At 71.4% G+C, this 55,833-nt stretch carries 57 protein-coding genes (1 of these 57 only partly in view); 43 read left to right on the top strand and 14 right to left on the bottom strand.

All coding sequences use genetic code 11. From position 1 onward, the window contains the following. Together DC432_RS01930 and DC432_RS01925 are read left to right on the top strand one after the other, a co-directional pair. Positions 1–232 carry the 3' end of an FMN reductase gene (locus DC432_RS01930; protein ID WP_116536455.1) on the top strand. 413 nt of this gene lie to the left of the window's left edge, so 232 of the gene's 645 nt are visible here — the last part of the coding sequence; its start codon lies beyond the left edge, outside the window; its stop codon occupies positions 230–232. A 331-nt stretch (positions 233–563) separates the two neighbouring features. After that, positions 564–1,166 carry a class I SAM-dependent methyltransferase gene (locus DC432_RS01925; protein WP_116536454.1) on the top strand — a complete coding sequence of 201 codons (603 nt, stop codon included), beginning with the start codon at positions 564–566 and terminating at the stop codon, positions 1,164–1,166. Positions 1,167–1,224: 58 nt separating this feature from the next. On the opposite strand, the gene DC432_RS01920 is transcribed toward DC432_RS01925, so the two are convergent. Next, positions 1,225–2,007 (bottom strand): DNA/RNA non-specific endonuclease, encoded by a 783-nt coding sequence (locus DC432_RS01920; protein WP_165801160.1) that lies wholly within the window; start codon positions 2,005–2,007, stop codon positions 1,225–1,227. Positions 2,008–2,053: 46 nt separating this feature from the next. Here DC432_RS01920 and DC432_RS01915 point away from each other — a divergent pair, with 46 nt between their 5' ends. Next, complete coding sequence (locus tag DC432_RS01915) at positions 2,054–2,815, top strand: fructosamine kinase family protein (protein WP_116536513.1); 762 nt, start codon at positions 2,054–2,056, stop codon at positions 2,813–2,815. A 272-nt stretch (positions 2,816–3,087) separates the two neighbouring features. Here the strand turns inward: DC432_RS01915 and DC432_RS01910 are convergent, their stop codons facing one another. Next, positions 3,088–3,699: a DedA family protein gene (locus DC432_RS01910; protein ID WP_116536453.1), complete on the bottom strand. Its 612-nt coding sequence runs from the start codon at positions 3,697–3,699 to the stop codon at positions 3,088–3,090. Between the two features lie 123 nt (positions 3,700–3,822). Here DC432_RS01910 and DC432_RS01905 point away from each other — a divergent pair, with 123 nt between their 5' ends. Then, positions 3,823–5,790 (top strand): glycosyltransferase, encoded by a 1,968-nt coding sequence (locus DC432_RS01905; RefSeq protein ID WP_116536452.1) that lies wholly within the window; start codon positions 3,823–3,825, stop codon positions 5,788–5,790. Positions 5,791–5,809: 19 nt separating this feature from the next. Here DC432_RS01905 and DC432_RS16310 read toward each other — a convergent pair whose 3' ends face one another. Then, the gene (locus DC432_RS16310; RefSeq protein WP_165801159.1) at positions 5,810–7,141 is read right to left on the bottom strand and encodes a hypothetical protein; all 1,332 of its coding nucleotides are present in this window, start codon (positions 7,139–7,141) and stop codon (positions 5,810–5,812) included. A gap of 304 nt (positions 7,142–7,445) precedes the next feature. Between DC432_RS16310 and DC432_RS01885 the strand changes: the two genes are divergently transcribed. From DC432_RS01885 to DC432_RS01865, 5 genes are all read left to right on the top strand, one after another. Then, the gene (locus DC432_RS01885; RefSeq protein WP_116536448.1) at positions 7,446–9,743 is read left to right on the top strand and encodes a polyribonucleotide nucleotidyltransferase; all 2,298 of its coding nucleotides are present in this window, start codon (positions 7,446–7,448) and stop codon (positions 9,741–9,743) included. Between the two features lie 243 nt (positions 9,744–9,986). Beyond that, positions 9,987–11,012, top strand: a complete 1,026-nt coding sequence (locus DC432_RS01880; RefSeq protein ID WP_116536447.1) for an aldo/keto reductase — start codon at positions 9,987–9,989, stop codon at positions 11,010–11,012. A 78-nt stretch (positions 11,013–11,090) separates the two neighbouring features. Beyond that, complete coding sequence (locus DC432_RS01875) at positions 11,091–11,693, top strand: histidine phosphatase family protein (protein WP_108319481.1); 603 nt, start codon at positions 11,091–11,093, stop codon at positions 11,691–11,693. A 76-nt stretch (positions 11,694–11,769) separates the two neighbouring features. Continuing rightward, on the top strand, positions 11,770–12,582 hold the full coding sequence (gene dapB, locus DC432_RS01870) for a 4-hydroxy-tetrahydrodipicolinate reductase (protein WP_116536446.1): 813 nt from the start codon (positions 11,770–11,772) through the stop codon (positions 12,580–12,582). After that, on the top strand, positions 12,579–13,031 hold the full coding sequence (locus DC432_RS01865; RefSeq protein ID WP_116536445.1) for a hypothetical protein: 453 nt from the start codon (positions 12,579–12,581) through the stop codon (positions 13,029–13,031). The genes dapB and DC432_RS01865 overlap by 4 nt, the downstream gene beginning before the upstream one ends. 51 nt (positions 13,032–13,082) lie before the next feature. Here the strand turns inward: DC432_RS01865 and DC432_RS01860 are convergent, their stop codons facing one another. The 4 genes from DC432_RS01860 to DC432_RS01845 form a co-directional block, all read right to left on the bottom strand. Continuing rightward, positions 13,083–14,000, bottom strand: coding sequence for a TIGR01777 family oxidoreductase (locus DC432_RS01860; protein ID WP_116536444.1), 918 nt, complete (start codon positions 13,998–14,000; stop codon positions 13,083–13,085). Then, complete coding sequence (locus DC432_RS01855) at positions 13,993–14,418, bottom strand: OsmC family peroxiredoxin (protein WP_116536443.1); 426 nt, start codon at positions 14,416–14,418, stop codon at positions 13,993–13,995. Before DC432_RS01855 ends, DC432_RS01860 begins: the two co-directional genes overlap by 8 nt. Before the next feature lie 107 nt (positions 14,419–14,525). Further along, positions 14,526–15,056 (bottom strand): DUF4395 domain-containing protein, encoded by a 531-nt coding sequence (locus DC432_RS01850; RefSeq protein WP_116536442.1) that lies wholly within the window; start codon positions 15,054–15,056, stop codon positions 14,526–14,528. Next, on the bottom strand, positions 15,049–15,495 hold the full coding sequence (locus DC432_RS01845) for a TlpA family protein disulfide reductase (RefSeq protein WP_375136077.1): 447 nt from the start codon (positions 15,493–15,495) through the stop codon (positions 15,049–15,051). Before DC432_RS01845 ends, DC432_RS01850 begins: the two co-directional genes overlap by 8 nt. Before the next feature lie 181 nt (positions 15,496–15,676). On the opposite strand from DC432_RS01845, the gene DC432_RS01840 reads away from it, so the two are divergent. From DC432_RS01840 to DC432_RS01830, 3 genes are read left to right on the top strand one after another with little or no spacing between them, the layout of a single operon-like run. Beyond that, complete coding sequence (locus DC432_RS01840; RefSeq protein ID WP_207770725.1) at positions 15,677–16,486, top strand: thymidylate synthase; 810 nt, start codon at positions 15,677–15,679, stop codon at positions 16,484–16,486. Further along, a complete protein-coding gene (locus tag DC432_RS01835; protein ID WP_116536440.1) occupies positions 16,483–16,980 on the top strand; it encodes a dihydrofolate reductase in 498 nt (165 codons plus the stop codon). The genes DC432_RS01840 and DC432_RS01835 overlap by 4 nt, the downstream gene beginning before the upstream one ends. A gap of 1 nt (position 16,981) precedes the next feature. Continuing rightward, positions 16,982–17,737, top strand: coding sequence for an SDR family NAD(P)-dependent oxidoreductase (locus DC432_RS01830; protein WP_116536439.1), 756 nt, complete (start codon positions 16,982–16,984; stop codon positions 17,735–17,737). Between the two features lie 12 nt (positions 17,738–17,749). Here DC432_RS01830 and DC432_RS01825 read toward each other — a convergent pair whose 3' ends face one another. Next, positions 17,750–18,286 (bottom strand): NUDIX domain-containing protein, encoded by a 537-nt coding sequence (locus tag DC432_RS01825; protein WP_116536438.1) that lies wholly within the window; start codon positions 18,284–18,286, stop codon positions 17,750–17,752. Positions 18,287–18,385: 99 nt separating this feature from the next. Between DC432_RS01825 and dapA the strand changes: the two genes are divergently transcribed. The 10 genes from dapA to DC432_RS01775 all read left to right on the top strand — a co-directional run bounded on the left by dapA (position 18,386) and on the right by DC432_RS01775 (position 28,466). Further along, positions 18,386–19,363: a 4-hydroxy-tetrahydrodipicolinate synthase gene (gene dapA / locus DC432_RS01820; RefSeq protein WP_058232286.1), complete on the top strand. Its 978-nt coding sequence runs from the start codon at positions 18,386–18,388 to the stop codon at positions 19,361–19,363. 104 nt (positions 19,364–19,467) lie between these two features. After that, positions 19,468–21,144, top strand: coding sequence for a ribonuclease J (locus tag DC432_RS01815; RefSeq protein ID WP_108319459.1), 1,677 nt, complete (start codon positions 19,468–19,470; stop codon positions 21,142–21,144). Positions 21,145–21,232: 88 nt separating this feature from the next. Next, on the top strand, positions 21,233–21,724 hold the full coding sequence (locus tag DC432_RS01810; protein ID WP_116536437.1) for a GNAT family N-acetyltransferase: 492 nt from the start codon (positions 21,233–21,235) through the stop codon (positions 21,722–21,724). A gap of 50 nt (positions 21,725–21,774) precedes the next feature. Beyond that, positions 21,775–24,492: an FtsK/SpoIIIE family DNA translocase gene (locus DC432_RS01805; protein ID WP_116536436.1), complete on the top strand. Its 2,718-nt coding sequence runs from the start codon at positions 21,775–21,777 to the stop codon at positions 24,490–24,492. After that, positions 24,492–25,079, top strand: coding sequence for a CDP-diacylglycerol--glycerol-3-phosphate 3-phosphatidyltransferase (gene pgsA, locus DC432_RS01800; RefSeq protein WP_116536435.1), 588 nt, complete (start codon positions 24,492–24,494; stop codon positions 25,077–25,079). The genes DC432_RS01805 and pgsA overlap by 1 nt, the downstream gene beginning before the upstream one ends. Next, positions 25,076–25,603: a CinA family protein gene (locus DC432_RS01795; protein WP_116536434.1), complete on the top strand. Its 528-nt coding sequence runs from the start codon at positions 25,076–25,078 to the stop codon at positions 25,601–25,603. The genes pgsA and DC432_RS01795 overlap by 4 nt, the downstream gene beginning before the upstream one ends. Positions 25,604–25,777: 174 nt before the next feature. Continuing rightward, positions 25,778–26,086 (top strand): helix-turn-helix domain-containing protein, encoded by a 309-nt coding sequence (locus DC432_RS01790; RefSeq protein WP_108319449.1) that lies wholly within the window; start codon positions 25,778–25,780, stop codon positions 26,084–26,086. 10 nt (positions 26,087–26,096) lie between these two features. Continuing rightward, positions 26,097–26,321 (top strand): DUF3046 domain-containing protein, encoded by a 225-nt coding sequence (locus DC432_RS01785; RefSeq protein WP_116536433.1) that lies wholly within the window; start codon positions 26,097–26,099, stop codon positions 26,319–26,321. Positions 26,322–26,586: 265 nt separating this feature from the next. Continuing rightward, positions 26,587–27,642, top strand: coding sequence for a recombinase RecA (recA, locus tag DC432_RS01780; RefSeq protein ID WP_108319445.1), 1,056 nt, complete (start codon positions 26,587–26,589; stop codon positions 27,640–27,642). Then, positions 27,642–28,466: a regulatory protein RecX gene (locus DC432_RS01775; RefSeq protein ID WP_207770724.1), complete on the top strand. Its 825-nt coding sequence runs from the start codon at positions 27,642–27,644 to the stop codon at positions 28,464–28,466. Before recA ends, DC432_RS01775 begins: the two co-directional genes overlap by 1 nt. A 189-nt stretch (positions 28,467–28,655) precedes the next feature. On the opposite strand, the gene DC432_RS01770 is transcribed toward DC432_RS01775, so the two are convergent. After that, the gene (locus DC432_RS01770; protein ID WP_133177868.1) at positions 28,656–31,268 is read right to left on the bottom strand and encodes a helix-turn-helix transcriptional regulator; all 2,613 of its coding nucleotides are present in this window, start codon (positions 31,266–31,268) and stop codon (positions 28,656–28,658) included. A gap of 156 nt (positions 31,269–31,424) precedes the next feature. On the opposite strand from DC432_RS01770, the gene miaB reads away from it, so the two are divergent. The 4 genes from miaB to dapF are packed head-to-tail and all read left to right on the top strand — an operon-like array spanning position 31,425 to position 35,297. After that, positions 31,425–32,972, top strand: coding sequence for a tRNA (N6-isopentenyl adenosine(37)-C2)-methylthiotransferase MiaB (gene miaB, locus DC432_RS01765; RefSeq protein ID WP_116536431.1), 1,548 nt, complete (start codon positions 31,425–31,427; stop codon positions 32,970–32,972). After that, entirely contained in the window at positions 32,969–33,901 is a 933-nt protein-coding gene (gene miaA / locus DC432_RS01760; RefSeq protein WP_116536430.1) for a tRNA (adenosine(37)-N6)-dimethylallyltransferase MiaA, read from the top strand. The genes miaB and miaA overlap by 4 nt, the downstream gene beginning before the upstream one ends. After that, positions 33,898–34,413 (top strand): GNAT family N-acetyltransferase, encoded by a 516-nt coding sequence (locus DC432_RS01755; RefSeq protein WP_116536429.1) that lies wholly within the window; start codon positions 33,898–33,900, stop codon positions 34,411–34,413. Before miaA ends, DC432_RS01755 begins: the two co-directional genes overlap by 4 nt. Positions 34,414–34,442: 29 nt before the next feature. Then, a complete protein-coding gene (gene dapF / locus DC432_RS01750) occupies positions 34,443–35,297 on the top strand; it encodes a diaminopimelate epimerase (RefSeq protein WP_116536428.1) in 855 nt (284 codons plus the stop codon). A gap of 51 nt (positions 35,298–35,348) precedes the next feature. On the opposite strand, the gene DC432_RS01745 is transcribed toward dapF, so the two are convergent. Further along, positions 35,349–35,993, bottom strand: coding sequence for a class I SAM-dependent methyltransferase (locus DC432_RS01745; protein ID WP_116536427.1), 645 nt, complete (start codon positions 35,991–35,993; stop codon positions 35,349–35,351). Positions 35,994–36,079: 86 nt separating this feature from the next. Here DC432_RS01745 and hflX point away from each other — a divergent pair, with 86 nt between their 5' ends. Next, on the top strand, positions 36,080–37,597 hold the full coding sequence (hflX, locus tag DC432_RS01740; protein ID WP_108320662.1) for a GTPase HflX: 1,518 nt from the start codon (positions 36,080–36,082) through the stop codon (positions 37,595–37,597). A gap of 59 nt (positions 37,598–37,656) precedes the next feature. On the opposite strand, the gene DC432_RS01735 is transcribed toward hflX, so the two are convergent. The 3 genes from DC432_RS01735 to lexA all read right to left on the bottom strand — a co-directional run bounded on the left by DC432_RS01735 (position 37,657) and on the right by lexA (position 41,497). Then, on the bottom strand, positions 37,657–39,567 hold the full coding sequence (locus DC432_RS01735) for a S9 family peptidase (protein WP_116536426.1): 1,911 nt from the start codon (positions 39,565–39,567) through the stop codon (positions 37,657–37,659). 48 nt (positions 39,568–39,615) lie between these two features. Next, positions 39,616–40,698, bottom strand: a complete 1,083-nt coding sequence (locus DC432_RS01730) for a hypothetical protein (RefSeq protein WP_116536425.1) — start codon at positions 40,696–40,698, stop codon at positions 39,616–39,618. Between the two features lie 109 nt (positions 40,699–40,807). Then, the gene (gene lexA, locus DC432_RS01725; protein WP_108320602.1) at positions 40,808–41,497 is read right to left on the bottom strand and encodes a transcriptional repressor LexA; all 690 of its coding nucleotides are present in this window, start codon (positions 41,495–41,497) and stop codon (positions 40,808–40,810) included. Positions 41,498–41,753: 256 nt separating this feature from the next. On the opposite strand from lexA, the gene DC432_RS01720 reads away from it, so the two are divergent. The 6 genes from DC432_RS01720 to DC432_RS01695 are packed head-to-tail and all read left to right on the top strand — an operon-like array spanning position 41,754 to position 46,104. Then, on the top strand, positions 41,754–42,104 hold the full coding sequence (locus DC432_RS01720) for a LysM peptidoglycan-binding domain-containing protein (protein WP_116536424.1): 351 nt from the start codon (positions 41,754–41,756) through the stop codon (positions 42,102–42,104). Between the two features lie 58 nt (positions 42,105–42,162). Next, positions 42,163–43,257 (top strand): histidinol-phosphate transaminase, encoded by a 1,095-nt coding sequence (locus tag DC432_RS01715; protein ID WP_207770723.1) that lies wholly within the window; start codon positions 42,163–42,165, stop codon positions 43,255–43,257. After that, entirely contained in the window at positions 43,254–43,868 is a 615-nt protein-coding gene (hisB, locus tag DC432_RS01710; protein ID WP_116536422.1) for an imidazoleglycerol-phosphate dehydratase HisB, read from the top strand. The genes DC432_RS01715 and hisB overlap by 4 nt, the downstream gene beginning before the upstream one ends. A gap of 20 nt (positions 43,869–43,888) precedes the next feature. Beyond that, positions 43,889–44,512 carry an imidazole glycerol phosphate synthase subunit HisH gene (gene hisH / locus DC432_RS01705; RefSeq protein WP_116536511.1) on the top strand — a complete coding sequence of 208 codons (624 nt, stop codon included), beginning with the start codon at positions 43,889–43,891 and terminating at the stop codon, positions 44,510–44,512. Positions 44,513–44,558: 46 nt separating this feature from the next. Then, complete coding sequence (gene priA / locus DC432_RS01700; protein ID WP_108317137.1) at positions 44,559–45,305, top strand: bifunctional 1-(5-phosphoribosyl)-5-((5-phosphoribosylamino)methylideneamino)imidazole-4-carboxamide isomerase/phosphoribosylanthranilate isomerase PriA; 747 nt, start codon at positions 44,559–44,561, stop codon at positions 45,303–45,305. Continuing rightward, positions 45,289–46,104, top strand: coding sequence for an SseB family protein (locus DC432_RS01695; RefSeq protein ID WP_116536421.1), 816 nt, complete (start codon positions 45,289–45,291; stop codon positions 46,102–46,104). Before priA ends, DC432_RS01695 begins: the two co-directional genes overlap by 17 nt. Before the next feature lie 162 nt (positions 46,105–46,266). Here DC432_RS01695 and DC432_RS01690 read toward each other — a convergent pair whose 3' ends face one another. Continuing rightward, on the bottom strand, positions 46,267–46,692 hold the full coding sequence (locus tag DC432_RS01690) for a DUF1844 domain-containing protein (protein ID WP_431739669.1): 426 nt from the start codon (positions 46,690–46,692) through the stop codon (positions 46,267–46,269). A 207-nt stretch (positions 46,693–46,899) separates the two neighbouring features. On the opposite strand from DC432_RS01690, the gene infC reads away from it, so the two are divergent. The 10 genes from infC to pheT all read left to right on the top strand — a co-directional run. Next, positions 46,900–47,565: a translation initiation factor IF-3 gene (gene infC / locus DC432_RS01685; protein WP_108317775.1), complete on the top strand. Its 666-nt coding sequence runs from the start codon at positions 46,900–46,902 to the stop codon at positions 47,563–47,565. 48 nt (positions 47,566–47,613) lie between these two features. Next, complete coding sequence (rpmI, locus tag DC432_RS01680; protein ID WP_013583375.1) at positions 47,614–47,808, top strand: 50S ribosomal protein L35; 195 nt, start codon at positions 47,614–47,616, stop codon at positions 47,806–47,808. A gap of 29 nt (positions 47,809–47,837) precedes the next feature. Next, a complete protein-coding gene (gene rplT, locus DC432_RS01675; RefSeq protein WP_108317752.1) occupies positions 47,838–48,221 on the top strand; it encodes a 50S ribosomal protein L20 in 384 nt (127 codons plus the stop codon). Between the two features lie 103 nt (positions 48,222–48,324). Further along, positions 48,325–49,122: a TrmH family RNA methyltransferase gene (locus DC432_RS01670; RefSeq protein WP_116536420.1), complete on the top strand. Its 798-nt coding sequence runs from the start codon at positions 48,325–48,327 to the stop codon at positions 49,120–49,122. A gap of 75 nt (positions 49,123–49,197) precedes the next feature. After that, entirely contained in the window at positions 49,198–49,959 is a 762-nt protein-coding gene (locus DC432_RS01665) for an amino acid ABC transporter ATP-binding protein (RefSeq protein WP_108317754.1), read from the top strand. Positions 49,960–50,088: 129 nt separating this feature from the next. Further along, positions 50,089–51,006 carry a glutamate ABC transporter substrate-binding protein gene (locus DC432_RS01660; RefSeq protein WP_116536419.1) on the top strand — a complete coding sequence of 306 codons (918 nt, stop codon included), beginning with the start codon at positions 50,089–50,091 and terminating at the stop codon, positions 51,004–51,006. Between the two features lie 72 nt (positions 51,007–51,078). Next, on the top strand, positions 51,079–51,729 hold the full coding sequence (locus DC432_RS01655) for an amino acid ABC transporter permease (RefSeq protein WP_116536418.1): 651 nt from the start codon (positions 51,079–51,081) through the stop codon (positions 51,727–51,729). Beyond that, positions 51,726–52,640 carry an amino acid ABC transporter permease gene (locus tag DC432_RS01650; RefSeq protein ID WP_116536417.1) on the top strand — a complete coding sequence of 305 codons (915 nt, stop codon included), beginning with the start codon at positions 51,726–51,728 and terminating at the stop codon, positions 52,638–52,640. Before DC432_RS01655 ends, DC432_RS01650 begins: the two co-directional genes overlap by 4 nt. 50 nt (positions 52,641–52,690) lie before the next feature. Next, positions 52,691–53,731 (top strand): phenylalanine--tRNA ligase subunit alpha, encoded by a 1,041-nt coding sequence (gene pheS, locus DC432_RS01645; RefSeq protein ID WP_108317758.1) that lies wholly within the window; start codon positions 52,691–52,693, stop codon positions 53,729–53,731. Then, the coding region (pheT, locus tag DC432_RS01640; protein WP_116536416.1) for a phenylalanine--tRNA ligase subunit beta at positions 53,731–55,833 on the top strand (2,103 nt) is incomplete at its 3' end. The genes pheS and pheT, both read left to right, overlap by 1 nt.

The raw sequence follows: 55,833 nt of genomic DNA, 5'->3' as shown, positions 1-55,833 counted from the left end.
CCTGCACGCCAACCCCGTGCCGACCGGGGTGTTCGCGGCATCCAGCGACTGGGGAGCGAACGCCGACGAGGTGGCGCCGCTCGGGTCCCGCGTGGACCGCGGCGCCCGCGAGCTCGCCGACGCCATCGCGGCCCGTGAGCCCGTCCGCGACACCGACCCGTTCGACCCCTCGTCGTACCTCGGCGAGGGCCGGTCGTTCGGACACCTCCTGGGCGGTCTGTCGGGGGAGTGACGCTGCGCGAGCCCCGTCGCCTTCGAGGCGGCGGGGCTTTCGCGTGCGCGCGCTGCGGGGACGACGGAGGTCATGCACCGCCGGGCGTGTCGCGTGCGTCGAGGGCATGCGCATCATCCCCGAGGTGTGCGCGGCGTCGCGGGGACGTGCACGACCTCCGCGGTGTCGCGGGGTCGTGGGCGCGTGAACAACCTCCGCGACGTGCGCAAAATCCGCCGGGGTTCCAGATCTCGGACGGAGATCGTTCACATCGCGGAGGATATGCACGCCGCAAGACGGCGCCCCGCACCGACCCCGCGCTCTAGGGTGGGGGCGAGCAGAAGGAGCCCGAATGGATGCCGCGCAGTGGGACGAGCGCTACCGTGCCTCCGCCGGAGGCGTGTGGGCGACGCAGCCGCCCGCCGTGGTGCGCGAGATCACCGCTGCGCTGTCGGCGGGAACAGCGATCGACGTCGCGACCGGAGACGGGCGGACCGCCCTGTGGCTCGCCGAGCGTGGATGGCGGTGCACGGGCCTGGACTTCTCGAGCGCCGGCCTGGCGCTCGCCGCCGCCCGGCCCGGGGGTGACGCGGTCGACTGGGTCGAGGGGGACGTGCACGCGTGGCAGCCCGCAGCGCCGGTCGATCTGGTCGTGTCGTGCTACCTGCATCTGCCCGACAGCGCGGCGGCGGTCTCGCGCATCGCCGCCTGGGTCGCGCCCGGGGGGACGCTCGTGGTGGTCGGCCACGACGTCGACAACATCGCCGCCGGAGGGCACGGCCCGAGCGACCCGGCGATCCTGTACACCCCCGAGCTGCTGCGGGGGGCGCTCGACGAGCGGTTCGACGTCCTGCGCTGCGAGCGGGTGACCCGCTCGAGCGCCGACGCCGAGTTGCGCGACGGCCACCCCGCCGCCGCCGTCGACACCGTTCTGCACGCGGTGCGCCGCACCTGAGGGCTGCGAGCGGGTCCTCGCGAGTGGCCTTCGATCAGGTCGGTCGCGCCGCCGCGCCTCACAAGACGATGTCCGCGGCGCTCCTCAGCTCGCGCGCGGCCACCGGCCGCAGCCCCCGTCGCACGAGCGTGTCGGCGGAAGCGAGCGGTCCGACGTCGATGCCGGCCTCGGCCGCGAGCTCGGCGATCGGCACCTGGAACGTGCGGAAGGCGCCGAGCGGCGGAACGACGAGTCCCTGCCGTGTGTCGACCAGGTCGCTCTGGTCGAGCACGAATCCCGCGGCGCCGAGGACGTCTCCCGCGCGCCAGGCGGCGACCTTCCAGAAGCGCAGCGGCACGCGGATGCCCCGGTACGGCGGGTCGTCGGCGCCGAGGACGGGGGCGGTGAACACCGCGATCCGCTGGTCGGTCGTCTCGGCGTAGGCGAGCACGTGGTCTTCGAGCCCGAGCCACAGCTCTTCGGACTGATTGAACCCGGCCGCCTGCGGTGCGGCGTTGGTGTAGAAGAACGTCGCCTCGGTGGCATCCCGTGCCTCGGACGACTCTCCCCAGCCGGGGTCGCGCCGACGCACCAGGTGCCCGCGATCGAGGTCGTTACGGCTGTAGACCTCGGGCCCGGCCTGAGCGTCGGCCGCGACCCGCGGGTCGAGACGCCACTCGCCCGTGCGGGGGAGGTCTCGCAGCGTCGCACCGTCGATCACCACGCCGGTGACCGCGGCGAAGCGGCGCTGCTCGTCGAGCAGGACCGAGAATCGCGGATAGTCCAGCCGCGTCGCGGGTCGCTCGGGCGAGGGGAGGGGGAGGGGGATGCCGAGGAAGTCCGGATCGTAGCCGTCGCTCATGCCTCCATCGTGCCGTCGACCTCCGACATCGCGACAGACTGGGGTGATGGAACGGTACGTGAAGACCCGGGCCGACGCCCCCGACGGCTTCTTCGCCGCCGAGGCCGCCGGTCTGCGCTGGCTCGCCGACGCCGGTGGCGCGGCCACGGCGCGGGTCTTCGACGTGCGCCACGACCGCATCGCCCTCGAACGCATCGCCGAGGTGGCCCCGACGGTCGCCGCCGCGACCGCGTTCGGGACCGCGCTCGCCGCGACCCACGCCGCCGGTGCCGAGGCGTTCGGATCGCCGCCGCCGGGATGGCGGGGCGGCATCTTCATCGGCCGACGCCCGCAGCCCGCCGACCCGACCCCGAGCTGGGGCGCCTTCTACGCCGCCCAGCGCGTCGAGCCGTTCGTTCCGATCGCTGTCGCAGCGGGGAATCTGTCGTCCACGGGCGCCGAGGTCGTCGCCCGCGCCTGCGCCCTGATCGCTGACGGGGCGTTCGACGACGATGAGCCTCCCGCGCGCCTGCACGGCGACCTGTGGGCCGGAAACGTGCTGTGGTCCAGCGGGGGAGTGGTGCTCATCGACCCGGCGGCCCACGGCGGGCATCGCGAGACCGACCTGGCGATGCTGGCGCTGTTCGGCTGCCCGTTCCTCGACGAGGTCCTCGCCGCGTACGACCGGGCGCGGCCGCTCGGCGCCGGGTGGCGCGAGCGCGTGCCGCTGCATCAGCTGCACCCCCTCGCGGTGCATGCCGCGGGCCACGGCCCCTCGTATGGTCGCGCGCTGGTGGACGCCGCGGGGCGGATGCTGGGGCTGCGCTGACGCGGCGGGGGTCGGCATTCCGGATCTCGGAGAACCGCGCGAAGCTCGGAGGAATCGTGGTGAATTCTCCGAGTTCGGTGACGTTCTCCGAGTTGGGGGGCGTTGGCGGATGCCGCGGGGCGGACGCTCGGGCTGCGCTGACGCGGCGGGGGTCGGCATCCCGGACCTCGGAGAATCGCGCGAAGCTCGGAGGAATCGCGGCAGATCCTCCGAGTTTCGCGACGTTGTCCGAGTTCCGCGCGCGCCACGGCCTGCGGCGTGCGCCCCGCGCCTCAGCCCCGCGCCGCCGCCCGACGCCGTGCCCGCCGCGCGAGCGCCAGGTCGATCCCCACGCCGATCCCCACCGCGACGACGATCGACACCACCACCGCCACCACCGGCCCGCCCGGCACCAGGGCCGCGACCACCGCACCGATCACGGCCTGGTACGCCGCCCAGGAGAGTGCCGCGACGGCGGCGACGCCGAGGTACCGCACCGGCTCCACCCGGGCGGCACCCGCCGCGAGGTTCACCGCGAGGCGCGCGAAAGGCACGAAGCGTGCCGTGAACAGCACGACGGCGGCGTTGCGTTCCAGTCGCGCCCGCGCCCAGTCCAGAGCCGCGGCCACGCGGGGACCGCGCATCCAGCGCCACCGCTCCACGCCGACCGCGCGCCCCACCAGGTAGCAGCTCAGGTCGCCCGCGAAGGCCGCGAGACCCGCGACGACGATCACGGCGCCGAGCGGCGGCGTCCCGTGCGCGACCGCCAGCGCCCCGAACGCGGTGACGGCCGCTTCACCCGGGATGACGACGAGGAACGCGTCGGCGAACACCAGCGCGGCCATTCCCGCCAGCGCCCAGGGACTCGCCGCGATCGCCTGCAGCCACGCGTCGACACCGTCCATGACGTCACTCTCCGCCGCGGATCGAGACGCCCCGCCGACCGGCCGGTGACGCCCCGCGGAGCATCGGGTGAACATCGCGAACGTCGACCCTCGGCATCCCCCGCGAGGTCGCACCCTGGTGACGTGAGAGTCGCGCTGCTGGCCGAATCCTTCCTCCCGCACATGAACGGGGTCACCGGTTCCGTCCTCCACGTCCTGCGCCACCTGGCCGAGGCGGGCCACGAGACGTTGGTGATCGCACCCAAGTCCGGCGACGTCACCGCCGATCTGCACGGGGCCCGCACCGAGCTGCTGCGCTCCGTCCCGCTTCCGTCCTACCCCGAGGTGCGCGTGGTGTTCGCGCGGGCGGCGCGCCTGGGCGCCCTGCTGCGCGACTTCGACCCCGACGTCGTGCACCTGGCATCCCCGTTCGTCCTGGGCTGGCAGGGGCTGGCCGCCGCCGACGCCCTGCGCATCCCCTCGGTCGCGGTGTACCAGACCGACGTGGTCGCCTACGCGCAGAAGTACGGCCTGCCCCACGCCACCGCGCTCGTCGCCGGCCACGTCGCACGGCTGCACCGACGCGCCACGCTCACCCTCGCGCCGTCGTCGGCCTCGACGCGGCAGCTCGAGCAACTGGGCGTGGACCGCATCCGCCGCTGGGGACGGGGAGTGGATGCCGTCCGCTTCGCCCCCGCGCACCGCGACGACGCGTGGCGGGCCGCGGTGGCGCCGGGGGGCCAGCGCATCGTCGGCTACGTCGGCCGCCTCGCTCCCGAGAAGCAGGTCGACGATCTGCGCGCGCTCGCCGACCTGCCGGGCACCCGCCTGGTCGTCGTCGGCGACGGACCCTCGCGTCCGACGCTCGAGAGAGCGCTCCCGGATGCCGTGTTCACCGGCCACCTGTCGGGTGCGGAGCTCGCGCGGGTCATGGCGGGCTTCGACGTCTTCGTGCACCCGGGCGAGAGCGAGACGTTCGGGCAGACGATCCAGGAGGCGCTCTCGAGCGGCGTCCCGGTGGTCGCGACCGGCGTCGGCGGACCCCTCGACCTGGTGCGCTCGAGCGTCGACGGATGGCTCTACCGGCCGGGCGATCTGGACGACCTGCGCGCGCGGGTGGCCGATCTGGTGGGCGACGACGCCAAGCGCTCCGCCTTCGCCGCCGCCGCCCGCGCCGCGGTGCACGGGCGCACGTGGGAGGCGCTCACCCGCGATCTCGTCGGGCATTACACGGATGCCGTGGCCCTGCGCCGCATCGACGACGGCCTGCTGCGGCGCGGGGGACCGCGCCCGGCCGCGCCGGCGGCATCCCGCCCCCGCGGGCGGTGGAGTCGCTACGTGGCCCTCGGCGACAGCCTCACCGAGGGGCTGTGCGATGCCTCGCGCATGCCGAGCGGGCAGTACCGCGGGTGGGCCGACCGTCTGGCCGAACTGCTCGCGCACACCAGCGCATCGGGACCGTTCCGCTACGCCAACCTCGCGGTGCGCAGCCGCCGCGTGCGCCACCTGATCGACGAGCAGATCCCGGCGGCCCTCGCGCTCGAACCCGACCTGGTGTCGATCCTGATCGGCGCGAACGACCTGGTCGGACCCGCCCCCGTGATCCCGGCGCTCATCGCCGAGGTCGAGTCCGCGGTACGCGCCGTCCGGCGGACGGGCGCCGACGTCGTGCTGGTGACCACGTTCCTGCCCCGGCGGCCGGCGGCGCGCATCTTCGCGCGACGCTTCGCCGCGTACAACGTCGAGCTGCGGCGCATCGCGGCTCTGCACGGGGCCATCCTGCTCGACCTCGAGGCCGAGTCAGAGATCGGCGAACTGCCGCACTGGGCCGACGACCTCGTGCACCTGCGTTCGGGCGGGCACCGTCTGGTCGCGTATCGCGCGGCCGAGATGCTCGGCGTGCCCGACGCGCGAGCCCTGCTGGGGCTCGACGAGGCTCTGCACGCCGATGAGGACGAAGCGCCCCGCGGCACGTGGCTCACGCGCGATGCGCTGCCGTGGGTGTGGCGCCGCGTCCGCGGGCGCACGGCGGGCGACGGCATCCTGGCCAAGCACACGGGCTACGTCGAGCTGCCCACCCGCGGCGACCGGCAGCGCGCCGACGCGGTCTGATCGCACGGACGCCCGGGGCTCAGTACCAGCCGGTGCTCTCGGAGTGCGCCCACGCGCCGCACGGATCGTCGAATCGCGCGCTGATGTAGGACAGGCCCCACGAGATCTGCGTGGCGCCGTTCGTGCGCCAGTCCAGACCCGCCGAGGCCATCTTCTCGCCGGGGAGGGCCTGAGGGATGCCGTAGGCCCCGCTCCAAGGGTTCTGGGCCTGCACGCGCCAGCCCGATTCGCGGTTCCACAGGGCGTTCAGGCACGAGAACTGATCGTCGCCCCAGCCGTAGCCGCGGAGCTGTCCGCGGGCGTTCGCGCGAGCCTCGTCGGGGGTCATGATGGGCGTGGCCGGTGCCGGCGCGGGGGCGGGGGAGCCGGATCCGCTCGAGCCCGACCCGCCGCCGGAGCCGGACCCGCCGGCGGAGCCGGACCCGCCGCCGGAGCCGGACCCGCCGCCGGAGCCGGACCCGCCGCCGGAGCCGGTCGCTGCTCCGCCCGTCGATCCGGAGCCGCCGGTCGATCCGGAGCCGACGCCCGATCCGCCCGATCCGCTCGTCGCCCCACCCCCGGTGCCCGTCGCCCCGCTCGCCTGCGCTCCGCCGCCCGTCGCCCCGAAGGGAGCCGCCGCGTCCTGTGCCGCCTTCTCACGCTCGCGGGCGGCGCGCTCCTGCGCCGCGGTGGTCGCCCGGAGGGCGGCGAGCTGGGCGTAGAGGTCATCGAGACGTGCCTGGGCGGCCGCCACGCTCGCGGACTCGGCGTCGGCCTGTCCCCGGGCGTCGGTCGCGGCGGCGAGTGCCTCGTCGGCCTGCCGTTGGGCTTCGGCCCGCGCCGCGGTCGCCTCTTCGCGCAGCGACGTCGCGACGTCGGCCGTGCTGCGGGCCGCTCCGGCCTCGCGGGCGCTGAGCTGCGCGACCCGGTCCAGGATGCCGAGGCGCTCGAGCAACGAGTCGGGATCGGCGTCCGCGAGCAGTTGCGCGACGAGCGGACCCCGCCCCGCGGTTCGGTAGAGGCGGGCCGCACTCGCCCCGGCGCGACTGCTCGCCGCGGTCATCTCGGCGTCGGCGGCGGCGCTGCGCGCGGAGAGCTGCTGGGCGCGCGCGGCCGTGGACTCAGCCTGCCGACGGGCCTCGTCGGCGACCGTCGCCGCGTCCAGGGCGCGACGGGAGGCCTGCGCGGCAGTGGCCTCGGCGGCATCCAGCTCTTCTTTCACACGCGCGACCGCGGACTCGTCGACCGCGGCGGAGGGGCGCACCGACACGGTCGCCATCCCGGCGGCGGCGGCGGCGGGCGACGGCACGATCGCCGCCGTCAGCAGCGCACACGCGAGGAGCGTGTGACCACTGCGACGGATGGGACCCATGAGGTCACGGTAGAGCACGCGCCCGTGGCGTGCCCACCCCTCGGGGGCTGCCGCTGATATGGTGGAGCGGAATGCCGTCTTGGCATCCGCTCAATTCCATATGAGCTCACGGAGCAGGCCGGCAGACGCTGGTCCCCTGTGGTGGACTCCCCGTCGTCTCGCCGGGTGGTCGTCTACTGGTGGCCAGTCGCCGGGATTTCCGGGTCGATTCGTCGGCGCGCCCTTTCTGCCTGTTCCTGCTCCTTCGCATGTCAGCTCGTCGCCCACACGGGGCGGCGAGCCTAAACAAAGAAGGAGGGACCTCTTGGAAGGTCCAGAAATCACCGCCGCCGAAGCCGTTCTCGACAACGGCCGGTTCGGTACCCGCACCATCCGCTTCGAGACCGGTCGCCTGGCTCAGCAGGCCCAGGGCGCAGTCGCCGCCTACCTCGACGAAGAGACGATGCTCCTGTCGGCCACCAGCGCCGGCAAGCACCCGCGTGAAGGCTTCGACTTCTTCCCGCTGACCGTCGACGTCGAAGAGCGTTCGTACGCCGCCGGCAAGATCCCCGGCTCGTTCTTCCGCCGCGAGGGTCGCCCCTCGACCGAGGCCATCCTTGTCTGCCGCCTCATCGACCGTCCGCTGCGCCCGTCGTTCGTCGACGGCCTGCGCAACGAGGTCCAGATCGTCGTCACCGTCCTGTCGATCGCCCCCGGCGAGTTCTACGACGCCCTCGCGATCAACGCCGCGTCGATGTCGACCCAGATCTCGGGTCTGCCCTTCTCGGGCCCCATCGCGGGTGTGCGCCTGGCGCTCATCCCCGGCCAGGGCGAGCACGCCGACCAGTGGGTCGCGTTCCCGACCGTCACGCAGCTCGAGGACGCCGTCTTCGACCTGATCGTCGCGGGCCGCGTGCTCGACGACGGCGACGTCGCCATCATGATGGTGGAGGCCGAGGCCAGCGAGGGCTCCTGGAACATGATCAAGGGCGGCGCCACCAAGCCCAACGAGCAGGTCGTGGCCGAGGGCCTCGAGGCGGCCAAGCCGTTCCTGCGCCAGCTCGTCGACGCGCAGAACGAGGTCGCTCGGACCGCGTCGAAGGAGATCCAGCAGTTCCCGGTCTTCCCGGCCTACAGCCAGGAGACCTACGACTTCGTGGCCGGTCGCGCCTACGACCGTCTGGTGCCCGTGTACCAGATCGCCGACAAGCAGGACCGTCAGAACGCCGACGACGAGGTCAAGACCTCGGTCAAGGAGCAGCTGCTCGCCGCCGTCGAGTCGGGCGAACTGCCCGCCGTGGCCACGCTCGAGTTCAACGCCGCCTACAAGTCGGTCACGAAGACGATCGTGCGCGGCCGCATCCTGGCCGAGGGCGTCCGCATGGACGGCCGTGGTCTGGCCGACATCCGTCCGCTCGACGCCGAGGTGCAGGTCATCCCGCGCGTCCACGGTTCGGCGATCTTCCAGCGCGGTGAGACCCAGATCCTGGGCGTCACCACCCTGAACATGCTCAAGATGGAGCAGCAGATCGATTCGCTGTCGCCCATCACGAGCAAGCGCTACCTGCACCACTACAACTTCCCGCCCTACTCGACCGGTGAGACCGGCCGTGTCGGCAGCCCCAAGCGTCGCGAGATCGGGCACGGCTTCCTCGCCGAGCGCGCGCTCGTGCCGGTGCTGCCCAGCCGCGAGGAGTTCCCGTACGCGATCCGTCAGGTGTCCGAGGCGCTCGGCTCCAACGGTTCGACGTCGATGGGTTCGGTCTGCGCGTCGACCCTGTCGCTGCTGAACGCCGGTGTGCCTCTGCGCGCTCCCGTCGCCGGTATCGCGATGGGCCTGGTCACCGACGAGGTCGACGGCCAGACGCGCTACGCCGCGCTGACCGACATCCTCGGCGCCGAGGACGCCCTCGGCGACATGGACTTCAAGGTCGCGGGTACGTCGGAGTTCATCACGGCGATCCAGCTCGACACCAAGCTCGACGGCATCCCGTCGTCGGTGCTGGCGGCGGCGCTCACCCAGGCGAAAGAGGCTCGCCTCACGATCCTCAACGTCCTGAACGCCGCGATCGACGCTCCCGACGAGATGGCGCCGACCGCGCCCCGCGTCATCAGCGTCCAGATCCCGGTCGACAAGATCGGCGAGCTCATCGGCCCCAAGGGCAAGACGATCAACGCGATCCAGGACGAGACCGGCGCGCAGATCTCGATCGAAGAGGACGGCACCGTCTACATCGGTGCGACCGACGGCCCCTCGGCCGAGGCCGCCCGTGCCCAGGTCAACGCGATCGCCAACCCGACCAACCCCGAGGTGGGCGAGCAGTTCCTCGGAACCGTCGTCAAGATCGCGACCTTCGGCGCCTTCGTCTCGCTCCTGCCCGGCAAGGACGGCCTGCTGCACGTCAGCGAGGTCCGCAAGCTCGCCGGCGGCAAGCGCGTCGAGAACGTCGAGGACGTGCTCTCGGTCGGTCGCAAGATCCTCGTGCGCATCACGAAGATCGACGACCGCGGCAAGCTGTCGCTCGAGCCCGTGCTCGACGAGGACGCCACCACGCCCGAGCCGGCCGACACGCAGGGCTCGGCCGCCGCGAGCGAGGGTCCCGAGGCTCCCGCCGAGGGCTGATCCCGCCGTCAACGGATGCCCGTCCCGCCTCGTGCGGGGCGGGCATCCGTCGTGTGACGGGTGTGACTCGTGGGGCGGGCGTGACCGTGACGCGCGCAAGTGTTACGCAATGTTTATCGCCGAGCCGGGTGATTGAGCGGGCCCCCTCGGGTGAACGCCTACCCTCGGAAGTACGTCGGGGGGCGTGGCGATACGGGTCCGCCGTACCGACCTTCCCCGGCACCCGCATGAGGGGATCGCACCATGAGCGGCTCGGGCGTCGATGAGACGGCCTCGCCGCGCCTGCGTCGCGACCGGCCCCCTCACCCCTCCGCCCCCATCACCGTCCAGGGTCCGGGTCTCGGTGCGCACGTGCGCCGTCCGCTGGGCGAGACCGGGTTCGAGGTCTTCCCGATGTTCCTCGGCGGCGGCGAGTTCGGCTGGAACGTCGACGCGCGCGCGAGTCACGAGATCCTCGACGCGTACGCCGAGCTCGGCGGCAATGCGGTGCACACCGCCGACAGCTACGCCGCGGGGCGCAGCGAGTTCATCATCGGCGAGTGGATGCGCACGCGCCGGACGCGCGACGACACGGTCCTGACGGTTCGCGTCGGCGGCCACCCCGACAACCCCGGCCTCGACTCCGTCAACCTCGTCCGCGCGGTCGAGGCCTCTCTCACGCGTCTCGGCACCGACCGGATCGACGTGCTGTCGCTCGACGCGTCCCGCGGCGGTCGGGCGGTGCTCGAGGACACCCTGGCCACGAGCGAGTGGCTCGTCGAGTCGGGCAAGGTGCGCGCCGTCGGCGCCCACGGCTACACGGCTGCGCAGTTGGTCGAGGCGCGCATCCTCTCGTCGGCCGGTTACCCGCGCATCACGGTCCTCGACGTGCCGTACAACGTGCTGCGACGTGCGGAGTTCGACGGCGACGTGCGCCTCATCGCCACCGCGCAGAACATGGCGGTCACGCCCTCGCACCCGCTCGCGCACGGCTTCCTCGCGGGCGAGACACGCACACGCGGCCAGTCGACGCAGTCCGTTCGCGGCACGCAGGTGGCCGCCCACCTCAACCGCCGCGGCTCGCGCGTGCTGCGCGCGCTCGATGCCGTCGGCGGCGAACTGGGCATCCCGGATGCCGCGGTCGCCCTGGCCTGGCTGCTCGCCCAGAAGATCGTCACCGCCCCCATCGTCAACGCCTTCGCTCCCCGCCACGTCGCCGAGTGCATGCGTGCCGTGGGCGTGCGTCTGAGCCGGTCGCAGCTGTCGGATATCGCGCGCGCCGCCGAGTGACGGCCGGCCCCGTCGGGCCGTGACGTAGGCTGGAAGCACGGCCGGGGGAACGGCGGATCGACGACGGAGTGAGCTGACGTGACGCACTACATCTACCTGGTGCGCCATGGCGAGCACCAGGATGCCGAGCACGGCCTCACCGACGGCCCCCTCTCTCCGCGAGGGCAGCGCCAGGCCGCGCTGCTCGCCGATCGCCTGTCCGGACTGCCGCTGGACGCCGTCTGGCACTCGCCCCTCGAGCGGGCCGCCCAGACCGCCCGCGCCGTGGCCGATCGCCTGCCCGCCGTCTCGCCCGAGTCCTCGGCGCTGCTGTTCGACTGCGTGCCCACCGGCATGACCCCCGAGACCCCCGCCGCCTACGAGCCCTTCTTCGGCTCGGTCACCGAGGCCGAGGTCGACGCCGGTCGCGCCCAGATGGCCGACGCGACGGCCGAGTTCCTCGCTCGCAAGACGGGCGAGGTGCACGAGCTCGTCATCACCCACAACTTCGTCATCTCGTGGTTCGTCCGCGAGGTGCTCCAGGCGCCCGAGTGGCGCTGGATGACGATCAACCAGGCCTACTGCGGCCTCACGGTGATCGCGCAGAAGAAGGGCCGCCCCTGGACGCTGCTCTCGCACAACGACCTGGCGCACCTGCCGGTCGAGCTGCGCACGGGACTCATCGATCCGCTCCCCGTCTGATCCGAGGATGCCGCGCCCGGCGCGTCCGCCCGGTGCCGCCGCCACGACGTCGGCGCACCCGCCTAGGCTGGAACGCATGACGACGCGTGTGGCCATCGTGGGTGGGACCGGCAAGCTGGGCGGAGTGATCCGCGAGGTCGTCGAGGCCGAAGAGGGGTACGAGGTCTCGGCCGTGCTGGGTTCGCGTTCCGACCTCGGCGATCTCGACGGCGCCGACCTGGTGATCGACGCCTCGACCCCCGCCGCGTCGATCGACGTCGTGCGCGCCGCGGTCGAACGCGGCATCAACGTGCTGATCGGCACCTCGGGGTGGTCGAACGAGCGCATCGCCCTCGTCCGCCCCCTGGTGGATGCCGCCGGCACGGGCGCCGTCTTCATCCCCAACTTCTCCCTGGGCTCGGTGATCGGCAGCGCCATCGCGGCCGCCGCCGCGCCGTTCTTCCCCTCGATCGAGATCGTCGAGGCCCATCGCGAGACGAAGATCGACTCGCCCAGCGGCACCGCCGTCCGCACGGCCGAGCTGATCGCCGCGGCACGCGCCGACGTGGGTCCGGTCGAGTCGCCCCACGTCGATCAGCGGGCCCGCGGACAGCGGGTGGCGTCGGTGCCGATCCACTCGCTGCGCCGACCGGGTGTGGTCGCGCGCCAGGAGACGGTGCTGTCGGGGGCGGGGGAGTCGTTGACGATCGTTCACGACACGATCGACCCGACCACGGCGTACGCGCCCGGCATCCGTATCGCCCTGGCTGCGGCGCGCGAGGCGCGCGGGGTCGTGGTCGGCCTCGACAGCTTCATCGACATCGGCGTGCGCACGCGGCCGGTGCGGGCCGAGGCGCCCATCGCCGACGGCGATGTGTCCGGTCAGGTCGCGAGCGCCACCAGCGCATGAGGGTTCGTCTCGCCGTCGCCCTCATGACGGTCCTGCTGCTGCTGTACGTCTTCCTCGCCGGGCAGCGCGCCGTCGTCCTGCTGGGCAGCGGTGAGACGGTCGGCGTGGTGATGGGCGTGGCCCTGATCGTCCTGCCGTTGCTGGCCCTGTGGGCGATCGGTCGGGAGCTCTGGTTCGGTGTGCGCGCGCAGCGCCTGGGGGAGCGACTGGATGCCGAGGGCGGGCTCCCCGACGAGAATCTGCCGGTACGGCCCAGCGGGCGCATCGAGCGCGCGGACGGCGACGCCCTGTTCCCGCAGTACCGGGCGGACGTCGAGCAGCACCCCGCGGATTGGCGCGCGCGGTACCGGCTCGCCCTCGCGTACGACGCCGCGGGCGACCGCAGACGGGCACGCGAGGCGGTCCGGACGGCGATCCGACTCGAGGCCGAGGAACGTCGCGGAGGGTGACCCGCCCTCGCCCCGCGGATCGTCGCGATCCGGGGGCGCGGGCGTGATCGGTCAGTCCCCGGGCGCGGGGACGGCGGAGGCGATCGCTTCTTCGACCGTGCGGTGCGTGAAGGTGTAGCCGGTGTCCTCGAGCACGGTGGGGCGCACGTCGGCGTCCGAGGTGAGCAGGGCCTCGGTCGCGTCTTTTCCGAGGGCCAGCTTGACCCCCCACACGGGAGCGCGGAGCACGTACGGGCGGTTCATCCGCTGCGCGAGCGCGAAGCCGAGGTCGTTGGCGGTCGCGCGCGTCGGACCGGTGAGGTTGACGGGACCGGCGATGTCGGAATCGATGACGTGGCGGATGGCACGCACTTCGTCGTCGAGCGAGATCCACGGCCAGACCTGCGTGCCCCGCCCGATCGGACCCGAGACGCCGAGCTTGGTCAACAGCAGCAGGGGCTTGAGCACGCCCTGTTCGTGCACGACGGGAGCGGTGCGCAGCAGCGCGACGCGCGCCTTGTCGCCGGCGTCGCGCGCGGCCGCCTCCCAATCGACGCAGATGTCGGCGAGCAGGCCCGAGCCGCGGTCCGAGGACTCCGTCAGCACGACGCGCGGCTGCGAGCCGTAGAAGCCCGTGGCACTGGCGTTGACGAGCGCCGGCGCGTCGTCGCCGAGCGCGCGGACGGCGGCGGCGAGCGTCCGCGTCGGCGTGACGCGCGACCACAGCAGAGTGGACTTGTACGACGGGGTCCACGGGAAGTGCCCGATCGACGCGCCGTTGAGGCACACGACCGCGTCGGCGCCGGCGATGACGTCGGGGTCGAGCGGGGCGGCATCCTGCAGCCACTGACGCTCGTGGGGACCCGACGGCGCGTGACGCACGAGCGAGGTGACCTCGGCGCCGTCCGCCCGCAGGGAGTCGACGAGGGCCGAGCCGATCAGGCCCGACGCGCCGGCGATGACGACGCGTCGGGCCGGGGACTCAGGCAAGCGTGGCCTCGAGCGTGATGTCGATGCCCGTCAGCGCCTGCGACACCGGGCAGTTGGCCTTGGCGTCGGCGGCGATCTTCTGGAACGTCTCGTCGTCGAGGCCGGGGACCACGGCGTTGACGTTGAGGTGACTGCCCGAGATGCCGGTGCCGGGCTTGAAGGTGATGGATGCCGTGGTGTCCACCGAGGTGGGCGGGGTGCCGTTGTCGGCCAGGGCGTTGGACAGCGCCATGCTGAAGCACGCCGAGTGCGCTCCGGCGATGAGCTCCTCGGGCGTGGTGACCGAGTTCGAGCCCTCGCTGCGGGCCTTCCAGTTGACGTCGAACGTGCCGATGCCCGACGAGGTGAAGGTGACCTCACCCGATCCCTCGAACAGGCTGCCCTTCCAGGCGGTGGTGGCTTCGCTCGTGACGGCCATGGGGAACCTCCGTTTGTCTCGGCGCGATCCGGGGCGACCGCGACGCGGCCAGCCTAATCAGACCCTCCGACACCCGCGGGGTCTTGACAGCCCGACCGCGGCGAGGCTCAGGCGGCGGCGGGTCCCCGGCGTCCGATCAGGCCCGCACGCTGCAGGACGAGGTACAGCTGGCATCCCAGGCACAGTCCGAAGATGGCGTTGAGGAAGGCGGCCACGAAGGCCATCGCGGCGGCGATCGGCAGCGCCCACGGCACACCGGCCAGGTGCAGCACGAGGCCGATCCCCGTGACGAACAGGCCCACGCCCTGGGCGAACCGCGGGGGACGCGGGTCCTCGAACGCGGTCGGCGGGGCCAGGCGCGGCTGCACCGCGCGGCGGTACAGCACGCCCCACGGGGCGGTGCGCGGAGCGGCGACGCCCCAGACGAACAGCAGCGCGATGACGAGCACGAGCAGGAAGCCGGGGTCGGCGGCGCGTTCCGCCACGGACGCGGCCGAGACCGACCATTCGCCGCCGGCGTCCTGGCGCTGCGTCGAGACGCCGATCAAACTGAGCAGGGTCGCGACGAGCAGGAGGACGGCGGTGATGGATGCCGCGAAGCGCGGGCCGCGCGCGTCGATGCGGGAGACGTCAGCCACGGGTGGACTCCTTCTGCAGGGTGTCGAGTTCGAGTTCGACGACGGCGCGACCCGGCGTGCCGCCGAAGCGGGTGCGGACGACGCCGCGGCGGTCGAGGACGAGCGTCGTGGGGGTCTGCAGCACCCGGAAGTGCTGCGCGATGTCGGGGCGGTGCGTCAGGTCGACGTCGAGGTGGCGGACGCCCTCTCGCGCGTCGGCGACCTCGGACAGCATGCGGTGCACACCGGGGCAGCGCGAGCACATCTCGGTGCTGAACTGCAGCAGGGTCGCTTCGTCGCCCAGGGCATCGGCGCCGAGGCGGCGGGGGTCGACGACCTCGGCGGAGTCGACGGTGCGCGCGCGTCCCTGACGTCGGCGCGCCACCAGACCGGCGGCCGTCGAGATGACGACGAGCGCCGCGATCGCGAGGAGGGCGAGGGTCGGGTCCACGACGAGCAAGGCTAATGCGCGTGGATGGATCGCGGGCCGATGAGTCTCTGCATGACGCGATCGCCCAGGATCCTCTCGGCGCGGACTCAGTGGCATCCGGTGCGAGCACGGTTCCTCCCCACGGGCGGCGGCGCCCCGCGGGCTGTTCTCGCCCCCGGTCGTCGTGCAGCGGCGGGGTATCGTGAAGCGCGTGACCGCCGCCATCCCGACGCCCTACGAAGACCTGCTCCGCGACGTCCTCGCCGCGGGCGTGCACAAGTCCGATCGCACCGGAACGGGCACGACGAGCGTGTTCGGCCGGCAGATCCGTTTCGACCTCGCCGAGGGCTTCCCCCTCATCACGACCAAGCGCGTGCATCTCAAGTCGATCGTCTACGAGCTGCTGTGGTTCCTGCGCGGCGAATCGAACGTCGCCTGGCTGCAGCACAACGGCGTGAGCATCTGGGACGAGTGGGCCGACGCCGACGGCGAGCTCGGCCCCGTCTACGGCGTGCAGTGGCGCTCCTGGCCCACCGCCGACGGCGGGACGATCGACCAGATCGCGCAGGTGGTCGAGCAGATCCGCCGCGACCCCGACTCGCGCCGCCTGATCGTGTCGGCATGGAACCCCGCCGACATCCCCGACATGGCCCTCGCCCCGTGCCACGCGCTGTTCCAGTTCTACGTCGCGGACGGCAAGCTGTCGTGCCAGCTCTACCAGCGCAGCGCCGACATGTTCCTCGGGGTGCCCTTCAACATCGCCTCCTACGCGCTGCTGACACTCATGGTCGCGCAGCAGACGGGTCTCGAGCCCGGCGAGTTCGTGTGGACCGGCGGCGACTGCCACGTCTACGACAACCACCGCGAACAGGTCGCCGAGCAGCTCTCGCGCGAGCCGTTCCCGTACCCCACGCTGCGTTTCGCGCGCACGCCCGCGTCGATCTTCGACTACACCTTCGACGACATCGTGGTCGAGGGGTATCAGCACCACCCGGCCATCCGCGCGGCCGTCGCGGTATGACCGCGGTCGGGCTCATCTGGGCCGAGGCGCGCGGGGGCGTCATCGGTGCCGATGGCGGGATGCCGTGGCACGTCCCCGAGGACCTGGCCCACTTCCGCGCGGTCACCGGCGCGCACGACGTCGTCATGGGCCGCCGCACGTGGGAGTCCCTGCCGCCGCGCTTCCGTCCCCTTCCGGGACGCCGCAACATCGTCGTGACCCGCTCCGAGACCTGGACCGAGACCGGCGCCGAACGGGCCGGCTCGCTCGACGAGGCCCTCGCCCTGGCCGACGGCCCCGAGGTGTGGGTCATCGGAGGAGGGATGCTGTACGCCGAGGCGATCAACCGCGCCGACGTGCTCGAGGTGACACGCCTCGATCTCGAGGTCGCGGGCGACACCCACGCCCCCTCGACCGACGGGTGGCGCCTCGCCGCCGCCGAGCCCGACACGGGATGGCAGGCCTCGCGCGACGGCATCCGCTACCGCTTCGAGACCTACCGACGAGAGGACTGACATGGCGCGCACGGCACTGATCACGGGGGCGAGCTCGGGGCTGGGTGCGGAGTTCGCGCGACAGCTCGCCGCGCGCGGTGCCGATGTGGTCCTCGTCGCCCGCGATCGCGCGGCCCTCGAGACCGTCGCCGCCGACATCCGCTCCCGCCACGGCCGCGAGGTCGAGGTGCTGGTCGCCGATCTGCTCGACGCCGAGGCGCTCGCCGCGGTCGAGGCCCGGGTCGCGAGCGGCATCGACGTGCTGATCAACAACGCCGGTTTCGGTCTCGATCTCGATTTCGCGTCCACCCCGATCGACGACGAGGTGCGCCACCTGCGCCTGCACGTCGAGGTCGCGATGCGCCTCGCCCACGCGGCCCTGCCGGCGATGCTCGAGCGGGGGAGCGGTCGCATCGTGAACGTCGCCTCGGTGGCCGGGTTCGTCCCGCGCGGCACCTACGGCGCGGCCAAGGGCTGGCTCATCTCGTTCAGCCGCTGGGCCAACGTCGCCTACGGCCCCCGCGGCGTCACCGTGACCGCCGTGTGTCCGGGGTTCGTGCACACCGACTTCCACGCGCGACTCGGCCTCCCGCCGGGCCGCGAGGGCGTGCCCGACCGCATGTGGCTCGACGCGGGCACGGTCGTGCGCGAGGGTCTGCGCGACGCCGCGCGGGGACGCTCGGTGTCGGTGCCGTCGTGGCGCTACAAGGCGCTGGTGGCGGGCTCCCGGCTGCTCCCCGACGCGCTGGTCGTCCGCGCGGCCTCGCGCGGCCGCTGACGACGGCGTCGATCAGCGGAAGCGACCCAGCCGGATCCCCGCCAGGGCGAGGGCGCCGATCGTCTCGCCGTCGGTGATCCGCCCCTCGGCGACGAGCGCGAGGGCGTCCGCGAAGGGGATCCACCGCACGGCGTCGATCCCCTCCTCGCGCTGCGAGGCCGCGGCATCCGTCACCGTCAGTCCCCGGGCGAGGAAGACGTACTCGCGCGCGTCGGCGATCCCGTTGAGGGCGTTCATGCGTCCGAGGTCGTGCCATTCGGATGCCGTGACCCCCGCCTCCTCGAGCAGTTCGCGCTGCGCCGCCACCAGGGGATCCTCGCCATCCGACCCGCCGGCCGGCACCTCCAGCGAGCGTCCCGTCGTGTACCGCTCGAGCTCGACGAAGCAGATGCGCTCGGCGTCGTCGAGCGCGACGACGAACACGGCGGGGTGCTGCATCCGCACGACGCCGTAGATCCCGTCGCCGTGCGGGCCGGTCACCTCGTCCTCGCGCACGTGGATCCAGCGGTTCTCGTACACGGTGCGCGTCGCGCGGGTGGTCCAGGTCACCCCGCCACCCTAGGACCCGCGCGCCGCGGGTCACGCATTGTTCACCGCCCGCGCCCGGCACGCCGGGGAGGGCGCGCCGCGAACCGATAACCTGGGACCATGACGCACTCCGGCAATCCCTTCGGTCAGGTGCTCGTCGCGCTCATCACCCCGATGACCGCCGACGGCGAAGTCGATTGGCCCGCCACCGAGAAGCACATCGACGACGTCATCACGGCCGGTGCCGACGGCATCGTCGTGACCGGCACCACGGGCGAGACCTCGACGCTCACCGACCCCGAGAAGCTGCGTCTGGTCGAGGTCGGAAAGAGCGTGTCGGCCGGACGCGCCAAAATCATCACCGGCGGCGGCTCGAACGAGACCGCGCACGCGATCGAGCTGTACAAGGCCAGCGAGAAGGCCGGGGCCGACGGCATCATGATCGTCACGCCCTACTACAACAAGCCGACCCAGGCCGGCATCCTGACCCATTTCCGTCTCGTCGCCGACGCCACAGACCTGCCGGTGATCCTGTACGACATCCCCGGCCGCACCGGCGTGCCCATCAAGTACGAGACGATCCTGCGTCTGGCCAAGCACCCCAACATCCTCGCCATCAAAGACGCCAAGGGCGACTTCAGCGAGGTCAGCCGTGTGCTCAACCAGACCGACCTCATGTATTTCTCGGGCGACGACGCCAACGTGCTGCCGCACCTGTCGATCGGGGCGTCCGGACTCATCGGCGTGACCGCGAACATCGCCGCCGCGCCCTACCGCACGATCGTGGATGCCGTGAACGCCGGCGACCTGGCCTCGGCCACCGCCGCGCACAAGGGCCTCGAGCCGCTCGTGCGCGCCGTCATGACGCACGTGCCCGGCACGGTCGCGGCCAAGTACATCCTGCACGGCCTCGGCCGTATCGGAAGCCCCCGCGTCCGCCTGCCCCTGGTCGGGCCGGAGGAGTGGGAGGCCGCCGTCATCGAAGACGAACTGGCCCTCGTGAAGAACGTGGCCGGCGCCGACTTCTCCAACTTCCGCCCCGACCGCAACGCGGCCGCCGGCGGTGCCCTGCCGAAGGTGCACGGCACGACGAGATAAGCATCGGCGTCCGCCGATCCGCGGCCCGGGACGCCACACCACAGGATGCCGTCACCGGCATCCGAGAGAAGGGATGCCGTGAATCGGCATCCGAGGAGGCTCGAATGCCCACTACCCCCTACGACCCGCCCGCTCTCGCCGCCGGCACCCTCCGCGTCATCCCGCTCGGCGGCCTCGGCGAGGTCGGTCGCAACATGACCGTCTTCGAGTACGACGGCAAGCTGCTCGTCGTCGACTGCGGCGTGCTGTTCCCCGAGGAGCACCAGCCGGGCGTCGATCTGATCCTGCCCGACTTCGAGCCGATCCGGCACCGCCTCGACGACATCGTCGGCGTCGTGCTCACGCACGGCCACGAGGACCACATCGGCGCCGTCCCGTACCTGCTCAAGCTCAAGGGCGACATCCCCCTCATCGGTTCGGGCCTCACGCTGGCCCTCATCGAGGCCAAGCTCAAAGAGCACCGCATCCGCCCCTACACGCTCACCGTGGCCGAGGGGCAGCGCGAGCAGGTCGGACCGTTCGACCTCGAGTTCGTGGCCGTCAACCACTCCATCCCTGACGCCCTCGCCGTGGCGATCCGCACGCCCGCGGGCCTCGTGCTGGCCACCGGCGACTTCAAGATGGACCAGCTGCCGCTCGACGGACGCATCACCGACCTGCGCGCGTTCGCCCGCCTCGGCGAAGAGGGCGTCGACCTGTTCCTCGTGGACTCCACGAACGCGGACGTCCCCGGCTTCACGCCCACCGAGCGCGGAATCGGTCCGGTGCTCGACCAGGTGATCGCCAAGGCGCCGCGACGCGTGGTCGTGGCCAGCTTCTCGAGCCACGTGCACCGCGTGCAGCAGGTGCTCGATGCCGCGCACGCGAACGGGCGCCGCGTGGCGCTGCTCGGCCGCAGCATGGTGCGCAACATGGGGATCGCGGCCGACCTGGGCTACCTCAACGTGCCCGACGGCGTGCTCATCGACTACAAGAAGGCGCGCGACCTGCCCGACGACAAGATCGTCTACATGTCGACCGGATCGCAGGGCGAGCCGATGGCGGTCCTGAGCCGCATGGCCAACCTCGACCACGCGATCGAGCCGGGCGAGGGCGACACGATCATCCTGGCGTCCAGCCAGATCCCCGGCAACGAGAACGCGATCTACCGCGTGATCGACGGTCTCACCAAGCTCGGCGCGACCGTCGTGCACAAGGGCAACGCCAAGGTGCACGTCTCGGGTCACGCCGCGGCGGGCGAGCTGCTGTACTGCTACAACATCCTCAAGCCCAAGAACGTCCTTCCCGTGCACGGCGAGTACCGCCACCTCATGGCCAACGCCAAGCTCGCTCGCGAGACCGGCATCCCCGAGAAGAACACGATCCTCGGCGAGAACGGCACCGTCGTCGACCTGCGCGACGGCGTCGCCGAGGTCGTCGGCCAGGTCGACATCGGCTTCGTGTACGTCGACGGCTCGTCGGTGGGAGAGATCACGGATGCCGACCTCAAGGACCGCCGGATCCTCGGCGAAGAGGGGTTCATCTCGGTGATCGTCGTCGTCGACTCGGCCACCGGCAAGATCGTCTCGGGGCCCGAGATCCACGCTCGCGGCTTCGCCGAGGACGACAAGGTCTTCGACAGCGTCAAGCCGAAGATCGCCGCGGCGCTCACCGAGGCCGCCTCCTCGGGCGTGCGCGACAACCACGCCCTGTCGCAGGTCGTGCGTCGCACGATCGGTCGTTGGGTCAACCAGTCGTTGCGTCGTCGACCGATGATCGTGCCCCTGGTCATCGAGGCCTGAGTCCTCTCACGAAGCGCCGCGGGTGAGCCCGCGGCGCTTCGTCGTCCCCGGGTCCGCGGCGGGGCGCGCGGATCGCTATCATGCGGGCATGTCCGCTCTCCCGATCCGCGCGGCTGTCCGATCCGACGGTGCCTTCCTCGCCGACATGACGGTCGAAGCCGCGACCTGGCGCGCCGGGGCCGTACGTCCGCGCCACGAGGTGCTCAGCAGTCCCGAGCACAGTCGCTACATCGCCGGGTGGATGCGACCGGGCGATGCGGGCTTCGTCGCGGAGTCGCCCACGGGTGAGCCCGTCGGTGCCGCCTGGTATCGCATGCTCCCTCGCGACGAGCCGGGGTTCGGCTGGGTGGGCACGGGCGTGCCGGAGCTCATCATCGGGGTGAGGCCCGTGTGGCGCGCGCACGGGACCGGACGGGCGCTGCTGCAGCGTCTGGTGGACCACGCGCGCACGCAGGGCTTCGCCCGGATCAGTCTGAGCGTCGAGCGCGACAACTACGCGGTGTCGCTGTACCGCTCCGAGGGCTTCGCCGTGGTGCGTCGGGGGATCGGGCGCGACGCGATGGTCAAGCGACTGCGCTGAATCCCGCGTCGGTCCGAGCGAATGTCGGCGGTCCCGCCTACCGTGGAGGGATGGCCCGTACCTCGTCACCGTCCGGCGGTCGCGCCCCCGCGAAGGGGTCGACGCGATCCAAGGCCTCGACCCCGGCGCCCAAGCGCTACGTCGACGAGCCCGAGAAGCCCCCGGTCGCCGTCCGGGCGTGGATGGCGGTCGCCCACGGAGTGGGCGGCATGTTCCGGGCCTTCGGGCCCGAGACGCTCGAGCGCGATCAGCGCCGCGACGGCTTCCCGTTCTTCCTGGTCGTCCTCGCGGTGCTCGGTGCCGTCGTGGAGTGGTTCTTCATCGGAACGGATGCCGCCGCCCTCATCAGCGCGTACAGTTTCGGTGCCCTGGTGGGCCGGGTGGCCTTCGTGCTGCCCGTCCTGCTGCTCCTCTTGGCCGGGTGGTTGTTCCGGCACCCGGCGTCCGTTCACGACAACGGGCGCGTGGGCATCGGTTTCGGCCTGTTCGTGGTGACGGTCGCGGGCTTCTGCCACGTCGCGAACGGCAGCCCCGCGCCGAACGAGGGTCTCCCTGTGCTCAGCCTCGCCGGCGGTATCTCGGGGTGGATCCTCGGTGAGCCGCTCGCGACGGTGCTCACCGACATCGGGGCTTATGTCGCGCTGTCGATCCTCGCCGCGCTGAGCGTCCTGATCCTGACCAAGACCCCGCCCAACCGCATCGGACGGCGACTCGGAGACCTCTACGCGTGGATGTTCGGAGCGGAACGCGTCGAGCGGCCCGACCCGACCACCAAGGTCCTGGCGGCCGACGACGATGACGACGCGGGTGAGAAGTCGCTGCCGTGGTGGCGACGCAACAAGACGGGTCGAGAAGAGGAGTCCGACGGCTCGCTCGGCTCCCACGACCTCACCGAGCTGCTCTCTCCCGGGACGCCCCAGGGTGGTTTCGAATCTCCCGTCGTGGCGCCCGAACCGGTGGCCAAGCCCGCCGCGGTCACGCCCCCGCCCTTGCCCTCCGCACCCGCGTCCGAGGCGCTCACCGAGGTGTTCGACGCCCGTGCCCTGGCCGGAGCCGCGGCCGGACGCGGTCTGCACGACGACTCTCCGCTCCTCGAGGCAGACGACGCCGACGACCTGCCCGGCATCTCGGGTCTGGGCGGCGACCACGCCGGAGCGCCACCGGCCGCGAACTACCGCCTGCCCTCGGTGACGGCCCTCGCGGCGGGCACGCCGCCCAAGGCGCGATCCGCCGCCAACGACGCGGTGGTCGCGGCGATCGAGAGCGTGATGCAGCAGTTCAAGGTCGACGCGCGGGTGACCGGATTCTCGCGCGGACCGACCGTGACGCAGTACGAGATCGAGGTCGGCCCGGGTGTGAAGGTCGAGCGCATCACCGCGCTCACGAACAACATCGCCTACGCGGTGGCCTCGAACGAGGTGCGCATCCTCGCGCCCATCCCCGGCAAGAGCGCGATCGGCGTCGAGATCCCCAACGCCGACCGCGAGATCGTGACGCTGGGCGACATCCTGCGCTCCGAGGCCGCGATGTCGTCGACCCACCCGATGACCATCGGCGTGGGCAAGGACGTGGGCGGTGGCTTCGTCGTCGCGAACCTGGCGAAGATGCCCCACCTGCTGGTGGCAGGCTCGACCGGTTCCGGTAAGTCGAGCTTCGTCAACTCGATGATCACGAGCCTGCTCATGCGGGCGAAGCCGTCCGACGTGCGCATGGTGCTGATCGACCCCAAGCGCGTGGAGCTGACCTCGTACGCGGGCGTCCCGCACCTGATCACCCCCATCATCACGAACCCCAAGAAGGCCGCCGAGGCCCTCCAGTGGGTCGTCAAAGAGATGGACATGCGGTACGACGACCTCGCGTCGTTCGGATTCCGTCACATCGACGACTTCAACAGGGCCGTCGTCGCGGGTGAGCTGCAGCTGCCGGCCGGCAGCGAACGCGTGCTCAAGCCCTACCCGTACCTGCTCGTCGTGGTCGACGAGCTCGCCGACCTCATGATGGTCGCCCCGCGCGACGTCGAGGACTCGATCGTGCGCATCACGCAGCTCGCGCGCGCCAGCGGCATCCACCTCGTCTTGGCGACGCAGCGCCCGTCTGTCGACGTCGTCACCGGTCTGATCAAGGCGAACGTGCCCTCGCGCCTCGCCTTCGCCGTGACGAGCGTCACGGACTCCCGCGTCATCCTCGATCAGCCCGGTGCCGACCGCCTGATCGGACAGGGCGACGGTCTGTTCCTCCCGATGGGCGCGTCCAAGGCGCTTCGCGTGCAGGGTGCCTGGGTCAGCGAGCAGGAGATCGAGAAGGTCGTCGCGCACGTCACCCAGCAGGCGCGACCCGAGTACCGGTCGGACGTCCAGGCCGCGGCCGAGAAGAAAGAGATCGACGCCGACATCGGGGACGACCTCGAGCTGCTCCTCGCGGCCGCCGAGCTCGTCGTCTCGACGCAGTTCGGCTCGACCTCGATGCTGCAGCGCAAACTGCGCGTCGGTTTCGCCAAGGCAGGCCGACTGATGGACCTGCTCGAATCGCGCGAGATCGTCGGACCCTCCGAGGGGTCGAAGGCCCGCGACGTGCTCGTCACCAACGAGCAGCTACCGGCCGTCATGGCCCGCCTGCGCGGGGACGACGCACCGCCGGCCGTCGCGGCGGCGGACGACGACCGATACGGCGAGGACCCGATCGAGGCGCAGTTCGACGGCTTGCCCGTCGTGAACGCGGATGACGACGAGGGTTCCGAAGACGCCTGGCAGCTGACGGGACGCGACTAATGGCCGTTCACCCTCAATTGCCCAATGCGATCACCATCGCGCGCATCCTCTGCGCGCCGGTGTTCCTCTGGTTGCTCCTCGCCGATGCGGGCGCCGGCGGCGGACTGCGCTGGGCCGCGGCGGTACTCTTCATCGTCGCGATCGCGACGGACGGGGTCGATGGCTACATCGCCCGTCGCTACCGGATCGTGAGCGACCTGGGCAAACTCCTCGACCCCATCGCCGACAAGGCCCTCACGGGTGTGGCGTTCGTCGGACTGTCGATCCTCGGTGAGCTGCCGTGGCCGATCACCATCGTCGTGCTGATCCGCGAGATCGGCATCACGGTGTACCGCTTCATCGTCGTCAGCGACCACGTGTTGGCGGCGGCGTGGATGGGCAAGCTCAAGACGGTGTTCCAGGCCATCGCGCTCTCGATGGCCCTCCTTCCGCTCGCCGGCCTCTCGGACGCCCCCGCGTGGCAGGCCGGTGTCTGGTGGGCGGGCGTCGTCACCATGACCATCGCGGTCGTGCTGACCATCGCCTCCGGCATCGACTACGTGGTCACCGAGGCGCGCGCCGCGCGCAGGGGTCGAGGCGCGCGATGATCGACGGCATCCCCGAAGATCTCGACGAGACCCTCGTGCGCACGCCGCGCGAGAGTGCGGCGCTGCTCCTGGACCGGCTCGGCGAGCTGGGCTGGACGGTCGCCGTGGCCGAGTCGCTCACCGGCGGTCTCGTCGTGTCGTCCCTCGTCGACGTTCCGGGTGCTTCGCGAGCGGTCCGCGGGGGAGTGGTGGCCTACGCCACCGACCTCAAGCACGGGGTGCTCGGCGTCGATCAGGCTCTCCTCGACGCCCACGGCGCCGTCAACCCCCGCGTGGCCCGGCAGATGGCGCGGGGCGTGCGCGACGTGCTCGGCCGCGATGGCGTCGCCGCCGACGTCGGGATCGCCACCACCGGCGTGGCCGGCCCCGACGAGCAGGACGGGCAGCCCGTGGGGACGGTGCACATCGCCGTCTCGACCCCTCTGGGAACCCGGGTCGATTCGCTGGTGATCGCCGGCGACCGGGAGCGTATCCGGCGCGAGACGGCCCATCTCGCGATCCGACGCGCCCTCGCGGCCCTCTGATACTTCGACGCCGAAGTGTTCCGGTCCGAAAGAGGGGAACAAATGATGACACATCCCGGTTTCGTTCTGCGATTCCCATCCGGTGCTCAGCGCACGGCATTAGGGTGACCACAGACGGTGTTTCACAGTTGTCCAACCGGACACGACGGAATCAGCAGTGAGGAGGGCCCCCAAATGATCCTGGTTCGTCAAGAGATCGGCGAAGTCCTGCGTGACCTCCGCCAGCAGAAGGGTCGTACCCTCCGCCAGGTCGCAAGCCGGGCGAGCGTCGCCCTGGGCTACCTCAGTGAGGTCGAGCGCGGTCAGAAAGAAGCGTCCAGCGAAATCCTCGCGTCGGTCGCCGAGGCGCTCGACGTGCCCATCTCGACCATCATGCGTCAGGTCGGCGACCGTCTCTCGGTCCTCGAGGGACTGCAGACCTTCCCCGACGTCGTCCCCGACGAGCTCGTCGCGGCCGTCGAGCCCGAGCTCTCGCTGCGCTGAGTCCGCCTCGATGCGTCGAAGCGAGTTCGACCGCGCCGTCGCCGATGAGTTCGGTGCGCGTGGAGGATCCCTGCTGACCGACCTCGTCCTGTCCGCCGTGGGCGGGCGGACGAGCGTCGATGCCCTCGCGGCGGGCGTCGACCCGCGCGACGTCTGGCTCGCGCTCTGCGCCGAGACCGACGTGCCCGAGAACCGGCGATACGGCGTCGGCCGCCTGGAGCCTCGCCGCTCCTGAGCTCGCCGACGTCCCGTGTTCGGTAGTCGCGCGATTCGTTTCGGCGTGTCGTCGAATCTTCGTTCGATTCGGGCGTAGTGTCCTTCACAGCGGAGTTTCCGCGGCATCCATCCCCATCCGGGGGAGCCTTCGAACCCAATGTCGGAGGTCCTCCCTAACGTGGGAAATGTCGAACGACACTCTGAACGCCTTGTCGGGCACCCCCACCGTCGGTGGGGCCGCGACAGCCTATAGGCGACCGGAACGCGAGCAGAAAGAATACGTCATGCCCTCACCCGCAGACCGCGAGAAGGCCCTCGAATCGGCCCTCGCCCAGATCGACCGTCAGTTCGGAAAGGGCTCGGTCATGCGACTGGGCAGCGACGACCGTGCGCCGATCGAGACCATCCCCACCGGCTCCGTCGCCCTCGACGTGGCCCTCGGCATCGGCGGTCTTCCCCGCGGCCGCATCATCGAGATCTACGGCCCGGAGTCGTCGGGTAAGACCACACTGACGCTCCACGCGATCGCCAATGCCCAGCGCGCCGGCGGTATCGCGGCGTTCATCGACGCCGAGCACGCGCTCGACCCCGAGTACGCCAAGAAGCTCGGCGTCGACATCGACGCTCTGCTGGTGTCGCAGCCCGACACCGGTGAGCAGGCGCTCGAGATCGCCGACATGCTCATCCGCTCCGGCGCGATCGACCTCGTCGTCATCGACTCCGTCGCCGCCCTCGTCCCCGAGGCCGAGATCAAGGGTGAGATGGGCGACTCGCACGTCGGCCTCCAGGCGCGTCTGATGTCGCAGGCCCTGCGTAAGCTCACCGGTGGCCTCAACACCACGAAGACCACGGCGATCTTCATCAACCAGCTCCGCGAGAAGATTGGTGTCTTCTTCGGTTCGCCCGAGACCACCGCCGGTGGAAAGGCGCTGAAGTTCTATGCGTCCGTTCGACTCGACATCCGCCGCATCGAGACGCTGAAAGACGGTACCGAGGCCGTCGGCAACCGCACGCGCGTCAAGGTCGTCAAGAACAAGATGGCCCCGCCCTTCAAGCAGGCCGAGTTCGACATCCTCTACGGCGTCGGCATCTCGCGCGAGGGCAGCCTCATTGACTTCGGTGTGGAGCACGCCATCGTCAAGAAGTCGGGCGCGTGGTACACCTACGAGGGCGAGCAGCTCGGTCAGGGTAAAGAGAACGCGCGCAACTTCCTCATCAAGAACCCCGACATCGCGGCCGAGATCGAGTCGAAGATCAAGACCAAGCTCGGCATCGGCGGAGCCGGCGCAGCCGCTGCCCCCGCGGCTGACGACGAGCTGGCCGCGCGTCGCCCGGCCTGATGGCGGCAGACGACGGTCGAGGCCGTCACGCCGGCACGACGCCGGGTGACGGCCACGACGGCCTCGCTCCCGTCATCCCGCTCTTCGGTGACCGTCCCGGACGGGCATCGGCGTCACGCGGGAACGCGGGCACACGGGTGCGGTCGTCCGCCGACCACTCGGACGCGGACGACTGGCACCCGCCGGTGGCCTCCGGTCGACGGACCCGTGTGCTGGCGCCCGTCGAGGTCGGGTCCTCCTCGGACGAGCGGGCCGGTGAGGCCGGCGACGTCCGGCCGAGCGATGAGCCGTCGGCAGAGCAGGTGCGAGACGACGCCGAGGCGGTGCTGCTGCGCAAGCTGCGATCGCGGTCCCTGTCGCTCAGCGAAGCGCGGACGGTGCTGCGCGGTGTCGAGGGCGTCGACGAGATCGTCTGCGACGAGATCATCGACCGGTTCGTCGACCTGGGCTATCTCGACGATGCCACATTCGCCGAGCAGCTGGTGATGTCGGCGATGGACAAGCGCGCAGAGGGCCGTCGAGCCGTCGCCGAGACGTTGCGCAAGAGAGGCATTCCCCGCGATGTCGCCGAGGCGGCCCTCGCGACGCTGCCCGATGACGACGCCGAGCGTGCACTGGACTTCGCGAGATCGAAGATCCGGGGGGTCCAGGGCGCCGAGTACGACGCCGCCCTGCGACGGCTCTCCGGTCAGCTGGCCCGCCGCGGGTACCCCTCGTCGGTGGCGCTCACCGCCGCCCGGACGGCGCTCAGCGAGGCGGGCATCGGGCGCTCCCGGTCATCCGCGCGGCCCGCGTCGGGCGTCCGGTTCACGCCGGACGACTGAGCGCGCGCAAGACCCCGGGCCGGATCCGCGCTCGGTCGGTCCACACCGGAGCGTCGGTGCGCGCGCAGGACCCCAGGCCGGATACGCGCACGGTGGGTCCATACCGGAGCGTCGGTACGCGCGGATTTGCACGGACGCGGTCGTCCCGACCGGCAACCGGTGCGCGCGACGGAGCTCGTCGTCCTCCGTTCAGTGCCGGGGAGTCCGCGCAGCCCGTCCCGGGCCCACGGGGTCATCGATGTCCCGTGCACGTGCGCCGCCCGCGGTCTCGCGCCGACGGGTTGCGCCGGCCGCGACGAGGCGCCCCAGTTCGCGCCGCGACGCGGCGCCCACCTTCATCCGCGCCTGATAGACGTGCGACTCGACGGTTCGGATCGACAGGAACAGGCGCGTCGCGATCTCACGATTGGTGAGGCCCTCGTTCGCCATCAGGGCGATCTCCCGCTCGCGGGCGGTGAGCTCCTCCCCGCTATCGCTGCTGTCATCGCGCAGAGACAACCGCGTGACCGGCGCGGCGGGGCTGACGGCGCGGTCTGAATCGCTCGACCACAGGGCGTGCAGGCGCAGCTCGTCCACGAGCGTGTCGTCCTCGTCGTGGGGGCGTGCCGCAGCGCGGCGCACGGCCTCGGCAGCGATCGGCAGATCCGTGGTCGCAGCGAGCTGCACGAGCTCGTCGATCTCGTCCTGCAGTGCGGCGTTGAGCGTGACCAGTCGGAACAGATCGCGGATGCGCAACGCGGCGGCGGTGGTGCCGCGCGTCAGTTCCGCGGCGGCGCGCGCCGTCTCGCGGGCGGCCTCATGTCGGCCCTCGGCCACCCGCACGGTGGTCTGCACGTACAACCGGCTCCGTTGCACGAGGGCGGCACCGCGATCGTCTACCTGGGCGATGATCGCGCGCGCCTCGTCGAGACGCCCCGCGAGGGCGAGCTCCTCGGCGACACCGAGCTCGATCATCGCCGTCGACATGGCGGCGACGGCCGTGGGCTCCCGCGACAGCGCGGACGTGAGCTCCCGAGCGGACTCGAGGGGGCGCCCCGCGCCGGCGTAGGCGATCGCCCCCGCCGCCCCGGCGAGGGTGAGCTCGGCCGACTCGCCCTCGCGCGCGGTCGTCGCGACCTCGGCGTTGAGACGCTCGCGCACCCCCGCTCCGTCGGCTCCCGCGATCTGGTGTCCTGCGAGCATCGACATCACGGCGGCCAGGCGCTCCCGCGGGCCGATGCCGTCGGCGCGGCGTCGGGCGTCGAGCGTGCGCTGCACCTCGCGATAGTGGTGCTGGGCGAGTTTCCACCGGCCGCGATACGTCTCGGCGGTACCGACCGCCACGGTGGCGCGCAGCCGCGCCGCCGGGGACGCGGCGGTCTCGGCGGCGGCGCGGGCGGCGGCCTCGGCCGCCCGCGCCCAATCGAGTTGGGCGCCCGCGCGGAGCGCGTCGGCGAGCAGCCTCTCGACACGGGCGTCCGCCTCGGTGGTCGACGATGCGGCCGAAGAAGCGCCGCGTCTCTCGGCGGCCGCGCGGGCGATCCGTCTGCGCGCGCCGGGGTCGATGTCCTCGTCGATCTCGGGGGATCCGTGGGCGGCGAGTTCCGCTTCGAGCCGCAGCGCGGGGTCGTCCTTCGCGCGCAGCCCCCGCAGCGCGTGCGCGGCGGCGTGGGCGGTGTCGCCGCGATCGTTTGCGGCTCGCGCCCCGGCGAGGGCTACCCTGACCCGGGTGGACGGGGGGTGGTCGTTCTCGTCGGAGTCGGCCCCGAGGCGATGCCACCGCTCCGAGACGGCGACGGCGATCGCGTGACTCCACCATTCGTCGTCCTCCGCCAGCATCCTCGAGCCGGCGGCGCGGACGAGGTCGTCGACGTACGCCGTGCCCAGCTGCCTTCGCGCCTCCTGCGCAACGAGGTCGTTCACGGTCAGACGACGCTCGCTCGACGGGTCGGCATGCAGCAGCCCGCTCGCCAACAGGGCGTGCACGCTCTCGGCGTTGAACAGCCGCGTCGCGGCCGCGAGTTCGAGGTGGGGCAGAACAAGCACGCCCGCCAGGCACTCGAGGTCGGGGCGGGTGATCTCGGCGACGTGCCGTTCGAGGGCCACGGCGAGCCGGCTGTCCCGTGCGATCGCGCGCAGAGGGCTGAGCGGATCGCGACCGGCGCGGGCCGCGCCCGTGGCCTCGAGGACGAGATGCCGCAGCAGCGCCCGAGACCCGTCCGCCCGCCACACGAGCGCGGCGCGGGTGGCGTTGTCGAGCAGCGACGCATCGGGGAACAGGTCGATCATCCCGCGTGCGTCCTCGTCCGACAGCTCGCGCAGGTCGATACGGCGCAGGATGCCGTCCATCCACAGCCCGAGGACGGCTCGCCGCACCTCGTCGGCGTCGTCGCCCGGGTCAACCGCGCGCGGTCGGGCGGTACGCATCCCGAAGACGACCGTCGTCCGTCTGGTCGCCACGGCGCGTTCGAGTGCGTGCACGGATGCCGTGTCGAGCGCATCGACGTCGTCGACCACGATGACGCCGTCGACGGGTGCGTCGCCGGTCAGCTCGCGCACGTCGTCGAGGCACGGATCGCCTGTCGCGTCCAGAGCGCCGTAGGGCACCCGCGTCAGCGCCGAGCACGGCCGGACGACGGCGGTCCGCGTCCCCGTCCGCTGCAACTCGGCCGTGATGGCCCGCATCAGGTAGCTGCGCCCGCTGCCGCGCGGACCCGCGATCAGCAGAGACGTGCCCGCTCGAGCACTCTCGGCCAGCGTGACGGCGTCGCGGTCGGCCCCCACCAGTTGTCCCGACGTCGACGTCGGTCGATCATTCCCCATGTACAGCTCCCCCCGGAGACACCCGTCAGGTTCGACAGGTGGCGCACAGCTCAAACATAGCGAGATGTGAGCGATCCGTCTCCCGAAGGCACCGATCGCGCCGTGCCCGGTCGACGGGGGCGGGTGTCGGAGGCGCCGTTTAGACTGGCATCCATCATGACGACCCCCGTTTCCACTCCCACGCTGATCGCGCCGTCCGCCGCCGCGCAGGGCGATGCGGGACCCCGCACGTACGAAGTCCGCACCTTCGGGTGCCAGATGAACGTGCACGACTCCGAGCGCCTGTCCGGGTCGCTCGAGAGCGCGGGGTACGTCCGCGCCGAGGCGGGGACCGAGGCCGACGTCGTGGTGATCAACACCTGCGCCGTGCGCGACAACGCGGCCGGAAAGCTCTACGGCACGCTCGGCCACCTCAAGTCGCGCAAGGACGCGCACGACGGCATGCAGATCGCGGTCGGCGGCTGCCTCGCCCAGATGGACAAAGACGCGGTCCAGCAGAAGGCCCCGTGGGTCGACGTGGTGTTCGGCACGCACAACATGGGCTCGCTGCCGGGCATGCTCGAGCGCGCCCGCCACAACGGCGAGGCCGAGCTCGAGATCCTCGAGTCGCTCGAGATCTTCCCCTCGACGCTGCCCACCAAGCGCGATTCGGTCCACAGCGGCTGGGTGTCGATCTCGGTCGGCTGCAACAACACCTGCACGTTCTGCATCGTCCCGAGTCTGCGGGGCAAAGAGAAGGACCGTCGTCCCGGCGACATTCTCAACGAGATCCGTCTGCTGGTCGACGACGGCGCGATCGAGGTCACCCTGCTCGGTCAGAACGTGAACTCGTACGGGGTCGAGTTCGGCGACCGCCTCGCCTTCGGCAAGCTGCTGCGCGCCGCCGGAGAGATCGACGGTCTCGAGCGCATCCGCTTCACCAGCCCGCACCCGGCCGCGTTCACCGACGACGTCATCGCGGCCATGGCCGAGACCCCGGCGGTCATGCCGCAGCTGCACATGCCGCTGCAGTCGGGCTCCGACCGCATCCTCAAGGCGATGCGCCGGTCGTACCGCAGCGAGAAGTTCCTCGGCATCCTCGACCGGGTGCGCGAGCGCATCCCGCACGCCGCCATCACGACCGACATCATCGTGGGCTTCCCCGGCGAGACCGAAGAGGACTTCCAAGACACCCTGCGCGTCGTCGAGGCGGCGCGGTTCTCGAGTGCCTTCACGTTCCAGTACTCGATCCGCGAGGGCACGCCGGCGGCGACCATGGCCGACCAGGTGCCCAAGGCGGTCGTCCAGGAGCGTTACGAGCGGCTGATCGCGCTGCAGGAGCGCATCTCGATCGAAGAGAACCACAAGCAGCAGGGGCGCACGCTCGAGGTGCTCGTGTCCGCGGGCGAGGGCAAGAAGGACTCCGAGACCCACCGCCTCACGGGGCGCGCCGAAGACAACCGGCTCGTGCACTTCGAGCTGCCCGACGGCTCGCCCGTTCCGCGCCCCGGAGACGTGGTCTCGGTGACGGTGACGCACGCCGCCCCCTTCCACCTGCTGGCCGACGCCCCCGACGGGGCGCCGCTGCGCATCCGCCGCACGCGGGCCGGCGACGCGTGGGACCGCTCGCAAGCGGAATCATGCGGCATCCCCGCCCCCGCGGGTGATGCGGGAGCGCCGCGCGCGGTGTCCCTGGGGCTTCCCACGCTCCGCGTCGGCGTGTGATCGCGCCGGCCCTGTGGGCCGTCGTGGGGGCGACGGGAACCGGCAAGACGAGTCTCTCGCTCGACCTCGCCGAGGCGCTCGCCGCGAGCGGTCGTCCCGCCGAGATCGTCAACGCCGATGCGATGCAGCTGTACCGCGGGATGGACATCGGCACCGCGAAGATCCCGCTCGCGGAGCGACGCGGCATCCCTCATCATCTGTTCGACGCGCTCGCGGTGACCGACGACGCCGCGGTGGCGTGGTTCCAGGATGCCGCCCGCACGGCCATCCGCGAGATCCACGGCCGCGGTGCGGACGCGATCCTCGTCGGTGGTTCCGGACTCTACGTCTCGAGCGTGCTGTGGGACTTCCGGTTCCCGCCGCGCGACGAGGCCGTGCGCGAGCGACTCGAGGCGGAGCTGGCGCACAGCGGCGCGGGCGTGCTCTTCGCACGACTGCGCCAGGCCGACCCCGACGCGGCCGCGCGGATCGATCCGCGCAACGGTCGGCGCGTCGTGCGCGCGCTCGAGGTGCTCGAGCAGGGCGGCGAGACGCACGGGGGCGCTCTTCCCGCGGCGCCGGAGCCGTGGCATCCGCTCACCCGCATCGTGGCCACGCGGGTCGAGCGCGAGCAGCTCGTCCCGCTGCTCGACGCGCGCGTCGAGGCGATGTGGGCGGCGGGCTTGATCGACGAGGTCGAGGCGTTGCGCGCCGAGGGCCTCGAACGCTCGACGACGGCGGGGCGGGCGATCGGGTACGCACAGGCTCTCGCGCAGCTGCGCGGAGACCTCAGCCGCGACGACGCCGTGGCCGAGACGCAGGCGCTCACGCGGCGGTACGCCCGGCGTCAGGTGTCGTGGTTCCGACGCTACGCCCAGGCTCGATGGGTGGACGCGCGGTCGACGGATGCCGCGACCCTGCTGCCGGCGGACCGGGCGGGCGCCTCATGAGCATCACTATCCGGCCCTTCGCCCTCTCCGACGAGGATGCCGTCGTCGCGCTGTGGCACGAGGCGGGACTGACCCGCCCGTGGAACGATCCGCACGCCGACATCCGACGCAAGCTCACGGTGCAGCCCGAGCTGTTCCTGGTGGCGGTCGATACCCCGGGCGGTGGCGCCGAGGCCGATCCCGCCGTCGCCGATCACGCAGCGTCCGACCGCGCGGCGACCGACACCGCGCAGACCATCGTCGGCAGCGTGATGGCGGGCTACGACGGCCATCGCGGGTGGTTGTCCTACCTCGCCGCGGCGTCGTCGCATCGCGGTCGCGGAATCGGTCGTGCCCTCGTCGCCGAAGCGGAACGGCTGCTCCTGGAACGGGGCTGCCCGAAGGTGCAGCTGATGGTGCGCCCCGACAACGCCGCCGCACGCGGGTTCTACGACGCGCTCGGATACGAGCCGTTCGAGACGTGGACCACGGGCAAGCGCCTGATCGTCGACGGGCCGGCGGCGCCCGACTGAGCCGGCGCGCGGTCCCTAGACTGGAGGCCATGTCCTCTCTCGCGTTCACCAAGGGTCACGGCACCGGCAACGATTTCGTGGTCGTGTCCGACCCCGACGGCGAGCTCGACCTCTCCGACGCGCAGATCGCGGCGCTGTGCGACCGCCACTTCGGCATCGGCGCGGACGGTCTGCTGCGGGTGGTGCGCTCGGCCGCGATCGACGAGGGTGCCGAGGCCGCGGCCTCCGGCGCGGAGTGGTTCATGGACTACCGCAACGCCGACGGGTCGAAGGCCGAGATGTGCGGCAACGGCACGCGCGTGTTCGCCCGCTACCTGACCGACACCGGCCTGGCCTCGATCGAGTTGGGACTGCGCATCGGCACCCGGGCGGGTGTGAAGACCCTCACCCGCAGCGACCGCGGTTTCGAGGTGGACCTGGGCGTTTTCACCGTGGATGCCGCGGAGACCCTGGTTCGTGCCAAGGGCCTGAGCGTTGCACGACCCGGCGTCGGCATCGACGTCGGCAACCCGCACGTGGTCGTCGCCCTGTCGTCCGAGGCGGAACTCGAGGGACTCGACCTCACGTACCAGCCCGTCCTCGACCCGGCGCCCCGACACGGGGCCAACGTGGAGTTCGTCGTCCCGGCCGATCCGCTCGTGCGCGACGGCGTGGGAGCGATCCGCCTGCGCGTGTTCGAGCGCGGGGTCGGCGAGACGCTCAGCTGCGGCACGGGGGTCGCGGCGGCCGCCCTCGCCGTCCGGCACTGGGCCGGGGCCGCGGCGCCCGACACGTGGATCGCGGACACCCCGGGGGGAACCCTGGGCGTGCGCGTGTCCGAGGGGCGTGTGTACCTGTCGGGACCGGCATCCCTGGTGTTCACGGGCGAGGTCGCCCTCGCCTGAGAACCCGCGCAGACGGGGTGACCGGCCAGGGCATCCTGCGCGCGATCCCGCTCAGCGGACGACGTCGATGAGCTCGCTCGGCGGCGATCCGTGCTTGCGCACCCGCAGCACGCGGAAGCCGCGACCGGTCGCGGCCCGCTGCACGCCGTAGCCGTCGGCGAAGGTCGCGGCGAGCCACCGCTGCAGCGAATCGGAGCCGAGGTTGCGCTGGACCACGAACCACCCGTCGGAACGCTCCGACAGGCGGGGGATCCAGTGCTGCAGCATGCCGTGCAGTTCGTTCTTGCCGACCCGGATGGGCGGGTTGGAGCGGATGGTGCGGAACTCGACGTCGTCGGGAACATCCTCGGGCCGCACGGCGTTGATGTTGCTGAGGCCGAGGGACTCGGCGTTCCGCCTCACGAGATCGAGAGCACGTTCGTTGACGTCGACCGCCCACACGGTCGCGTGCGGTGAGGCGAGCGCGAGCGAGATCGAGATCGGACCCCACCCGCACCCCAGGTCGAGGAAGTTCCCACCGGCGGGCGGGGGAGGCGTATTCGCGAGCAGCACCGACGTGCCGGCATCCACGTGATCCGGACTGAAGACGCCGCCCGCCGTGACGAGCTCGAGTTCACGACCGGCGAGCGTGGCACGGATGCGACGGAGCTGTTCGGGACTCGACGGCGACGCGCTGAAATAGTGCTCGCTCCCCATTCCTCCAGGATATCGGACGGCCGTCTGCCCCACCGGGGCGGATAAAGTGCCAGAACACGCGGGATCGCCCGCGACGGAAGGAACACATGACCGAACAGACCACACCCCCGAGCATCGACGCGCCCGCCGTGGATCCGGTGGACCGCGTGCTCTCGCGCGCCGAAGCGCACCGCGGGGTCCGGGTCTTCGGTGCGGCGCAAGCACTCCAGGACGCCACGACGGCGTACGGCGGAGACGCCGACGGCGACCAGTGGGACCGCGAGGAGCGCGCCGCACTGCGCCGCGTCGTGGGCCTGTCGACCGAGCTCGAGGACGTCACCGAGGTCGAATACCGACAGCTGCGCCTCGAGAACGTCGTGCTCGTGGGCGTCCACCCCCAGGGCGAGCAGGCGGATGCCGAGAACTCGCTGCGCGAACTCGCGGCGCTCGCCGAGACCGCCGGTGCGGTGGTGCTCGACGGCGTCCTGCAGCGTCGCCCCCACCCCGACCCGGCGACCTACGTCGGGCGCGGCAAGGCGGCCGAACTGCGCGACATCGTCGCGGCCGTCGGCGCCGACACCGTGATCGCCGACACCGAGCTGGCGCCCAGCCAGCGGCGCGCCCTCGAGGACGTCGTCAAGGTCAAGGTCATCGACCGCACCACCGTCATCCTCGACATCTTCAGTCAGCACGCGAAGAGCCGCGAGGGCAAGGCGCAGGTCGAGCTCGCGCAGCTCGAGTACCTGCTCCCGCGCCTGCGCGGGTGGGGTGACTCGATGTCGCGTCAGGCCGGTGGACAGGTCGGCGCGGGCGGCGCGGGCATGGGCTCGCGCGGTCCCGGTGAGACCAAGATCGAGCTCGATCGTCGCCGCATCCGCACCAAGATGGCGCTGCTGCGCAAGCAGCTGCGCGACTTCGCCCCCGCCCGCGAGGCCAAGCGAGCCGAGCGCAAGCGTCACACGATCCCCTCGGTCGCGATCGCCGGGTACACCAACGCCGGCAAGTCGAGCCTGCTGAACCGCCTGACGAGTGCCGGAGTGCTGGTCGAGAACGCGCTGTTCGCGACCCTGGATGCCACGGTCCGCCGCTCCGAGACCACCGACGGCCGCGTGTACACGCTGACCGACACGGTCGGCTTCGTGCGCAACCTTCCGCACCAGCTGGTCGAGGCGTTCCGTTCGACGCTCGAGGAGGTCGGCGACGCCGACGTCATCCTGCACGTCGTCGACGCGTCCCACCCCGACCCGGCCGCGCAGCTGATGACGGTGCGCGATGTGATGGGTGATGTGGACGCGGACTTCGGCCACGAGATCGTCGTGTTCAACAAGGCCGATCTGGTGAGCGAGGACGACCGTCTGGTGCTGCGCGGGCTGGCGCCGCAGGCGAAGTTCGTCTCGTCGCGCACGGGCGAGGGCATCGACGAGCTGCGCGCGGCGATCGAGGATGCCCTGCCGCTCCCCGCGGTGGAGGTGCAGGCGGTCGTCCCGTACGACCGCGGAGACCTCGTGTCGGCCGTGCACGAGAGCGGGCTCATCGTCGCGCAGGAGCACCGCGAGAGCGGGACGTTCCTGCACGCCCACGTGGGCGCCCGCCTCGCGGCCGAGCTCGCCCCCTTCGCGGCCTGAGGCTCTCCACCGCGGTGGTTCGAGGCCCCGCCGACGTCATGTCGGCGGGGCCTTCGTCGTCACCGCGCGGCGGGGCCGCCGTCGAGCGCGAGCGGCGGTACGCCGGGGGTGTCGAAACCGAACACGGCCCCGAGGAAGCCGAGCTCGCGCTGAAGCGAGTCGATGACGGTCTCGGAGCGACGGAAGCCGTGCCCCTCGCCCTCGTACAGCACGTAGGCGTGGGGGATCCCGTGAGTGACGAGCGCGTCGCGGATCGCCTCGGCCTGCGACGGAGGCACCACCCGGTCCTCGGAGCCCTGCAGGATGAGCAGCGGGACGCGGAAGCGTTCGGGGTGGCTGAGCGGAGAGCGTTCGACGTAGACGTCCTCGGCCTCGGGGAGCGGGCCGATCAGCCCGTCGAGGTAGCGCGCCTCGAAGTCGTGCGTGTCCTCGGCCAGCGCTCGGGCGTCGCCCACGCCGTAGCGCGAGATGCCCGCGCCGAAGACGTCGGTGGTGGTGACCGCGGCCAGCACCGTCCAGCCGCCCGCCGAGCCGCCCGCGATGGCGATGCGATCGGCATCGGCGAGTCCCGCCTGAGCCAGAGCGGATGCCGCGGCGGCGACGTCGTCGACGTCGACCACGCCCCACTGGCCGGCGAGGCGGTCGCGGTACGCACGACCGTAGCCGGTCGACCCGCCGTAGTTGACGTCGAGGACGCCGATGCCCCGGCTGGTGAAGAACGCCGTCTTGGCGGACGGCGCCGGCCCGACGTGAGAGGTCGGCCCGCCGTGGACCATCACCACGTACGGGGGACGCTCGCCGTCGGGGGCGACGACGTCGGGATGCGTGGGCGGGTAGGCGAAGGCGTGGACGGGACCGTGCGGCCCCGGGGTCTCGAGGGCCAGGGCCGTCGGCATCCACTCCGCGGACCACGCGCCCGCGCCGCCGGTGACGAGCTCGATCTCGCCGGAGTCGAGGTCGACCATCCACAGACCGGCGCGACCGCTCGCATCCGCGCCCGAGACCAGGGCGCGCGTGCCCTTCACGTCGTCGATAGACGAGGTGGCCACCGAGGGGACGTCGAGCGGACGCACGCCCGTCGGTGAGATCTCGACGATCTCATCGGCTCCGTGCGTGCGCACGGCGACCACGCGCCCGTCGTCCGTGGCGCCGAACCAGCGGGTGCCGAGGACCCACAGGCCCCCTCCGGTGTCGGCGTCGGCCGGGGCGAGGGGCTGCGCGTCGCCGTCAAGCGGGTGGCGGAACAGATTCCACCGACCGTCCGGGTCGTCGGCATAGAGCAGTTCGTCGTCGGCGACCCACACCGGTTGCAGGGGAGCCCGCTCGACGCCCCCGGCCACCTGGGCGACCCCGCCCGTGACGAGGTCCGCGACGCGGATGGCGGTGCGATCCCACGGCATGTCCGGGTGATCCCAGGCGACCCACGCGAGGCGCCGGCCGTCCGGCGAGAGGGCGGGCTGTGCGAGGAAGTCGCTGCCCTCGGCCAACACGTCGACGCGCTGCGACCCGTCGGTCGCGATGCGCACGATGGCGCGCGTGGGAACGCGGGCGGAGCCGTGCGTCTCGCGGACCGCCAGGAGCACCCCGCGCTCGACGCGCAGGCCGCCGTGGCGCACGGCCTCGTCGGCGGCCGTGAGCGGGCGCGGCTGTCCGCCCGGAGTCAGCGCGTAGACGCGCTGGTCGCTCTTCTCGACGAAGTACAGTTCGCCGTCGGGCGATGCGGCCCACGCGCCGCCGCCGTACTCGTGCACGGCCGAGCGGGCGTTGAAGGGGGCGCGGAGGACGGTCTCGGTCCGCCCGTCGGCGGTCCGGCGCTTGACCGCGACGCGACCGGCCTCGCTCGGCACGGATTCGCCCCACCACACCTCGTTCCCGACGAGCAGCGCGCCGTCGATGCGCGGCGAGGACTCGGCCACCGCCTCGGCGGTGACGGGGGAGGGCCAGGATCCGTAGGGGAGCGTGCGAGCCATGGCATCCACCCTACGCAGGGGGTCCGACAGTGCTGCGGGTCGCCCCGGTCAGCCGGCGTCGGGATGCCGTTGCACCCCGACCGACGACACCCACTCGCGGATGCGCGCGCGTTGCGCGTCGTCGCAGGTGACGCCGTAGCCGACCGAGACCTCCCACAGCGAGACCTCGTCGATGGGGACCTCGTGGTGCAACGACCACCCGTCGAGCTCGGTGAGCGCGTAGCAGTCGGCCATCGTCTCGACGTCACCGCCGAAGGCGTCGAGAGCGGCCTGCGTCGGCCCGGGATTGGTGAACTGCAGCACGTGCGCGAACTCGTGGTAGGCCACCCCCGTGCGGATCCAGTCGGTCAGGGTGGGATCGGAGCGGGTGCGGTCGCCGACGCGCACGACGAACGGCTGGACCTGCCACACGCACGCCATGGCGTCGTCTCCGCATTCGGTCGAGACGTCCATGAAGCGCGTCGACACCCACCCGGAGCCGAGCTGGTCGAGGGTCGCCTCCCACGCGGTGCCGGTCGCATTCGTCGCCGCCTCGACCTCGGCGTTCGCGCGCTGCGCGGTCAGATCGTCGGCGAGGTCGCGCAGGGAGTCCGTGTCGAGGGCCAGCGCGTCGGCGCTCCATCGGTGGCTCCAGGCGCCGTCCACGACGGCGTCGATCCGGTCCCAGGGGACCAAACTCGCGAACGGGAGGCCGATGAGCGGGGCGACGGCGCCCTCGACCGCGCCGAGGGCGAGACCGAATTCCTCTTTGCGCTCGATCACCTCGCGCTGCCGGTCGATCTCGCGCTGCTGCTGTTCGAGCCGCTGCTGCTGTTCGCGGATCTCACCGCGTGCGTCGTCGAGAGCGCCCGCGGCCCAGAGTGCCCCGGCACCGGTCGCCATGAGGACCGCGACGAGAGCGGCGCCGAGCACGAGGGTGCTGCGTCGCGGCCGACGACGCGCGGGCGCCGACATCGCCGGGCGGTCCGTGGCGAGGTCCGCGCCCGCCACGTCGGCGGAGGGCGCCGGCGTCGCGGCGGGCGAATCGCCCGTACCGACCTCGTCGGCGGCGTCCGCCGCGGTGGGCTCCGGCGGGGCCGGAGGGGAAGGCTCGGACTGGTTGGTCGGGGAGGTCGTGTCGGTCGACGGCATGGCTCTCGCTCTCGGGCTCGTGCCCTCACCGTAGGAGAACGGGTGCGCGGCGCCCGGCCGCAGCGGGCACGGTTCACCCGCTCGGACCTCTTTTTCGGTTCTCCGCGGGTCAGACCGTGCGCAGGACCGCGACGATCCGGCCGAGGACGACCGCCTCGTCGCCGAGGATCGGCTCGAAGGCGCTGTTGCGCGGCAGGAGCCAGGTGTGCCCGTCGCGGCGACGGAACGTCTTGACGGTCGCCTCGCCATCGAGCATGGCCGCGACGATCTCGCCGTTCTCCGCCGTCGCCTGCGAGCGCACGACGACCCAGTCGCCGTCGCAGATCGCCGCATCGATCATGGAATCACCCGACACCTTGAGCATGAACAGCTCGCCCTTGCCGACCAGCTGCCGGGGGAGGGGGAAGATCTCCTCGACCTGCTGGTCTGCGGTGATGGGCACTCCCGCGGCGATGCGGCCGACGAGGGGGACCAGGGCGGCATCCCCCAGTGCGGGGGCGGTGTCGGCGGGGTTCTCGGCGGCGGCGCCGGGGAGGTCGATCAGCACCTCCATCGCGCGGGTCTTGCCGGGGTCGCGTCGCAGGTAGCCGCTGAGCTCGAGCTGGTTGAGCTGGTGCGTGACGCTCGACAGCGACTTGAGCCCGACCGCGTCGCCGATCTCGCGCATGCTCGGCGGATAGCCGTGCCGGGCGATCGAACGCTGGATGACCTCGAGGATCGCGAGCTGCTTGTCGCTGAGGTTCTTGCGTCGCCGCGTCTGCGGTCGTTCGCGGCCGGCGGCAGTCGTCGCGTCGGTCATCTGGGCTCCCCTCGCGCCGCGGAAAGACGGCGGATCTTCGAATGTCGGAGGTTGGTGATGAGGTCTCCGTGTCGAAACCGTATCCGGTGATCGAGGCGGAACGCACGGACCTCCGCGCGTGTCGCGTTCGATTCCTCTGCGACTCACGGGTTGTTGACACCCCTGCACTATCGAAGATAGATTCGGAATACAGATTCGCACCCCGGTCTCCCGGCCGAGGTCGGGGTGCGAATCTCTCCCCGTCAAGGAGCACACCATGAGCAGCATCGCCTTCACCGCCCCGACCACCCGCCTGCGCATCACCGCCCGCGGGCGTCGTGTCGTGGCGTTCCTGGTCGCCCTCCCGGTCGCCGCGGCGATCGGCATCGCGGCCCTCAGCGGCGGGTCCGCGCTCGCCTCGAGCGAGGCGGGTGCCCCCGCCGGTTCGTTTGCCGAGATCACGGTGATGGACGGCGAGACCCTCTGGTCGATCGCCGAAGACCTCGCCCCCGGGGTCGACCCGCGCGACGTCGTCGCCGAGATCACCCGCCTGAACGCCCTGCCGGGCGGTTCGGTCGCAGCAGGTCAGCGCATCGCCATCCCGGCCGAGTACGCCCCCGCCGGCTGAGACCGCTCCTTCTCGACGGATGCCGCTGCGCCATCCCGGGACCGCGTCGCCGCCTACGATGGGTGGGGTGACCGTACGCCTCGACGACCTCCCTCTTCGTGACGATCTTCGGGGTATGACCCCCTACGGGGCCCCGCAGGCCGCCCTGCCCGTGGCCCTCAACGTCAACGAGAACACGCACCCGGTTCCGGCCGAGGTCGCGGACGACATCCTCGACGCCATCGCCCGGGCGCTGCGCGACGTCAACCGTTATCCCGACCGCGAGTTCACCCCGCTGCGCGAGGCGTTCGCGACCTACCTCGGTCACGGCCTGTCGCCCGAGCAGATCTGGGCGGCCAACGGCTCGAACGAGGTGCTGCAGCACATCCTCCAGGCGTTCGGCGGACCGGGGCGCACCGCGATGGGGTTCGCCCCCACGTACTCCATGTACCCGATCCTCACGCGAGCCACCGGCGCGCGCTGGGTCGCGGGGGAGCGCGAGCACGACTTCACCCTGAGTGCCGGTTCCGCCGCCGCTCAGGTGCGAGAGCAGCGTCCCGACATCGTCTTCCTGTGCGCGCCCAACAACCCCACCGGTACGCCCCTGCGTCTCGACGTGATCGAGGCGGTCTACGACGCCACCGACGGCGTCGTCATCGTCGACGAGGCCTACGAGGAGTTCGCGCCCCGCGACGAGCCGTCGGCGCTGTCGCTCCTGCCCGGTCGCCCCCGTCTCGTCGTCTCGCGCACCATGAGCAAGGCGTTCGCGTTCGCCGGTGCCCGCGTCGGCTACCTCGCCGCCGATCCCGCCTTCGTCGACGCGCTCCGCCTCGTGCGCCTCCCGTATCACCTGAGCGCGCTGACGCAGGCCGCCGCCACCGCCGCGCTCGGCCACGCCGACACGATGCTCGCGATGGTCGACGAGATCGTCGCGCAGCGCGACCGGATCTCGGCGACCGTCGCCGCCCTCGGGTACACCGCGCACGAGTCCTGGACGAACTTCGTGCTCTTCGGCGGAGTCGATGATCCGGCCGCGACGTGGAAGGCGCTGTACGACCGGGGCGTGCTCATCCGCGACGTCGGCATCCCGCACCACCTGCGCGTGTCGGCCGGAACGGCCGACGAGACCACCGCATTCCTCGACGCCCTCGCCTCGATAGGATCCCGAGCATGACCGGCCCCTCCACGTCCCGCACCGCCTCGATCACGCGTGAGACGAGCGAGTCCCGCGTCGAGCTCGAGCTCGACCTCGACGGGCGGGGAACGAGCGACATCTCCACGAGCGTGCCGTTCTTCGACCACATGCTCACGGCTTTCGCGAAGCACTCCCTGACCGACCTGCGCGTCCGCGCGACGGGGGACACCCACATCGACGCGCACCACACCGTCGAAGACACCTCGATCGTGCTGGGCCAGGCGATCCGCCAGGCCCTCGGCGACAAGTCGGGTATCGCACGATACGGCGACGCGCTCGTCCCGCTCGACGAGGCGCTCGCGCAGGCGGTCGTCGACATCAGCGGGCGGCCCTATCTCGTGCACACGGGCGAGCCGGCCGGTTTCGAGCACCACCTGATCGGGGGGCACTTCACCGGTTCCCTCGTACGCCACTCGTTCGAGGCCATCTCGATCCACGCCGGTCTGACGGTGCACGTCCGAGTCGTCGGCGGGCGCGACCCGCACCACATCGCCGAGGCCGAGTACAAGGCCCTCGCCCGGGCCTTCCGGCAGGCCAAGGCTCTCGACCCGCTTGTCGACGGCATCCCGAGCACCAAGGGAGCCCTGTGAGCAAGCCCGTCGTCGCGGTCATGGACTACGGATCGGGCAACGTCCACTCCGCGGTCAAAGCGCTCATCGAGGCGGGGGCCGATGCGCGCCTGACCTCGGATCGCGCCCTGCTCCTCGACGCCGACGGACTGCTCGTGCCGGGTGTCGGCGCGTTCAACGCGGTGATGGGTGCGCTCACCTCGAGCCGCGGCGGCGAGATCGTCGATCGCCGCCTCGCGGGCGGTCGCCCGGTGCTGGGCATCTGCGTCGGTATGCAGGTCATGTTCGAGCGCGGGATCGAGCGCGGTACCGACACGGAGGGTCTGGGGGAGTGGCCCGGCACGGTCGCGGAGCTGCAGGCCCCGGTGCTGCCGCACATGGGCTGGAACACCGTCGACGTCGGCGAGGGCTCGCGCCTGTTCGAGGGCATCGAGCACGAGCGCTTCTACTTCGTGCACTCCTACGCCGCGCAGGACTGGTCGCTCGAGGTCACCCCGCCGTTCCCGCAGCCCGCGGTGACGTGGTGCACGTACGGTGCGCCGTTCATCGCCGCCGTCGAGAACGGTCCCCTGGCGGCCACGCAGTTCCACCCCGAGAAGTCGGGCGAGGCCGGCATCCGCCTGCTGTCCAATTGGATCGACGGGCTGCGCGCGACTACTGTGTGACCTCGTGCCCCGGCTCGGCGAGATGCGCCGAAGGGTGCGAGGAGCCATGAACGATTTCGCGTCCACGCCCGAACTGGTGCTGCTTCCCGCGGTCGATGTCGCCGACGGCAAGGCCGTCCGTCTGACCCAGGGTGAGGCCGGTACCGAGACCAGTTACGGTGACCCGGTCGATGCCGCCGCCGACTTCGCCCGTCAGGGTGCGCAGTGGATCCACCTGGTGGACCTCGACGCGGCCTTCGGGCGCGGCAGCAACGCCGGCGTGATGCGCAAGGTCATCAAGCAGGTCAAGGGCGTGCAGGTCGAGCTGTCGGGCGGCATCCGTGACGACCGTTCGCTCGAGGCGGCGCTCGAGAGCGGCGCGAGCCGCATCAACCTGGGTACCGCGGCCCTGGAGAACCCCGAGTGGGCCGCCGACGTGATCAATCGCTACGGCGAGGCGATCGCCGTCGGTCTGGACGTGCGCGGCACGACTCTCGCGGCCCGCGGCTGGACCCGCGACGGCGGCGACCTGTGGACGGTCCTGGAACGCCTCGAGGATGCCGGCTGCAGCCGCTACGTCGTCACCGACGTCACCAAGGACGGCACGCTGCGCGGCCCCAACATCGACCTGCTGCGCGAGATGACCCAGCGCACCCCCAAGCCGATCGTCGCGTCGGGCGGCGTGTCGAACCTCGACGACATCGCGGCTCTGCGCGAGCTCGTGCCGCTGGGCGTCGAGGGTGCGATCGTGGGCAAGGCCCTCTACGCGGGGCAGTTCACGCTCGCCGAGGCGCTGGATGTCGCCGGGCACTGACGGCGATCCGCACGGGCCGCACGGGGCACTGCCCGACGGCGCGGCCGCGGATTCGGCCGGCGTGCCCTGGGAGGGACGCCGCTTCGAGGCGAATCCGCATTCGGGCGACGACGGTTCGGCCGACCCGGCGCTGCTCGCCGCCCTCGTGTCGTTCCGTGCCGGGGAGTCCGACGCGCGCGGGGTCGTCGACGCCTATCGCGACGCCCGACTGCTGATCCCGCTCGTCGCCGAGAAGGGCGACCACGGCATCGGCGCGCACGGCCTCGAGGTCGACAAGACCCAGGAGCTGTCGATCGTCACCGTCGCGGCTCCCGACGGACGCAAGGTGCTGCCGGTCTTCACCTCGGTCACGGCGATGCAGGCCTGGGATGCCACGGCCCGCCCGGTCCCCGCAGACGGTCGGCGCACCGCCCTCGCCGCCGCGTCCGAGGACACCGAGCTCATCGTGATCGATCCGGCATCCGAGACGGAGTTCGTCCTCCGCCGTCCCGCCGTGTGGGCCATCGCGCAGGGCGAGCCCTGGGAGCCCGCCCACACCTCGCCGACCATCTTCACCGGCCTGCAGCAGAGCATCTCGGGCGAGCTGGCCGTACTCGACCTCGCCGTCGAGCCCGGCGACCCCACCGGGCGCCTGCGCGGGCCCGAGCTGGTCGTGCACCTGCAGCTCATGTCGGGTCTGGAACAGGAGGAGCTGGATGCCGTTCTCACGCGCATCGCACGCCGCTGGGCGGCCGACGACCGCATCGCCGTCCTGGTCGATTCCCTGACGGTCAAGCTCCACCGCAGCTCCGACGCCTGACCGCCGCCCGTTCGAGGTCATCAGAACAGGGGATGCCACGGCAACAGGCCGATTCCCGCTCGATCGCCCTGTTCTCGTGGCCTCGCCTGTTCTCGTGACAGGTGCCCGCGGGCGCCGCGGGGGAGCTGTCCCGCGGCCGGTACCCCCCCCGGAAGGAACGACTCAGGTGACCGGGCCCGTCCACTTCTCGCCCGGGCCCTTGCCGATCGGGTCCGGGATGACCGAGGCCTCGCGGAAGGCGAGCTGCAGCGAACGCAGACCGTCGCGCAGCGAGCGGGCGTGCATGTCGCTGATCTCGGGGGCGCCGGCGGTGATGAGTCCCGCGAGGGAGTTGATGAGCTTGCGGGCCTCGTCGAGGTCCAGCTGTTCGGCGGGGTTGTCTGCCAGGCCCGTCTTGACGGCGGCGGCGCTCATCAGGTGGACCGCGGCGGTCGTGATCACCTCGACCGCGGAGACGTCGGCGATGTCGCGGGTGGCGGAGGCGGACGCGCGCTCCTGCTCCTCCCAGCGGGCGAGGCGCTCGTCTTCTGCGCCGTGACGGTGCGGGGCGTGGTCGTCGGCGGGCTGGTCGGAGGGGATCGTGTCCACGTGAATCTCTCTGCTAGACTATGGCGGGCTTCGGAGTGTTTCACTCCGTACGAAAGAGGATCACATCCCACCCGCGCTTGCCGCTCCAGGCTACCGGGTTCCCGCACTCCGCTCCGTGTCGCACGGGGTCGCCAGGGTGCAGAAGCCGGTGCTGACAGCACCGTGCCGGGTGGCGTGTGTACTCCTCTTCGCCCGTGGTCCGATCGGATCGCGGCGGCCACCACCCGCACACAAGAGGAGTTCCGCATCAGCGATCCCCGCACCAACGAGCGCATCCGAGTCCCGGAGGTCCGTCTCGTCGGACCCAACGGCGAGCAGGTCGGCATCGTCCGAATCGAAGCTGCGCTGCGCCTGGCCCAGGAAGCGGACCTCGACCTGGTCGAGGTTGCGCCGAGCTCGAAGCCGCCCGTGGTCAAGATCATGGATTACGGCAAGTTCAAGTACGAGGCCGCTCAGAAGGCCAAAGAGACGCGTCGTAACCAGGCGAACACCGTCCTCAAAGAGGTCCGGTTCCGTCTGAAGATCGAAGCCCACGACTACATCACCAAGCTCAAGCGCGCCGAGGGCTTCCTCCAGGCGGGCGACAAGGTGAAGGCCATGATCCTGTTCCGTGGTCGTGAGCAGTCGCGTCCCGAGCAGGGTGTGCGCCTGCTCCGCAAGTTCGCCGAAGACGTCGCCGAGTTCGGCACCGTCGAGTCGAACCCCACGATCGACGGCCGCAACATGGTGATGGTGGTCGCTCCTCACAAGAACAAGTCCGAGGTCAAGACCGAGCAGAACGCGCAGCGCGCGGCGAACCGCGAGGCGGCACGCAGCGCCGCCCGCGGCGACTCGGCCCCGGAAGAAACGCCCACCTCGGCCCCCGCCGAGTAAAGCTCCCCAGACTCCCGCTCCGCCGGGAACACCAACGAAGGAAGACAGATGCCGAAGCAGAAGACCCACTCGGGTGCCAAGAAGCGCTTCAAGCTCACCGGTAGCGGCAAGCTCATGAAGCAGCAGGCCGGTATGCGCCACAACCTCGAAGGCAAGGCCTCGAAGCGCACCCGTCGCCTGAACCAGGAGCAGGTCCTGGCCAAGGGTGACTCGAAGGTCGCCAAGAAGCTCCTCGGTCTCTGAGCGCCGACGCACGTTAGGAAGAAACAGAAATGGCTAGAGTCAAGCGGGCAGTAAACGCCCACAAGAAGCGTCGCGTCATCCTCGAGCGCGCCTCCGGTTACCGCGGACAGCGTTCGCGTCTGTACCGCAAGGCCAAGGAGCAGGTCACCCACTCCCTGGTCTACGCGTACCGCGACCGCCGCAAGCGCAAGGGCGACTTCCGTCGTCTGTGGATCCAGCGCATCAACGCCGCGTCCCGCCAGAACGGCCTCACGTACAACCGCTTCATCCAGGGTCTCGGCCTCGCGGGCGTCCAGGTCGACCGCCGCATGCTCGCCGAGCTCGCCGTGAACGAGCCGGCCGTGTTCGCCTCGCTCGTGCAGACCGCCAAGGCGGCCCTGCCCAGCGACGTCAACGCTGCGAAGACCGCGTAAGCGCATCTTCTCCCGGAACGGGCGTCCTCTTCGGAGGGCGCCCGTTCCGTCGTTCTCGCGCGGCATCCGGGGTTTCATTCCGTCGCCGTCATACACTCGGATCGTGCTGGAGAACCCCCGTTCGCCGCGGGTACGCGCCGTGGCCAAACTCAGTCGGCGCGCCGCCCGGCAGGAGACCGGTCTGTTCCTGCTCGAGGGCCCGCAGGCCGCCCGCGAAGCGCTCGCCTGGGCGCCCGAGACGGTGCTCGAGGTGTACGCCACGCCGACCGCGATGGAGAAGCACACGGACGTGCGCGACGCCGCAGAGCGTGCGGGCGTCGACCTGCAGTACACGACCGAGGCGGTCCTGGATGCCATGGCCGACACCGTCACCCCCCAGGGCATCGTCGCGGTGGCCCGCCAGGCCCCGACGGCGCTGAAGGACGTCCTGGCCGGCGGTCCGCGCCTCATCGCCATCTGCGAAGAGGTGCGCGACCCGGGCAACCTGGGCACGATCATCCGCGCCGCCGACGCCGCGGGTGCCGACGCCGTGATCCTGACGGGGCGCACGGTCGACCCGTACAACCCCAAGGTGGTGCGTTCCACGACCGGATCGCTGTTCCACGTCCCGGTGGCGGCCGACCTCGACCTGGCCGACGTGGTCGAACGGGTCCACGAGGCCGGTCTGCGCGTGGTCGCCGCCGACGTCGATGGGGCGGACTTCCTGGCATCCCGGGATCTTCTGGCGCAGCCGACGGCGTGGCTGTTCGGCAACGAGGCGCGTGGTCTCGACGAGGCCGCTCTGGCCCACGCCGACCTCGCTCTGCGGCTGCCGATCTACGGCCGGGCCGAGTCGCTGAACCTCGCCACGGCCGCGAGCGTCTGCCTGTACGAGACGGCTTTCGCGCAGCGCGCGCACTGAGGGCGGCTGTTACAGAACGGTTAAGGCCTGCGCGGGAATGTGGTCGCGGGAGGTTCACCCTCATAGGGTGAACACATGGCATCCGTTCCCCCGGCGGGCTCCGAGCCCCTCGTCGTCGTCTCCGACGTGCAGAAGCATTACGGCCAGTTCCAGGCGCTGAAGGACATCGACCTCACCGTCGACCGCGGCGAGGTGGTCGTCGTCATCGGTCCCTCGGGCTCGGGCAAGTCGACCCTGTGCCGCACCATCAACCGCCTCGAGACCATCACGAGCGGCTCGATCACCATCGACGGCAAGGAGCTTCCCAAAGAGGGGAAGGGCCTGGCCGAGCTGCGTGCCGACGTCGGCATGGTGTTCCAGTCGTTCAACCTGTTCGCGCACCTGACGATCCTCGAGAACGTCACGCTGGGCCCGATCAAGGTCCGCAAGATGAAGAAGGCGGATGCCGAGAAAGAGGCGCGGGCGCTCCTCGAGCGCGTGGGAGTGGGCCACCAGGCCGACAAGCTCCCCGCCCAGCTCTCGGGCGGTCAGCAGCAGCGCGTCGCGATCGCCCGCGCGCTGGCGATGAAGCCCAAGGTCATGCTGTTCGACGAGCCGACCTCGGCGCTCGACCCCGAGATGATCAACGAGGTCCTCGACGTCATGGTCGGCCTCGCCAAGGACGGGATGACGATGATCGTCGTCACGCACGAGATGGGCTTCGCCCGCAAGGCGGCGAACCGCGTGGTCTTCATGGCCGACGGTCAGATCGTCGAGCAGGCCGCGCCCGAGGACTTCTTCACCCGTCCCGAATCCGACCGCGCGAAGGACTTCCTCTCGAAGCTCATCACGCACTGATCCTGCTCCGACGGCGCCGAACGAGGAGGTTCTCCGCCGAACGCCCATCCACCGTCCCCCCCGGTCGATTTGCGCGCCGTCCCGACGACTCATCCATCCGCACAGCACACGTAACCAAGGAGACATCACATGCGTAAGACACGTTTTCTCGCCGGCGCGAGCATCATCGCCGCCGGCCTGCTGGCCCTGACGGCCTGCAACAGCGGCACCCCCGGCGCCGAGGGCGGCTCCGAGGGCGGCAGCGGCGACGCTCCCGTCTACGGCGCGGTCGCGTCCGACGTGACGATCGAGAACAGCCCCACGTTCGACAAGATCCAGTCGGCGGGCAAGATCGTCGTCGGCGTCAAGGAGGACCAGCCCGGGCTGGGCTACCTCGACCCCGTGACCGGTGAGCGAAAGGGCTTCGACGTCGACACCGCGCGCTGGATCGCGGCATCGCTCGGCTTCGACCCCGCCGACGAGTCCAAGGTCGAGTACAAGGCGATCGCCTCGGCCAACCGCGAGCAGGCGCTGATCAACGGCGACATCGACTACTACGTCGGCACCTACTCGATCACCGACAAGCGCAAGGAGCAGATCTCCTTCGCCGGTCCGTACTTCCTCACCGGTCAGGGCCTGCTGGTCGCCGCCGACGACGACACCATCACCGGCAAGGACTCGCTCACGGCCGAGACCACCGTCTGCTCGGTGACCGGGTCGACCCCGATCCAGCGCATCCGCGAGCAGACCCCCGCCCAGGTCGTCGAGTTCGACACCTACTCGCAGTGCGTCGAGAAGCTGAAGAACGGCGAAGTGGATGCCGTGACCACCGACGAGGCCATCCTGCTCGGCTACGCGGCCCAGGACCCCGACAACCTCAAGATCGCGGGCGAGCCCTTCAGCGAGGAGCGCTACGGCGTCGGCATCGCCAAGGGCGACACCGCCTTCCAGGAGTTCGTGAACACGATGTTCACCGATGGCGGCGACACCTGGCAGGCCATCTTCGAGAAGAACCTCGGCGCCTCGGGCGTCTCCGGCGAGCAGCCGACGGTCGACCCCGTCAGCTGATCCCCGTGCGGGCGGCGCCACGGCGCCGCCCGCACTCTCCCGAGCACGACGCGAAAGAACGGAAAGCTTCCGGTGAATCAGATCTTCGACTACCCCGACCTGTGGGCGCAGGCGCTGTGGGGGACCGTCGTGCTCTTCGTGGGCGGCGGACTCATCGCCCTCGTGCTCGGCTTCATCGTGGCGGCCATGCGGGTCTCGCCCGTGCCGATCGCACGCGGCGTGGGCGCGGTCTACGTCAACTGGATCCGCAACACCCCGCTGACGCTGGTGCTGTTCTTCTTCGCGTTCTGCGTGCCGCTGCTCGTCGACGTGCCGCGCGGCAGCTTCCTGCTCCTGGCCGTGTGCGGCCTCGGCGTCTACACGGCGACCTACGTCGCCGAGACCATCCGCGCGGGCATCAACACCGTGCCGGTGGGCCAGGCCGAAGCGGCGCGCGCCCTCGGCCTCGGTTTCGGTCAGGTGATGTCGCTCATCGTGCTGCCGCAGGCCACGCGTTCCGTCATCCCGCCGATGATGAGCGTCTTCATCGCCCTGCTCAAGAACACCACGGTCGCCGCCGGGTTCTCGGTCGTCAACCTCGGCAACATCCGCGCGACGATGAGCGAGAACGGCGAGAACCAGCTCGTCACGATCCTGCTCGTCATGGTCGTGTTCGTCATCCTCGTGCTGCTGCTGGCCGCCGTGCAGAACGCCGCCGAGAAGAAGTGGAAGGTCGCCCGATGAGCTCCTCCGTCCTGTACGACGTTCCGGGCCCGCGCGCACGACTGCGCAACCGGATCATCGGCGTGGTCACGCTGCTGCTCGTCGCCGCCGTGATCGGTTTCGTCATCTGGCGCTTCATCGACACCGGCCAGTTCTCCGCGGCGAAGTGGAACGTCTTCACCTACTCCGCCATCTGGGAGCGGTTCGGCGAGGCGACCCTGGCGACGCTCTCGGCCTTCGCCGTCGCCGCGGTCGGAGCCCTCGTCCTCGGTTTCGTGCTCGCCATCGGCCGCATGTCGGACCACCGGTGGGTGCGTCTGCCGGTCGGGTGGATCGTCGAGATCCTGCGCGCCGTCCCCGTGCTCGTCTTCATGCTGCTGCTCTACTACGGCCTGCCGGTCATCGACATCAAGATGTCGTCCTACTGGGCCGTCGTCATCGCGCTGGTGCTGTACAACGGCTCGGTGCTGTCCGAGGTCATCCGCGCCGGCGTCGAGGCCCTGCCGCGCGGTCAGAGCGAGGCGGGCTACGCCGTGGGTCTGCGCAAGTCCGGCGTCATGCGCCTGATCCTGCTGCCCCAGGCGATCCGGGCCATGCTCCCCGTCATCATCGCCCAGCTCGTGGTGACCCTCAAGGACACCGCCCTCGGCTTCATCATCACCTACCCCGAGCTGCTCTACTTCGCTCGCCTGCTCGGCTCGAACGGCGAGTACGGCTCGCCCCTGATCCCCGCCGCGATGATCGCGAGCGTCATCTACGTCGCCATGTGCCTCGCCCTGTCGTTCGCGGCGCACCGCGTCGAGATCCGCCTGCGGAAATCGCCGAAGGCGGGCGCCGTCGCCCCCGCCGAGCCCGCGGGTCAGACGGGCACGGACACCGAGCTGATCGTCGCCCAGCGCGGTCTCGGCAAGCACGACTCCCACGGACTGTGAGCGACCGACGGGCGGGGCGGTGTCCCCGCCCGTCGGTAGACTCTCATCTCGTGTCCGACGCACCCGAGATCACCCCCGAGGCCGTCGCCTCCGCGGTCGATGAGGCTCTTGCCGCCATCGCCGCCGCCGCGACCACGGCCGACCTGAAAGCCGCCCGCTCCGCGCACACGGGAGACCAGTCGTCCCTCGCGCGCCTGAACGCCCAGATGCGCCACGTCGCCCCCGAGCAGAAGGCCGCCTTCGGCAAGCTCGTCGGCCAGGCGCGCGGACAGGTGAACCAGGCGCTCGCCGCCCGCGAAGCCGAGCTCGCCGAGGCCGAGACCGCCGCCCAGCTCGAGGCCGAGCGCATCGACGTCACGGCGCTCCCGCAGCGCGCCCGCGTCGGGGCTCGGCATCCCATCTCCCTCCTGCAGGAGCAGGTGTCCGACATCTTCGTCGGCATGGGATGGGAGATCGCCGAGGGGCCCGAGCTCGAGCACGAGTGGTTCAACTTCGACGCGCTGAACTTCGACGTCGACCACCCCGCGCGGCAGATGCAGGACACCTTCTTCGTCGACCCGGTCGCGCGGCACCTGGTGCTGCGCACCCACACCAGCCCCGTGCAGGTGCGCTCGATGCTCGAGCGCGACCTGCCGATCTACGTGCTGTGCCCGGGCCGGGTCTACCGCACCGACGAGTTCGACGCGACGCACCTGCCGGTGTTCACGCAGTTCGAGGGCCTCGTCGTCGACAAGGGCATCACGATGGCCCACCTCAAGGGCACCCTCGACCACGCCGCGCGCGTGCTGTTCGGGCCCGAGGCCAAGACGCGCTTCCGCGCCAACTTCTTCCCCTTCACCGAGCCGAGCGCCGAGCTCGACCTGTGGCATCCCACCTTCAAGGGCGGGGCGCGATGGATCGAGTGGGGCGGCTGCGGCATGGTGAACCCCAACGTCCTGCGGGCCGCCGGCATCGACCCCGAGGAGTACTCGGGCTTCGCGTTCGGCATGGGCATCGAGCGCACGCTCATGTTCCGCAGCGACGTGCAAGACATGCGCGACATGGCCGAGGGCGATGTCCGCTTCAGCGAGCAGTTCGGAATGGTGGTCTGATGCGCGTCCCGCTCTCCTGGTTGCGCGAGTACGTCGACGTGCCCACCGAGGCCACGCCCGAGGACGTCCTCGCCGCGCTCGTGTCCGTCGGCTTCGAAGAAGAGGACGTGCACCGCTTCGAACTGACCGGCCCGATCGTGGTCGGACAGGTCGTGGAGTTCACGCCCGAGCCGCAGTCCAACGGCAAGACCATCCGGTGGTGCCAGGTCGACGTGGGTGCCGAGCACGGCGGAGTACGCGGCATCGTGTGCGGTGCCGGCAACTTCTTCGCCGGCGACAAGGTCGTGGTGACCCTGCCCGGCGCCGTGCTGCCCGGCCCCTTCCCGATCGCGGCCCGCAAGACCTACGGCCACGTGTCCGACGGCATGATCGCCTCGGCGAAGGAGCTGGGTCTCGGCAGCGAGCACTCCGGCATCCTGCGCCTGGTCGAACTCGGCATCGACGCTCCCGTGGGAACGGATGCCATCGCCCTACTCGGCCTCGACGACATCGCCGTCGAGATCAACGTCACGCCCGACCGCGGCTACGCGCTGTCGCTGCGCGGCGTCGCGCGCGAGTACTCCCACGCGACCGGGGCGGCGTTCCGCGACCCGGGGACCGGGCACGACGAGGCGGCCTCGCGCACGCCCTCGGGGTTCTCGATCTCCGTCGACGACCGCGCCCCGATCCGCGGGCGCGCGGGAGCGAGCGAGTTCGTCGCGCGCATCGTGCGCGACGTCGACCCCTCGCGTCCGACCCCGCCGTGGATGATCACGCGACTCTCGCTCGCGGGCATCCGCTCGCTCGGCGTGCTGATCGACATCACCAACTACGTGATGCTCGAGCTCGGCCAGCCGATCCACGGGTACGACCTCGACCGCCTGCAGGGCGGCATCACCGTCCGTCGCGCCGAGCAGGGCGAGAAGCTCGAGACGCTCGACGGACAGGTTCGCTCGCTGAATGCCGAGGATCTGCTGATCACCGACGAGTCGGGGCCCATCGGTCTGGCCGGCGTCATGGGCGGCGGTCCCACCGAGATGAGCGACGCCACCCGTAACGTCCTGATCGAGGCGGCGACGTTCGATCAGGTCTCGATCGCCCGCACGGCGCGGCGCCACAAGCTGCCCTCCGAGGCATCGCGGCGCTTCGAGCGCGGTGTCGACCCCCTCGTGCCCTTCGTGGCGGCGGAGCGCGTCGCCTCGCTCATGGTCGAGCTCGCCGGCGGCACGCTCGACACCGAGCTCGGCGGGTCGCTGTCGGCGGAGTACCGTCGCGAGGCGATCACCCTGCCCGCGGGATTCGTGTCGGGCCTGATCGGCGTGGACTACACCGACGACGAGACCGTCTCGGCGCTCGAGCTGATCGGGTGCGCGGTCGAACAGCGCGACGGCGGCTGGTCGGTCACCGCGCCCTCGTGGCGCCACGACCTCACCGACAAGTGGACGCTGGCCGAAGAGGTCGCGCGCATCGAGGGCTACGACCGCATCCCCTCGGTGCTGCCGACCCCGCCGTCGGGTCGCGGCTTGACCTCGGCACAGCAGGGCCGCCGCCGGGTCGCGAACGCCCTGGCCTCCGCCGGCTTCGTCGAGACGCCCTCGTTCCCGTTCACGACAGAGGAGCAGAACGCGCTGCACGGCTCGCCCTCGGGCGAGAAGCTGCCCAGCGTCAAACTGGCCAATCCGCTCGACGGCCTGTCGCCCTACCTGCGTCGCTCGCTCGTCCCGGCCCTGCTGCAGGTGGCGCACCGCAACGTGTCGCGCGGCATCGTCGATCTCGCCCTCTTCGAGACGGGGACCGTCTTCCTGCCGAAGCCCGGTGTGCAGTACGGCACGCCGTCGGTGCCGCCGCTCGCGGTGCGCCCCGACGCCGCGACCCTGACGGCCCTCGATGCGTCGATCCCGCCCCAGCGCCGCCACGTGGCGATCCTGTTGACCGGTCACTCCGTCGCCAAGCAGCCCGGGCAGGCGGCGCTCGCCGCCGATCTCGCGGATGCCGTCGACGCCGTGCGCGTGCTGACCGCCGCCGCGGGGCTCGACATCGAACTGGTCCAGGCCCAGCGCGCCGCGCTGCACCCGGGTCGCACGGCGCGCGTCGTSGCCTGGACCAGTTCGATGTCGAGCCCC

Source organism: Microbacterium testaceum (assembly GCF_003075375.1).
Classification (GTDB): domain Bacteria; phylum Actinomycetota; class Actinomycetes; order Actinomycetales; family Microbacteriaceae; genus Microbacterium; species Microbacterium testaceum_E.
Note: the sequence above shows the minus strand (reverse complement) of the source record. Positions and strands in the feature narration are given on the sequence as shown.

What these genes read in the sequence shown, in the direction of transcription:
- hisB (WP_116536422.1), top strand. Translation starts at nt 43,254, where the DNA reads ATGACCGGCCCCTCCACGTCCCGCACCGCCTCGATCACGCGTGAGACG.
- DC432_RS01865 (WP_116536445.1), top strand. Translation starts at nt 12,579, where the DNA reads ATGAGGGTTCGTCTCGCCGTCGCCCTCATGACGGTCCTGCTGCTGCTG.
- DC432_RS01775 (WP_207770724.1), top strand. Translation starts at nt 27,642, where the DNA reads ATGGCGGCAGACGACGGTCGAGGCCGTCACGCCGGCACGACGCCGGGT.
- DC432_RS01910 (WP_116536453.1), bottom strand. Translation starts at nt 3,699, where the DNA reads ATGGACGGTGTCGACGCGTGGCTGCAGGCGATCGCGGCGAGTCCCTGG.
- DC432_RS01830 (WP_116536439.1), top strand. Translation starts at nt 16,982, where the DNA reads ATGGCGCGCACGGCACTGATCACGGGGGCGAGCTCGGGGCTGGGTGCG.
- DC432_RS01815 (WP_108319459.1), top strand. Translation starts at nt 19,468, where the DNA reads ATGCCCACTACCCCCTACGACCCGCCCGCTCTCGCCGCCGGCACCCTC.
- hisH (WP_116536511.1), top strand. Translation starts at nt 43,889, where the DNA reads ATGGACTACGGATCGGGCAACGTCCACTCCGCGGTCAAAGCGCTCATC.
- DC432_RS01720 (WP_116536424.1), top strand. Translation starts at nt 41,754, where the DNA reads ATGAGCAGCATCGCCTTCACCGCCCCGACCACCCGCCTGCGCATCACC.
- lexA (WP_108320602.1), bottom strand. Translation starts at nt 41,497, where the DNA reads ATGACCGACGCGACGACTGCCGCCGGCCGCGAACGACCGCAGACGCGG.
- DC432_RS01915 (WP_116536513.1), top strand. Translation starts at nt 2,054, where the DNA reads ATGGAACGGTACGTGAAGACCCGGGCCGACGCCCCCGACGGCTTCTTC.
- DC432_RS01755 (WP_116536429.1), top strand. Translation starts at nt 33,898, where the DNA reads ATGAGCATCACTATCCGGCCCTTCGCCCTCTCCGACGAGGATGCCGTC.
- dapA (WP_058232286.1), top strand. Translation starts at nt 18,386, where the DNA reads ATGACGCACTCCGGCAATCCCTTCGGTCAGGTGCTCGTCGCGCTCATC.
- DC432_RS01795 (WP_116536434.1), top strand. Translation starts at nt 25,076, where the DNA reads ATGATCGACGGCATCCCCGAAGATCTCGACGAGACCCTCGTGCGCACG.
- dapF (WP_116536428.1), top strand. Translation starts at nt 34,443, where the DNA reads ATGTCCTCTCTCGCGTTCACCAAGGGTCACGGCACCGGCAACGATTTC.
- DC432_RS01660 (WP_116536419.1), top strand. Translation starts at nt 50,089, where the DNA reads ATGCGTAAGACACGTTTTCTCGCCGGCGCGAGCATCATCGCCGCCGGC.
- DC432_RS01715 (WP_207770723.1), top strand. Translation starts at nt 42,163, where the DNA reads ATGGGTGGGGTGACCGTACGCCTCGACGACCTCCCTCTTCGTGACGAT.
- DC432_RS01920 (WP_165801160.1), bottom strand. Translation starts at nt 2,007, where the DNA reads ATGAGCGACGGCTACGATCCGGACTTCCTCGGCATCCCCCTCCCCCTC.
- recA (WP_108319445.1), top strand. Translation starts at nt 26,587, where the DNA reads ATGCCCTCACCCGCAGACCGCGAGAAGGCCCTCGAATCGGCCCTCGCC.
- DC432_RS01925 (WP_116536454.1), top strand. Translation starts at nt 564, where the DNA reads ATGGATGCCGCGCAGTGGGACGAGCGCTACCGTGCCTCCGCCGGAGGC.
- dapB (WP_116536446.1), top strand. Translation starts at nt 11,770, where the DNA reads ATGACGACGCGTGTGGCCATCGTGGGTGGGACCGGCAAGCTGGGCGGA.
- DC432_RS01835 (WP_116536440.1), top strand. Translation starts at nt 16,483, where the DNA reads ATGACCGCGGTCGGGCTCATCTGGGCCGAGGCGCGCGGGGGCGTCATC.
- DC432_RS01790 (WP_108319449.1), top strand. Translation starts at nt 25,778, where the DNA reads ATGATCCTGGTTCGTCAAGAGATCGGCGAAGTCCTGCGTGACCTCCGC.
- miaB (WP_116536431.1), top strand. Translation starts at nt 31,425, where the DNA reads ATGACGACCCCCGTTTCCACTCCCACGCTGATCGCGCCGTCCGCCGCC.
- DC432_RS01650 (WP_116536417.1), top strand. Translation starts at nt 51,726, where the DNA reads ATGAGCTCCTCCGTCCTGTACGACGTTCCGGGCCCGCGCGCACGACTG.
- hflX (WP_108320662.1), top strand. Translation starts at nt 36,080, where the DNA reads ATGACCGAACAGACCACACCCCCGAGCATCGACGCGCCCGCCGTGGAT.
- DC432_RS01735 (WP_116536426.1), bottom strand. Translation starts at nt 39,567, where the DNA reads ATGGCTCGCACGCTCCCCTACGGATCCTGGCCCTCCCCCGTCACCGCC.
- DC432_RS01855 (WP_116536443.1), bottom strand. Translation starts at nt 14,418, where the DNA reads ATGGCCGTCACGAGCGAAGCCACCACCGCCTGGAAGGGCAGCCTGTTC.
- DC432_RS01810 (WP_116536437.1), top strand. Translation starts at nt 21,233, where the DNA reads ATGTCCGCTCTCCCGATCCGCGCGGCTGTCCGATCCGACGGTGCCTTC.
- DC432_RS01730 (WP_116536425.1), bottom strand. Translation starts at nt 40,698, where the DNA reads ATGCCGTCGACCGACACGACCTCCCCGACCAACCAGTCCGAGCCTTCC.
- DC432_RS16310 (WP_165801159.1), bottom strand. Translation starts at nt 7,141, where the DNA reads ATGGGTCCCATCCGTCGCAGTGGTCACACGCTCCTCGCGTGTGCGCTG.
- DC432_RS01770 (WP_133177868.1), bottom strand. Translation starts at nt 31,268, where the DNA reads ATGGGGAATGATCGACCGACGTCGACGTCGGGACAACTGGTGGGGGCC.
- DC432_RS01880 (WP_116536447.1), top strand. Translation starts at nt 9,987, where the DNA reads ATGAGCGGCTCGGGCGTCGATGAGACGGCCTCGCCGCGCCTGCGTCGC.
- DC432_RS01805 (WP_116536436.1), top strand. Translation starts at nt 21,775, where the DNA reads ATGGCCCGTACCTCGTCACCGTCCGGCGGTCGCGCCCCCGCGAAGGGG.
- rpmI (WP_013583375.1), top strand. Translation starts at nt 47,614, where the DNA reads ATGCCGAAGCAGAAGACCCACTCGGGTGCCAAGAAGCGCTTCAAGCTC.
- DC432_RS01665 (WP_108317754.1), top strand. Translation starts at nt 49,198, where the DNA reads ATGGCATCCGTTCCCCCGGCGGGCTCCGAGCCCCTCGTCGTCGTCTCC.
- DC432_RS01695 (WP_116536421.1), top strand. Translation starts at nt 45,289, where the DNA reads ATGTCGCCGGGCACTGACGGCGATCCGCACGGGCCGCACGGGGCACTG.
- rplT (WP_108317752.1), top strand. Translation starts at nt 47,838, where the DNA reads ATGGCTAGAGTCAAGCGGGCAGTAAACGCCCACAAGAAGCGTCGCGTC.
- priA (WP_108317137.1), top strand. Translation starts at nt 44,559, where the DNA reads ATGAACGATTTCGCGTCCACGCCCGAACTGGTGCTGCTTCCCGCGGTC.
- pgsA (WP_116536435.1), top strand. Translation starts at nt 24,492, where the DNA reads ATGGCCGTTCACCCTCAATTGCCCAATGCGATCACCATCGCGCGCATC.
- DC432_RS01785 (WP_116536433.1), top strand. Translation starts at nt 26,097, where the DNA reads ATGCGTCGAAGCGAGTTCGACCGCGCCGTCGCCGATGAGTTCGGTGCG.
- DC432_RS01745 (WP_116536427.1), bottom strand. Translation starts at nt 35,993, where the DNA reads ATGGGGAGCGAGCACTATTTCAGCGCGTCGCCGTCGAGTCCCGAACAG.